Raw genomic sequence first — 54,385 nt, 5'->3', positions numbered from 1 at the left:
GGCGCGCAGCCCGGTGAGCACCGGCGTCGCGGCGGCCGTCAGCGCGGACGAGGCGAACCGGGGGCCGATGTGGTGGCGGCCGTCGTCGTCGCGGTGCAGCAGGCCGTGCTTGACCATGGCGGACACCAGCCGGTGGGCGGTCGGCACCGACAGCCCGAGCGCGCGGGCGATCTCGCTGGCCCCCATCGGGTTCGCCTCGACCGCGTCCAGGATCGCGACCACCCGGTCCAGCACACCTACCCCGGTCGACACCGTCTCGCGCCGCTGCTCGTCGTCCGCCACGCCGACACGGTAGCGCCGCCGGTGCGCGGCCGTCGCGGCGGCTCGCTGGACAAAGTGACCAGTGAAAGGGGCGAAACGTCGGGCAGAACGCGCACAATGATCAGCGCCGGGGGCGACACTTGCGCAGCTCCGGCGCCGCCCCGCACGCTTCGGCCATGCACGAAGCTGATCTCCCCGCGCTCCACCGCCTGATGGTCGTGGCGCGCCGGCTCGACGAAGAGGCCATCGCGCTGCAGCGCCAGGGCGTGTTCCCCGCCTACGCGCCGGCCAAGGGCCAGGAGGCCGCTCAGGTCGGCAGCGCCGCCGCGCTCGACCTGGCCCGCGACTTCGCCTTCCCGTGCTACCGGGAGCTCGGCGTCGCGGTGGCGATGGGCGTCGACCTCGTCGGCTACCTCGCGACCCACCTCAACGTCTGGCACGGCGGGCTCTACGACCCGAAGGCCTCCCGGCTGGCGCCGTTCAACGCCGTCGTCGGCGGTCCCGTCACCCACGCGGTCGGCTGGGCGATGGGCGCGAAGCTCGACGGCACCGGCGGCGCGGCGATCACCTACTTCGGCGACGGCGCCAGCTCGCAGGGCGACGTGCACGAGGCGATGAACTTCGCCGGCGTCTACCGGCTGCCGGTGGTCTTCTTCTGCCAGAACAACGGCTGGGCGATCTCGGTGCCGACCGCGGAGCAGGTGGCGGGCGGCTCGGTCGCGGCCCGCGCCGCCGGGTACGGCATCGAGGGCGTGCGCGTCGACGGCAACGACGTGGTGGCGGTGTTCGAGGCGACTCGCGCCGCGCTGGACCGCGCCCGCGACGGCGGCGGCCCGACCGTGATCGAGGCGATGACCTACCGGCTGGGTCCGCACTCCACTTCGGACGATCCCGGCCGCTACCGCACGCTGGAGGACGAGCGCGCGTGGCTCGACCGCGACCCGCTGACCCGCGCGGCCGCGCAGCTGTCCGCCGACGAGGTCGCCGCCGCCGAGGAGCACGCCGCCACGGTGGTGAGCGGTGTCCGCGACGGCCTGCTGGCGCTGAAACCACCGCCCGCCGGGGAGCTGTTCTCGTTCGTCTACCGCGAGCCCACGACGGCCCTGCTGGAGCAGCAGCGGGTGTGGAAGGAGTCCCTCGATGGCTGAGTTCTCGTTGCAGCAGGCGCTGAACCTCGCCCTGCGCCATGCGTGCGAGGACGACGACCGGGTGCTGATCTTCGGCGAGGACGTCGGCACGCTCGGCGGGGTGTTCCGGGTGACCGACGGGCTGCGCGACAAGTTCGGCGAGCACCGCGTGTTCGACACCCCGCTGGCCGAGTCCGCGATCATGGGCATGGCAGTCGGGCTGGCCGTCGCCGGGTGGCGGCCGGTGCCGGAGATCCAGTTCGACGGCTTCAGCTACCCCGCGATCGACCAGATCGTCAACCAGGTCGCCCGCATGCACTACCGCAGCCGTGGCGTGCTGAACATGCCGATCACGTTGCGGCTGCCCAGCTTCGGCGGGATCAAGGCGCCCGAGCACCACGGCGAAAGCCTGGAAGCGCTGTTCGCGCACGTGCCCGGCCTCAAGGTCGTCGCGCCGGCCACCCCGCGCGAGGGCTACCACCTGCTGCGGCAGGCGATCGCCGATCCGGACCCGGTGATCTTCCTCGAGCCCAAGTCCCGGTACTGGCACCGCGAGACGTTCGACCCCACCGAGCCGGCCGAGATGCCGCCGCCCGGCACCAGCCGCATCGCCCGTCCCGGCAAGCACGGCACCCTGGTCGCGTGGGGCGCGATGGTCGCCCGCTGCCTGCAGGCCGCCGAACTGGCCGCCGAGGACGGGGTCGAGCTGGAGGTCCTCGACCTGCGCTGGCTCAAGCCGATCGACGCCGACGGGCTCGCGCGGTCGGTGGCCCGCACCCGCCGCGCGGTCGTCGTGCACGAGGCGCCGCTGACCGCCGGGCTCGGCGCCGAGGTGTCCGCGCTGATCACCGAACGCTGCTTCGCCGACCTGCGCGCGCCCGTGCAGCGGGTCGCCGGGTTCGACGTGCCCTACCCGTCCGGCGCGCTGGAGGACGAGTACCTGCCCAGCGCCGACCGCATCCTGACCGCCGTGCAGACCACCCTGGAGTACCGCCGTGGCTGAAGTGACCTTCCCCCTGCCCGACCTCGGCGAGGGCCTGATCAGCGCCCGCGTGCTGGAGTGGCTCGTCGCCGAGGGCGACTGGGTCGAGCGCAACGCGCCGCTGGTCGAACTGGAGACCACCAAGTCCGCCGTGGAGATCCCCTCGCCCCAGTCCGGCCGCGTCACCCGGCTGCACGTCGGCGAGGACGAGGAACTCGCGGTCGGCGCGCCGCTGGTCACCTTCACCGTGGAGGACGCCGGGATCGTCGGCACCGTCCCGGAGGAGCGCAAGCCGCAGCGGCGGGTCCGCCTGACCCTGCCGGAGGACTGAGTCGTGTTCGCCACCGCCGCCGACGGCACCAAGATCTGGTTCGACCACGCGCCCGGGCCGCGGCCGGTGCTGCTGATCCACGGCTTCGCCTCGGACAGCGCCCGCACCTGGGAGCAGACCGGCTGGTTGCGGGCGCTGGACGGGCTCGGGCACGTGGCCGTGGACCTGCGCGGGCACGGGCAGAGCGGCACGCCGGCCTCCGGGTATTCGCCCGGTGGCCTGGCACGGGACGTGCTCGCCGTGCTCGACGAGTCCGGGTTGTCCACTGTGGACGTCGTGACGTACTCGATGGGCGGTCTGGTCGGGTGGGAGCTGGCGCGGCTCGCACCGGGACGGGTCGGCCGGATGGCGCTCGGCGGCATCGGCGGCCGCCCCGTCGCCCGCGAGTCGATGGAGCGCGTGCGGGAGGCGCTGTCCGGTGGCGACCTGGACGCCTGCGTCGACGGGATCGCCGGTCACCGGCTCGACGGCCCGCCGCCGGTGCCCGTGTTGTTCGCCGCGGGCGAGCAGGACGAGGTCGCCGCGGACGCGCCGGAGTTCGCGGCGTCGCTCGGCGCGCCGTTCGTGTCGCTCGGACGGCGCACCCACTTCAACGCGGTGTCCAGCCGCAGGTTCAAGGACGCGGCGCTCGCGTTCCTCGCCCCTGCAGGATGACCAGCGCCCCGAGGACGAGCACGGCGGCGCCGATCACCCGCAGTCCCGTGTCCGCGCCCGACACGAACGCCGGGATCACCTCGTCGGCCGGGGCGCGGGTGAGCGCCTCGGCGACGGTGTGGGCGCCGCGGGCGTCCTCGGGGAGCGCGGCGGTGAACCGCGCCGTGAGCACGGTGCCGATGACGGCGACGCCGAGCGCGCTGCCGAACTCCCGGGTGGTGGCCTGCAGCCCGGTCGCGACCCCGGCCTGCGCGGCGGGCAGCGAGCCGGCGATCACCCCGGACAGCGTGGGCAGCGCCAGCGTCACGCCGATCCCGGTCACGACGAGCCAGGCCGCGTAGACGGCGTACTGGGTGGCGGTGTCGCTCGTGGACAGTCCGAGGAGGCCGGCGCCGACGAAGCCGAACGCGAGCGCGGTCACCACGGTGAGGCCGATCCGCGCCGTCAGGCGGCCGACGTGCCGCGCGCCGAGGATGATCGGGACCGTCAGCGGGATGATCCCGAGGCCGGTCCACAGCACGCCGAAGCCCTTGGCGTACTGGAGGAACGACGCGTTGACGTAGAACAACGCGAACATGCCGAAGAAGATCGCCGTCATGCCGAGGCACGCGCTGCGCAGGCCGGCGATCCGGAACAGCCTGGGATCCAGGAGCGGGTGGCGGACCTTGAGCTCGACGACGGTCCACACCGCGAACAACACGGCCGAGCAGGCGAACCCGCCGATGACCAGAGGGCTGCCCCAGCCGGCCTCCGGGCCCTGCACGATGCCCAGCAGCAGCGCCACCGACGCGGCGACCAGCAGGACCGCGCCCGGCACGTCGAGACGGCGGTCGTGGCGCGCCGACACCGGCGCGATGCGAGCCACGAGCGCGGCCAGGACCAGCGCGATCGGCACCGCGGCGGCGAACAACCAGCGCCACGAGCCGCCGGTCAAGATCGCGCCGCCGCCCGCGTTGCCGATCACCCCGCCGATGCCGGTCATGGACGCCCACGTGGCGATGACCGGGCCCTTCCGGTCGGCAGGGACGGCGTGCAGCAGCACCGCGAGAGTGTTGGGCAGCACGGCGGCCGCGCCGATCCCGGTGACCGCGCGCCCGGCGAGCAGGAGCGGGATGCCCGGCGCGACAGCGGAGATCAGCGCGCCCGCCGCGAACAGGGCCAGGCCGGAGAGCAGCACGCCCTTGCGGCCGAAGCGGTCGCCCGCCGCGCCGCCGGGGATCACCAGGCAGGCGAAGAAGACGACGTAGGTGTCGACGATCCAGACCAGCGCCGATGCGGACGGCCGCAGGGCGCTGGCGGCCAGCATGGGCACGGCCAGGTTGATCGCGGCGACCATGCCGACGACGAGCACGACGCACGCGCACATGACGGTGAGCAGACTCCGGTGCGAGACCCGGGGGAGAACCTGTGACATGACACGGACGCTAGGGATTCCTTCGACCTGCTTGCCACGCAACTTTGGCAAGGGAACTTTGCGTACGATGCAACTGTGGCCGAGCACCTCGATCTGAACCTGCTGCGCGTGTTCGACGCGCTGCTGCGGGAGGGCAGCGTGACGGCGGCGGCCGAGCGGCTGCACCTGTCCATCCCGGCGACCAGCCGCGCGCTGGGCAGGCTGCGGCGGGCGATGGACGACCCGATCCTGGTGCGCGCGGGCCGCGGGATGGCGCCGACGCCGTTCGCGCTGCGCACCGCGCCGCGGGTGCGGTCGCTGCTGGAGGAGGCGTCGGCGCTGATCAGCGCCGACCGCGAGGTGCGGCCGGCGGAGCTGGAGCGGACCTTCACGATCCGCATCAACGACGGGGTGGCGGCGACACTGGCAGCGGCCGCGGTGGAGGCCGCGTCCGCGGTCGCGCCTGGGGTGACGCTGCGGTTCGTCGCGGAGGGCAGCGAGAGCGCCGAGGCCCTGCGCGACGGCTCGGTGGACCTGGACATCGGGGTCGGGGAGGCGACGGCGCCGGACATCCGCACGGCTGTGCTGTATCGGAACGGCTGGTCGGCATCGTGCGGGCGGACAGCTCGCTGGGGCGGCACCGCCGTCCGACGCTGGCGCAGCTGTGCCGGCACCCGCACGTGTCGGCGTCTCGCCGCGGCCGGGCGCGCGGCCCCCTCGACGAGGCGCTCGACGCCGCCGGGCTGCAGCGGCACGTCGCGGCGGTGGTGCCGACCTTCGCGGTGGCCGCGTTGCTGGTCTCGTCGAGCAGCTACGTCGGGCTCGTGCCGCAGCGGCTGGCCGCCCAGTACGGCTCGGTGCTCGGTTTGCGGTGGTTCCCGGTCGCGGCGGAGCTGCCGGAGCTGGAGGTCCACCTGCAGTGGCACGCGCGCCTGGACGCGGACCCCGCGCACCGCTGGCTCCGCGCCACGATCCGGGACGCGGTGGGCGGGACGTCGGCACCGGGTTGATGGTCGACGCGGGCCGCCGCGGCGGGTTCGGTTTCCGCGAACGGGAATTCCGCATCTGGGCGGTCACCGTCGGGTCAGCCGGACCACCGGGTACTCGCGGTCGCTCTTGCGCTGGTACTTGCCGTACCTCGGCTGCGCGGCGACGATGCGCGGCCGGCCCGGTCGCGGTCGGCGCCGTCGAGCCGCTGCGGTTTCACCGGTACCCGGTCCTGGCCGGACAGCTCGATCGCCGCGCGGTCCGGGTGCGCCGTCAGGTTCGCGTACCAGTCCGGGTTCCGGTCGCCGCCGCCGGAGGCGACGAGCAGCCAGTCGGCGGTGTGCACGATCAGGACGTCCATGTCCATCATCGGGCCGCCCTTGCGGCGGATGCGGGTGACGGTGCGGGTGTTCATGCGCCGCTGGAACCAGAGTGAAAGCCTGCGCGGTTCGCGGGCGTGACCAGCCCGGACTCGTAGGCGAGCACCACCAGCTGCGCGCGGTCGCGTGCGCGCAGTTTCGTCATCGCCCGGTTGACGTGCGTCTTCGCGGTCAGCGGGCTGATCACCATGTGCTCGGCGATCTCGTCGTTGGACAGGCCCTGCGCGACCAGCGCCACCGCCTCGCGTTCCCGGTTGGTCAGTTCGCCGAGGCCGGGGCCGGGGTGCAGCGGGCGGCTGACGTAGCGGTCGATCAGCTTGCGGGTGATCGAGGGGGCCAGCAGGGCGTCGCCGCGGGCGGCGACCCGCACGGCGTGCAGGAAGTCCTCCGGCTGGATGTCCTTGACCAGGAACCCGGCGGCCCCGGCGCGCAGCGCGTCGAACACGTACTCGTCCAGGCCGTAGTTGGTCAGGATGACCACGTGCACCGCCGCCAGCGCCGGGTCCGCGGCGATGCGGCGGGTGGCCTCGATGCCGTCCACGATCGGCATCTGGACGTCGACGAGCGCGATGTCCGGCACGTGCTCGCGGGCGAGCGCGACCCCGGCCGCGCCGTCGGCGGCCTCGGCCACCACCTCGATGTCGTCCTCGTTGTCCAGCAGCGCGCGGAACCCGCTGCGGATGAGCGGCTGGTCGTCCACCAGCAGGACGCGGATCACGACACCCGCTCCACCGGCAGTTCGGCCTCGACGCGGAACCCGCCGTCGGCCCGGGGCGCGGCGTCGAGGCGGCCGCCGAGCGCGGTGACCCGTTCCCGCATGCCGAGCAGCCCCACCCCGGGCGACGGCGGGGCGTCCACTGTGGCCGTTCCGTCGTCGTCCACGCGGATCTCGAGCGCGGCGGGCCGGTATCCGATGTGGACCGAGGCGGTGGTGGCGCGGGCGTGCCGAGCCACGTTGGTCAGCGATTCCTGGACGATCCGGTAGGCGGTGCGCTGCACGGCGGCGGGCACGTCGCCGGGTTCGCCGTCGATCGTCAGCGTCGTCTCCAGGCCGGTGGATCGCGCGCGCCGCACCAGTTCCGGGACGTCGTCCAGGCCGCGCGGGGGGCTGGTGCCGTCGTCGCGCAGGGCCTCCAGGGTCGCCCGCAGCTCGCGGGCCGCTTCCCGTCCGGCGTCCCGGATCGCCAGCAGCGAGTCCGGCACCTCCTCGCCGCGTTTGCGGGCGAGGTGGACGGCGACCTCGGCCTGCACCTTGATGACGGAGATCTGGTGGGTGAGCGAATCGTGCAGCTCGCGCGCGATGTGCAGGCGCTCCTCGTCGGCGCGGCGCCGCGCGGTCTCCTCCCGGGTGCGCTCGGCCTCGTCCGCCCGGCGCTCGGCCTGCCGCACCGCCTCGCCCGCCGCGCCCGCGGCGACCAGCCACGCCAGCTGGAGCACGTCCCGGGAATGGGCGAACGCTCCGCCGACGGTCAGGTCCTGTGAGATCAGCAGCGCGAACGGCAGCGCGGCGAGCATGACCACGGTGGCGGCCACCGTGACGAGCCGCCGCCCGGCGCGGACGGCGGCGAACACCGCGAAGAGGTAGGCCAGCGCCGGGACGTCGACCCCGATGGCCTGCGCGGCGAGCGCGCTGAGCCCGGCGGCCGCCAGCACGGCCACCGGCGCCCGGCGGTGCGCGGCCAGCGCCAGACCCCCGGCGGCCAGCAGCGCGTAACCCAGCGGCGCGAGAGCCGGGGCGGGCGCCGACAGCGCGGTCACCAGGAGGATCGCCGCCATCCCGGCGCCGATCGCCCAGTCGCCGGCGCGAATGGGTTCCTGCCCGGTGCGGATGGCCCTGTCGCCGGGACGGGTCGTCCCGGTGGGGATGGTCCTGTCTCCAGGGTCGGTCGTCCCGGTGGGGATGGTCCTGTCTCCAGGGCGGGTCGCCCGGGCCCCAGTGCGGGTCGCCCAGCCAACGGCACGGATCGCCCCGTTCCTGATACGGGTTGCGCCGATCCTGAAACGGGTCGTCCCGTCCGCGGCGGGGGTCGCGCTGCCCCCGGCGCGGCTCACCCACTTCCCGGCGCGGCTCATGCGCAGAACACTAGCCGGATCGCGGCGGGGGCGAGTCCTGCGCGCGGAGCATCCCTCGGCTACCGCGGGCGTAGTAGTTCCGCGGTTCCTGCGGCGCGAGCGGCAGCGCGGATTGCCTGCGCGTGCCGGACGACCGGCGGGGTGATCCCGGGCAGCATCACCGGTGTCGGAAAAACCGTTGCAGCCAAAAGGAGTTCGCCATGTTCGTCCAGTACACGCTCGCCCAGGCCGTCGACGCCGGAACGCTCACCACGGGGCGGCTCGTCGGCACCGTCGCCGCGCTGGTGGCGCTCGCCGGTGTGGTCGCCGGGGCGCTGGCCGTGGCCCGCCACCGGCGGCGGGGCGCCACCGCGGCACTGGCCACCGGGGTGGCCGGGATGGCAGCCGGCGCGATCGTGGTGGCGCTGGCCGAGGGCGGGCCGGGCACCGGCTACGGCATCGTCGGCGGGTTCGCCGCCCTGGCGATCGGGCTGGTCGCCGCCGCGCTGGGTGGGCTGGGGCTGGCCCGCACCCGCGCCCGCGTCTGAAACCGGTGGCCGGAGCGGGCCGGTCCGCACCCGCACCACGCCCACGCCGGAAACCGGTCGCCGGAGTGGGCGGGCGCTGTTAGCTTGCGAGGCGTGGACCTCTTCTCACGCTCGTGGGCGGCGCTGCGGACCGCGGTCGCCGGGCTCGCCGACGACGACCTCGCCCGTCCGTCCGGCTGCGCCGGCTGGCTGGTGCGGGACCTGGTGTGCCACCTGATCACCGACGCCCAGGACGTCCTCATCACGCTGGTCACCCCGGCGGACGAGGAGCCGACCCGGGACGAGCTCACCTACTGGGAGGTCAGCGACCAGCCGCCGACCGGCGAGGACCCGCTCGACGCGCTGACGGTCCGGCTGGCCGCGGCCTACGGGGAGCCGTGGCTGCTGAAGTTCCACCTCGACGACGTCGGCTCCGCGGCCGGGCGCGCCGCGGAGCTGGCCGACCCCTCGGCGCGGGTGCGGACGCGCGACCAGGTCCTCACCGTCGCCGCCTACCTGTCCACCTACGTCATGGAGTGGACGCTGCACCACCTCGACCTGGTGGCGCACCTGCCGTCCGTCGCCGGGCCGCCCGCGGAGGGCCTCGCCGCGTCGCGCGAAATGCTGGAGAAGATCGCCGGGGCGCCGTTCCCGGGATCGTTCTCCGACACGGACGCGCTCTTGGTCGGCACCGGGCGCCGGGCCCCCACCGAGGCCGACCGGGCGGCGCTGGGCCCGCTGGCCGCGCGAGTCCCGTTCGTGCTCGGATGACGGCCGGGGTGATGCTGCCGCGGGACCTCGCGGCGGCGGAGATCGTGCCGTTCGCCCGGCGGGCCGAGGAACTCGGCTTCGGCGAGGTGTGGATCGTGGAGGACCTCGGCTTCCACGGCGGCATCGCGCAGGCGGCGACGGTGCTGGCGGTGACGTCCCGGATCCGCGTCGGCATCGGCATCCTGCCCGCCGGGGCGCGCAACGTCGCCTTCACCGCGATGGAACTGGCGACACTGGCACGGCTCCACCCCGGGCGGCTCGTCGCGGGCATCGGGCACGGGGTGTCCGGGTGGATGCGCCAGGTGGGCGCGTGGCCGTCGAGCCCGCTGACGTTGTTCGCCGAGTACGCCCGCGCGCTGACCGCTCTGCTGCGCGGGGAACGGGTCCGGGTCGAAGGCCGGTACGTGCGGCTCGACGGCGCCGGGCTGGAGACCGCTCCGGAGACGGTCCCGCCGGTGCTCGCCGGAGTGCGCGGCCCGAAGTCGCTCGCCGTGGCCGGGGCCGAGCTGGACGGCGTGATCCTGGCCGAACCGGCGCCCGCCGAGTACATCGCCGCGGCCCGCCGGATCCTGCCGCCGCACAAGCAGGTCGTGGCCTTCGGGCACGCGGTGGTGGACCCCGACGCCGAGGCGGCCCGCGCCCAGGTGCGGCCGTTGCTCACCGCGATCGGCGATCCGGAGCTGTCCGCGCACGTGGACCCGCTGCCGTTCGCGTCCGAGCTGCGGGCGTTGCGTGCGCGGCACCAGGACGGGGACTCCTTCGCGGCGGCGTTGCCGGGGGAGTGGGTGGACGAGCTGACGCTGGCCGGTCCCGCCGACGTCGTGCGGCGGCGGATCGCCGGCCTCGGCGCGGATTCGGTGGTGCTGATTCCGGTGGGAGACGACCGGCTCGCCGCGCTCGGCGCACTGGCCACGGCACTGTGAACCTGGCCGGGCAGTGTTGCCGAGGACGCCGGCCCCGCCCGGACCCGGCTCACCGCGCGCTTGCGCCACCTCCCCGCCGGGGGGAGTACCGCCTGCGGGACGACACCGGCAACCGGGACACGGCCGGCCGGTTCGACGGGTTCCTGGCCGCCGGCGACGACGTGCGGACCCGGCGCTGGTCGCCTGTCCGCGGCACATCGGCCAGGCGATGACCGGGCAGGCCGCGTTCCGCTGATCACCCGGCCGCCGCGGTGATCGCGTCGATCACCGCGGGGCCGTCCAGCAGCACCGGGTCGTTGTGGTCCGCGCCGGGCACCTCGACGGCCCGCCCGCCGGCGGCCGCGGCCACGGCCCGGCTCTGCTCCGGCGGCACGATCGAGTCGGCGCCGCCGTAGACCACGGTGACCGGCGCGGGCACCCGCGCGACCTGCTCGGCGACCGGGAAGGTGTCCAGCAGCAACAGCCGCACCGGCAGGAACGGGTAGTGCCGCCGGGCGACCGCGGCCAGGTCGGTGAACGGGGAGCGCAGCACCAGCGCCGCGGGCGGGAAGTCCACGGCGAGCCCGGCCACCACCGCCGCGCCCAGGCTCTCGCCGAAGTAGACCAGCGGCACCCGCGCCTGCGCGGCCAGGAACTCGCGGGCCGCGCGCACGTCCAGCGCGAGCCCGGCCTCCGTCGGCGAGCCCGGGTTGCCGCCGTACCCGCGGTAGTCCAGCAGCAGGGTCGCCACGCCCGCGGCGTGCAGGGCCCGCGCGAGCGGTGCGCGCAGCGACCGGTTGCCGGCGTTGCCCGGGGCCACCAGCACCGCCGCGCGCGGCGCGGCCACCGGGAAGTACCAGGCGGTGAGAGTCAGCCCGTCCGCGGTGCGCAGCGCGACGTCCCGGCCACCGGGGAGGACCTCCGCCGCGGACGGGACCGGGCCGCCCGAGGGCAGGTAGATGAGCCTGCGCTGGAACGCGAAGGCGCTGCCGAACACCACCGCCACGATGATGACGACCACCGCCGCGCCGATCAACAGCCGCCTGCGCACCACCCCATCATCCGCATGTGGCCGCAGTCACCGGCAGAATCGGGCCATCGTGTTAAAAAGGCTGCGAATATGATCGCGCGCTCCCCGACCGGGGTCGGCCACGGGGGAGCGCGACCAGGAGTACGTCGACGTACGACACCCGGCGTTCGTCGTCCAACCGTGGACGAGGTGATTCGATGCTGGTCGGAGTGCTGAAGGAGGCCACCCCCGGCGAGACCAGGGTGGCCGCGACGCCCGCGACGGTGGCCCAGCTGCTCAAGCTGGGCTACGAGGTCGTGGTGGAGCCGGGCGCCGGTGAACTGGCGAGCTTCTCCGACGAGGCGTACGCCGAAGCAGGCGCGTCGATCGGGAACGCCGTGCAGGCGGAGATCGTCCTGGGGGTGAACGCGCCGGCCAAGGAGCAGCTGGACGCGATGAAGCCGGGCGCGACCCTGATCAGCCTGCTGGCCCCGGCCCTGAACAAGGAGCTGGTCGACGACCTGGCGAAGCGGCCCATCACCGCGATGGCGATGGACGCGGTGCCGCGGATCTCGCGGGCCCAGTCGCTGGACGTGCTGTCGTCGATGGCCAACATTGCCGGGTACCGCGCGGTGGTCGAGGCGGCGCACACGTTCGGCCGGTTCTTCACCGGGCAGGTCACCGCCGCGGGCAAGGTGCCCCCGGCGAAGGTCCTCGTCGTCGGCGCGGGCGTGGCCGGACTGGCCGCGATCGGCGCGGCGGGCAGCCTCGGCGCGGTGGTGCGCGCGACGGACCCGCGGCCCGAGGTGGCCGACCAGGTCAAGTCGCTGGGCGGGGAGTACCTGTCCATCGAGGCGCCCGACGTCGAGGTCTCCGCCACGGGCTACGCCAAGGAGATGAGCGACGACTACAAGGCCCGCGAGCGGCAGCTCTACGAGGAGCAGTGCCGCGACGTGGACATCATCATCACCACCGCGCTGATCCCCGGGAAGCCGGCGCCGCGGATCATCACCGCCGGCATGGTCGCCTCGATGCGGCCGGGCAGCGTGATCGTGGACATGGCCGCGGCCAACGGCGGCAACGTCGAGGGCACCGTTGCCGGCAAGGCCGTCACCACGGACAACGGGGTGACGATCCTCGGCTACACCGACCTGCCCGGCCGGTTGCCCGCGCAGTCGTCGCAGCTGTACGGCACGAACCTGGTCAACCTGATGAAGCTGGTGACGCCGGGCAAGGACGGCACGCCGGTGTTCGACCTGGAGGACATCGTCATCCGGTCGATGACCGTGGTCCGCGAGGGCGAGCTGCTGTGGCCGCCGCCCCCGGCGCAGGTGTCGGCCGCTCCCGCGCAGGCCACGCCGAAGGCCGCCGCCAAGGAGCCGGAGCCGGAGAAGAAGAAGCTGTCCCCGGCCGCCCGGATCGGGCTGACCGCGGTGGCGGGCGCGTTGCTGTTTCTGCTGGTCGCGGCGTCGCCGCCGGCGTTGCAGGGGCACCTGACCGTGTTCGCGATGGCGGTGGTGATCGGGTTCTACGTGATCGGGCACGTGCACCACGCGCTGCACACGCCGCTGATGTCGGTGACCAACGCGATCTCCGGGATCATCGTGGTCGGCGCGCTGTTGCAGGTCGGGCACGGCGGCGGGGCGGTGACCTGGCTGGCGTTCGCGGCGATCCTGCTCGCCTCGATCAACATCTTCGGCGGGTTCGCCGTCACCCGGCGCATGCTCTCGATGTTCTCCCGCAGCTGAGCCCGATCAGGAGACCTGAACTCATGACTCTCGACACGATCGCGCAGGCGGCCTACCTGGTCGCCGCGTTGTTGTTCATCCTGGCGCTGGCGGGGCTGTCCAAGCACGAGACCGCCAAGACCGGCAACGGGTTCGGCATCGCGGGCATGGTCGTCGCGCTGGCGGCGACCATCGCGCTGGCCGTGCACCGCGACATCTCCACCCTCGGCGTGGTGCTGATGGTGGTGGCGGTGGTGCTCGGCGCCGCCGTCGGCCTGCAGCGCGCCCGCGTGGTGCAGATGACCGGCATGCCCGAGCTGATCGCGCTGCTGCACTCCTTCGTCGGCCTGGCCGCCGTGCTGGTCGGCTGGAACGGCTACCTGGAGGTCGAAGCGCACCCCGAGGGGGCCGAGGCGCGGACGCTGGCCGCGCTCGGGCTGGGCGGGATCCACTCGGCCGAGGTGTTCATCGGCGTGTTCATCGGCGCGGTGACCTTCACCGGGTCGATCGTCGCGTTCCTGAAGCTGTCGGCGCGGATCAACTCCAAGCCGCTGATGCTGCCCGGCAAGAACTTCCTCAACCTCGGCGCGCTGGCGGTGTTCGTCGCGCTGACGGTGTGGTTCGTCATCGACCCGCAGCTGTGGCTGCTCGTCGTGGTCACCGCGGTGGCGCTCGCGCTGGGCTGGCACCTGGTGGCCTCGATCGGCGGCGGCGACATGCCGGTGGTGGTGTCGATGCTGAACAGCTACTCCGGCTGGGCGGCCGCCGCGAGCGGGTTCCTGCTGGAGAACAACCTGCTCATCGTCACCGGCGCGCTGGTCGGCTCCTCCGGTGCCTACCTGTCCTACATCATGTGCAAGGCGATGAACCGCTCGTTCATCTCGGTCATCGCGGGCGGGTTCGGGATCGAGGCCGGCCCGGCGGACGACACCGACTACGGCGAGCACAAGGAGATCACCGCCGACGGCGCGGCCGAGCTGCTGGCCGACGCGAGCAGCGTGATCATCACCCCCGGCTACGGCATGGCCGTCGCGCAGGCCCAGCACGGCGTCGCCGAGCTGACCCGGCGGCTGCGGGAACGCGGGGTCGAGGTCCGGTTCGGCATCCACCCGGTGGCCGGCCGCCTGCCCGGGCACATGAACGTGCTGCTCGCCGAGGCGAAGGTGCCCTATGACATCGTGCTGGAGATGGACGAGATCAACGACGACTTCGCCGGCACCGACGTCGTCCTCGTCATCGGCGCCAACGACACGGTCAACCCGGCCGCGGCCGAGGACCCCGGCTCGCCGATCGCCGGCATGCCGGTGCTGCGGGTGTGGGAGGCCAAAAACGTCGTGGTGTTCAAGCGGTCGATGTCCTCGGGCTACGCGGGCGTGCAGAACCCGCTCTTCTTCCGCGACAACTCCGCCATGCTGTTCGGCGACGCGAAGGAACGGGTCGAGGACCTGCTGCGGGCGCTGCCCGCCCCGAGCACGGCCGGGGCCGGGGCCCGCGCCGGGAGCTGAGGGCGGTGAAAGCGCTTCCCCGCCGGACCCGCCGCGCGTGGTCCGCCGGGGAAACGGCAGGTAACAGATCAAGGCCGATCACCCGGTTGATCTACCCACCTGCTATGTTCGCGCTCCCCACCGTCGAGAACTCCACAAGGACAACGACATGGAAACCGAGAGCGACCAGCACGCTGCTTCAACCGACGTGATAAGCAGCGCGGCGCACGCCGCCCGCCTGGTCATGTTGGACACCATGGACGAGAAGATCCGGTACGCGTGCGAGACACTGGGTGAGCCGTCGACCTCCGACGTGCTGGCCTTCCTGGTGACCTACGGCGTGGTCACCAACCCCAAGCGCGAGCGCGCCGCGGTCGCGGAGAAGGTCGGCAAGTGGCGGGAGGAGCGCGGGCTCGGCGACACCGGGGACCTGCCGCGGCTGTCGGTGAAGATGCTGGCCGAGCTGGACGGCCGCAAGGAAGCCGACGCGGCCGCCGAGGCGGAGCCGCAGGGCGACGAGACCGACACGCCCACCGGGGAGATCACGGAGACCGCCGAGGCGGCCAAGCCGGCGAAGCGCAAGTCGCCGGAGGGGTCGCGCGGCTTCTACCTGGTGGCGTTCATGTCGCTGCTGGTCTCGGTGGACACCTCGTGGCGCTTCTTCGGGGAGAAGCTCGGGATCACCAACGTCTACGAGCGTGCCGCGATGTTCGCCGTGGTCGAGGTCGCGCTGATCGCGTGCGGGTTCGCGATGCGCGCCGAGATCCGCAGCCCCAAGGGCAAGCCGGGCCCGGCCCGGCTGATCCTGTGGGCGCTGTGCGCGGCGTCCGGCTACATGGCCTTCGACCTGGCCGGCCCGGTGTCCGGCCTGGCGCGGGTCACGCTCGGCCCGGTCCTCGGTGTGGTCATGCTGCACCTGGCCCTGGGCATCGAGCTGCGGCACACCCGCGCCCGCGTCACGACCTGGTCGCGGGTCAGCCGTGAGCTCAAGGAGCGCTTCCTCTCCCGCCTCGGCCTCGGCGACGACGAGCGCGACGCACTGGCCCGGACCCGGGACCGCGCGGCGCGCCGTGCCGCGCACCTGGCCCGCGCGTCCTGGTTCACGCCGTTCCGCAAGACCCGGCTGGACCGGGCGCTGCGGGCGGCCAACGCCGCGCACGACGACCGGATGCGCGCCCGGCTGATGGCGGAGCTGGCCGCGGTCCAGCACGCCGACGAGCTGCGCAGGCTGGACCTGGCCTCGCCGTGGTCGGACTCGCTGTCCAACAGCCTGAAGTTCCTCAAGCGCTGACACTCGTCCCGACCGGAAACGGCCGCGTGCCGCCACGACTCCCGTGGCAGCACGCGGCCGTTCCGCTGTGGACGGTCAGTGTGCGGGGTGGAAGACCGCGCGCACGCAGCCGTCCTTCTTGTGCTTGAACAGGTCGTACCCCTTCGGGCCCTCGTCGAGCGGCAGCGTGTGCGTGACCAGGTGCCGGGTGGGGATCTCGCCCGCGGCCATCCGCTCCAGCAGCATCGGGATGTAGCGCTGCCCGTGCTGCTGGGCCCCGCGGATGGTGAGGCCGTTGTTGATGACCGCGCCGAGCGGGAACTTGTCCACCAGCCCGCCGAACACGCCGAGGACGAACACGGTGCCGCCCTTGCGGCAGGCGTGGATGGCCTCCCGCACCGCCGCCGGCCGCTCGGTGTGCAGCCGCAGCTGCTGCTTCACCTGGTCGTAGGCCTGCTCGACGCCGGTGGTGTGCGCCTCCATGCCCACCGCTTCGATGCACACGTCCGGGCCGCGGCCGCCGGTGCGCTCACGGAGCTCGGCGCCGACGTCGGTGCTGCTGTAGTCGATGGTCTCGGACCCGATGTGCCGCTCGGTCATGGCGAGCCGTTCCGGGTAGCGGTCGATGGAGATCACCCGTTCCGCGCCGAGCAGGATGGCCGCCCTGGCCGCCATCTGGCCCACCGCGCCGCACCCCCACACGGCGACGACGTCCCCGGGCTTGACGCCGCCGAGGTCGGCCCCCATCCAGCCGGTCGGGATCGAGTCGGAGGCGAACAACGCCGCGTCGTCGTCGAGCCCCTCGGGCACCGTGAAGGCGCCGTAGTCGGCGAAGGGCACCCGGATGTACTCGGCGTGGCTGCCCTGGAACCCGCCCATCGCGTGTGAGTAGCCGAAGATCCCGCCGGGCTCGTAGCCGTAGGCCATCGCGGTGATGCCCGGGTTGGTGTTGCTGTTGTCGCACAGCGACCACAGGTCGTTGCGGCAGTACCAGCAGCGGCCGCAGCCGATGAACGACGCCACCACCACGCGGTCGCCGACGCGGTGCCGCCGCACGCCCGAGCCGACCTCGACCACTTCGCCGAGGAACTCGTGGCCCAGCACGTCCCCGGCTTCCATCGCCGGGATGTAGCCGCCGATCAGGTGCAGGTCGGAGCCGCAGGTGGTGCTCGCGGTGACCTTCACGACGACGTCCTGGTCGTTGCGGATCTCCGGATCCCGCACGTTCTCCACGGAGAGCTTGTTCACGCCCTGCCAGCACAACGCCTTCACAGCCGTCCCTCCCCGCCCGCGCGCCGCGTCGCGAAGCGCATGATCGCGCCGCCCGGTGTGGGTTTCCCGGTGGTCGGCGGGTCCGGGCGGATCACCTCGCCGGTCTCCAGCCGCGACTTGAGGTCCCGCAGCGCCCGGCGGATGTCCTGCCGCGGATCGGCACCGCTGAGCCGGGCGAGCGCGCCGCCCGGCCCGGGGTCCACCGGGCGCAGCGCGACCTCGGTGCCCCGTTCACCGGGGGCCGCGGTGAGGCGGAACTCCACGGTGTCGCCGAAGTCGGCCAGCGTCCGCCGCAGCTCGTCGCTGTTGCCCACGCTCAGGGGCGACTCGCCGATCGTGACGGTGAGCCAGCGGCCGGCCTCCGTCCCGCCCCGGCGGGCCAGTCGCTTCCGGACCACCGGTGCGGCCGCGGCCGCTGCCGCCGCCAGCCCGCCGAGTCCCAGCCAGGTCCTGTCCATCGCGCCCTCCGTCGTGTCGTCGCGGGTTCCCTGTACCCCCGTGCCGGCGGGTGACACGCGCCGGCGCCGGGTTTGCGCGATCGCCGGAACGGGTAGCAGGGCGCGGCACGGTTGGAACTCGCCGCGAAGGGCACCGCATGACCGACACGTTGCGTCCCGCCGATCCCGTTCTGGTGCCGCGTCCCGCGGTGCACCGGCCGTCGCGTGGTTCGGCGGTGTTGCGGTTGTTGCGGACGACGGATCCGAAGCAGATCGCGATCCTGTACCTGACGACGTCGTTCGCGTTCTTCATGGTGGGCGGGTTGATGGCGTTGCTGATCCGGGGGGAGCTGGCGCGGCCGGGGTTGCAGTTCCTGTCGCCGGAGCAGTACAACCAGCTGTTCACGATGCACGGCACGATCATGTTGTTGCTGTATGCGACGCCGACGGTGTTCGGGTTCGCCAACTACATCCTGCCGTTGCAGATCGGGGCGCCGGATGTGGCGTTCCCGCGGTTGAACTCGTTTTCCTACTGGTTGTTCCTGTTCGGCGGGCTGATCGTGATGGGGGCGTTCCTGACTCCGGGCGGGGCGGCGGATTTCGGCTGGACCGCCTACACGCCGTTGTCGGACGCGGCGAACTCGCCCGGGATCGGCGGGAACCTGTGGGTGGCCGGGCTGATCGTGTCCGGTCTGGGCACGATCCTGGGCGCGGTGAACATGCTGACCACGATCGTGTGCCTGCGCTGCCCGGGCATGACGATGTGGCGGATGCCGATCTTCACCTGGAACATCCTGTTCACCAGCGTGCTGGTGCTGCTGGCCTTCCCGATCCTGACCGCGGCGTTGTTCGGGTTGCTGGCCGACCGGCTGATCGGGGCGCACGTGTTCGACCCCGGCAATGGCGGCGCGATCCTGTGGCAGCACCTGTTCTGGTTCTTCGGCCACCCCGAGGTCTACATCATCGCGCTGCCGTTCTTCGGCATCATCACCGAGATCATCCCGGTGTTCAGCCGCAAACCCCTGTTCGGCTACAAGCTGATGGTGTGGGCCACGGTCGGGATCACCGCCCTGTCGGTGGCGGTGTGGGCGCACCACATGTTCGCCACCGGCGCGGTGCTGCTGCCCTTCTTCTCCATCATGACGTTCTTCATCGCCATCCCCACCGGCATCAAGTTCTTCAACTGGATCGGCACCATGTGGCACGGCAAACTCACCTTCGAATCGCCCATGCTGTGGTCGGTGGGGTTCCTGGTGACGTTCCTGCTCGGCGGGCTGACCGGCATCCTGCTCGCCTCACCACCCCTGGACTTCCACATCCACGACAGCTACTTCGTGGTCGCGCACTTCCACTACGTGCTCTTCGGCACCATCGTGTTCGCCACCTTCGCCGGCATCTACTTCTGGTTCCCCAAGATGACCGGCCGCATGATGGACGAACGACTCGCCAAACTCCACTTCTGGACCACCTTCCTCGGCTTCCACACCACCTTCCTGGTCCAGCACTGGCTCGGCGACGCCGGCATGCCCCGCCGCTACGCCGACTACCTCGCCACCGACGCCTTCACCGGCATGCACATGGCCTCCACCATCGGCGCCTTCCTGCTCGGCCTGTCCATGCTGCCCTTCATCTACAACGTCGTCCGCAGCTACCGCTACGGCGAACCCGTCACCGTCGACGACCCCTGGGGCTACGGCAACTCCCTGGAATGGGCCACCACCTGCCCACCACCACGCCACAACTTCACCGAACTACCCCGCATCCGCTCCGAACGGCCCGCCTTCGAACTCCACTACCCGCACATGGTCCAGCGCTTCCGCGACGAAGCCCACATGACCCCATTCCAAAAACACCACGCCTCACCCGGCGAACTCGCCGCCGCCGCCACCCAACCCGACGACCAAGGCCCCGGCAACGACCCGCGGGGCAAGTAGCCCGGGGGCGCGCGGCTGCCGGGCGCGGCTGCGGGGGTCCGGGCGGCGGCCGTGCAGGGGTGAGAGGGCCGTCCGGCCGCACCGGTCAAGGTCGCGGGCGTGTCGATCAACTTCGGCGCCGTGCTGGCCATCGCGGGGCTGGTGGCCGTCGGCGGGTGCGCCTCCGAGCGCGCCTACGCCGTGCCCGATCACGTGTGCGGCGTTCCGGTGGAGTCCGCCGCGCTGACGCCGCTCCTGCCGGACGGCGAGGGGATCGCCGAGAGCTTCACCGACAAGGGGCAGGGCAGCGTGTCCTGCCGGCTGAGCGTGGACGGCTCGACCGTGCTCTACCTCGCGGCCGACGTCACCGACCGCGGCACCGCCGCGGTCTCCCTGGACGACGACGGGCTGCGGCGGCTTGGCAACCCCGTCCTCGTCGACGGCGCGGGCGACGTGACCGCGGTGGCCGACCGCGGCGCCAAGGCCATGGCCGAGTGCACGCACGCCGGGCAACCGCGGTTGTTCGTGGGTCTCGTCCAGTCCGAGGCCGCGCAACCGCGGGACGTGCTGCTGGCCTTCCTGGCGAGCTGGTTCCCCGCGGCGCGCGCCGCGGCGGGTTGCTGACTCAGCGCAGCCCGGCGATCAGCAGCTCCACCAGGCGGCGGGCGTCGTAGCGGGGGTCGGAGTCCGCACCGACGCACAGGTTTCCCACGCCGCGCATCAGGGCGTACGCCTCGACGTCCCGGTGGATTTCGCCCGCCGCGCGCGCCGCGTCGAGCAGGCTCGCGCACACCGGGACCAGCCGGTCCAGGAAGTAGGCGTGCAGCGCCGCGAAACCCGCCTCGTCGGACTGCAGCACGCCCGCCAGGCCGTGCTTCGTCACCAGGAAGTCCACGAACAGGTCCACCCACTTCCGCAGCGCCGCGTACGGCGCCTCGCTCGCCAGCAGCGCGGGACCCGCCTCGGCACAGGCGTCGACCTGGTGCCGGTACACGGCGATGATCAGGTCCGCCCTGGTGGGGAAGTGGCGGTAGATCGTGCCCATCCCGACCCCGGCCTCCGCGGCGATGTCCCGCACCGGCGCGTCCACGCCCGCCCGCACGAACACCGCGGCGGCCGCGTCCAGCAGGGCTTTCTCGTTCCGCCGGGCGTCGGCCCGCTTGGTCCGGACTGGCTTCCCCTCGTCGGCCACGCACACCTCCTTGCTAAGCGGAACAAGGTTCCGTATCGTGAGTAGCGGAGCAACGTTCCGCTTGCTCCCAGCATAGAGGGGACACCACCTTGCAGTACCGCACCCTGGGCCACACCGGCGTGCGCGTCAGCGCACTGTCGCTCGGCGCGATGAACTTCGGCGCGATCGGCCGCACCACCCAGGACGAGGCGAACGCCATCGTCGACGCCGCGCTCGACGCCGGCGTCAACCTGATCGACACCGCCGACTTCTACCCGGGCTCGGAGGAGATCGTGGGCCGCGCCATCGCCGGCCGCCGCGACGACCTCGTGCTCGCCACCAAGGCGGGTCTGCCGGTCGACGACGACCACAGCCACCGCGGCGCCTCCCGCCGCTGGCTGGTCACCGAGCTGGACCGCAGCCTGCGCCGCCTCGGGGCCGACCACGTCGACCTCTACCAGATCCACCGCTGGGACCCGGCGACCAGCGACGAGGAGACCCTCTCGGCTCTGACCGACCTGCAGCGCGCGGGCAAGATCCGCTACTTCGGCTCGTCGACCTACCCGGCCTACCGCATCGTGCAGGCCCAGTGGGCGGCCCGCGAGCACCACCTGGGCCGGTTCGCCACCGAGCAGCCCGGCTACTCGATCCTGCAGCGGGCCGCCGAGGCCGACGTCCTGCCGGTCACCGAGCAGTACGGGATGGGCGTGCTGGTGTGGAGCCCGCTCGCGTCGGGCTGGCTCTCCGGCGCCATCCGGGCGGACCGCGAGTTCCGCACCAACCGCTCCGCGAACATGCCCGAGCGCTTCGACACCGCCCTGCCGGTCAACCGGGCCAAGCTGGACGCCGTCGAGCAGCTGGCGAAGGTCGCCGACGAGGCCGGCCTGACGATGATCCAGCTCGCGCTCGGCTTCGTGCTCGCGCACCCGGCGGTGAGCACCGCGCTCATCGGCCCGCGCACGCTGGACCACCTGAACTCGCAGCTCGCGGCCGCCGACGTGGTGCTGCCCGCCGACGTGCTCGACGCCATCGACTCGATCGTCGCCCCCGGCACCGACCTCGCCCCGGGCGAGAAGGTCGACACCCGGCCCGCGCTGCTCGACCCGTCGCTGCGGCGACGCCGATAGGAACCCCGAATGCCCAGTTTCGGCATCATGACCGCGCCCATGCAGGCCGGCTACGACGACATCCGCCGCGTCTGGCAAGAGGCCGACGCAATCCCCGAGATCGAGCACGCCTGGCTGTTCGACCACCTCATGCCGATCGCGGGCGATCCGGACGGCCCGGTCCTCGAAGGCTGGACCCTGCTGTCCGCACTGGCCGCGCAGACCAGCCGCCTGCGCCTCGGGCTCCTGGTGACCAGCAACCGGTTCCGCCCGCCCGCGGTGCTGGCCAAGATCGCCACCACCGTGGACGTCGTCTCCGGCGGCCGCCTCGACTTCGGCATCGGCGTCGGCTCGCGGCCCGGCCACCCGCTCGCCCGCCGCGAATACGAGGCACACGGCCTGCCCTTCCACGACGCCGCGGACGCCACCGCGAGCCTCGATGAGGCCCTGACCGTCATCCGCCGCCTGTGGACCGAGGAGCGGCCGTTCGACTTCGACGGCGCCCACGTGAAGCTCACCGGAGCGTTCGGCAACCCCAAACCGGTGCAGCGCCCCGGCCCGCCGATCCTCGTCGGCGGCCGCGCGAAGGCGACGCTGCGGGTGGTGGCCGAGCACGCGGACCTGTGGAACATCCCGGGCGGTGACCTCGACGACGCCGTCGAGCGCAGCGCGTTGCTCGACCGCTACTGCCGCGACATCGGCCGCGACCCGGCGGCGATCACGCGGTCGATCCACCTGCCGGTTTCCTACGAACGGCCCGGCGACACCCGCAAGGCGATCGGCGCTGCCGCCGGCGCCGGCTTCACCCACTTCGTCCTCGGTCTGCCCGCGCCCTACCCGCCGGGCGTCGCCAGGTGGGTGGCCGAGGAGGTGATCACGGCGGCCTGAGCCCGGCCGGGCGCAAGGTTTTCGTGACGTGGAAAGGGCGCTGGTGCCGCCCGGGGCCCGAAGCGAAGGTGGGTCGAACCACCCCACGTCAGCGAACGGGGACCTTCATGACCATCACCACGCGAGCCGCGGTGTGCCGGGAACCCCGGCGCCCCTGGGAGATCATCGACCTCGACCTGGACGAGCCGAAGGCGCACGAGGTCCGGATCCGCTTCAACGCGGCCGGCCTGTGCCACTCCGACGACCACATCCAGAAGGGCGACGCGCAGATGCGCTTCCCCGTGGTCGGCGGGCACGAGGGCGCCGGGGTCGTCGAGGCCGTCGGCGCGGACGTCACCCGCGTCGCGGCCGGCGACCACGTCGTCTGCTCCTTCATCCCGGCGTGCGGCCAGTGCCGCTACTGCTCCACCGGGCACCAGAACCTGTGCGACGCGGGCAAGAACGCGTCCACCGGCGAGTTCCCCGACGGCACCTTCCGCTTCCACGCCGGCGGCGAGGACTTCGGCGGGCTGTGCGTGCTCGGCACCTTCTCGCAGTACGCCGTGGTGTCGGAGTTCTCCTGCATCCCGATCCCGCGGGACATCCCGTTCGAGATCGCCGCGCTGGTCGGCTGCGGCGTGCCGACCGGCTGGGGGTCGGCGGTGTACGCCGCCGGCGTGCGGGCGGGGGAGACAGTGGTGGTCTACGGCGCGGGCGGCGTCGGCAGCAACGCGGTGCAGGGCGCGCGTTACGCCGGCGCCAAGCACGTGGTCGTGGTGGACCCGGTGGAGTTCAAGCGGGACATGGCGAAGGTCTTCGGCGCGACCCACACCTTCGCCGACGCGAAGGAGGCGCACGAGTTCGTCGTCGAGACCACCTGGGGCCAGCTGGCCGACCACGCGATCATCACCGTCGGTGTCCTGCACGACGAGGTGATCGCCCGCGCCCTCGACGTCGTCGGCAAGAGCGGCAAGGTCACCATCACCGCCGTGGGTGGCGGCTGGATCGACGCCAACGCGGGCCTGTTCATCGGCTACCAGCGGCGGGCGCAGGGCGCGTTGTTCGGCAACTGCAACCCGCTCTACGACGTGCCGCGGCTGCTGGGCCTGTACCGCTCGGGCGACCTGAAGCTGGACGAGCTGATCACCCGGCGCTACTCGCTGGACGAGGTCAACCAGGGCTACCAGGACATGCTCGACGGCAAGAACATCCGCGGCGTCATCGTCCACGAGCACTGAGGGGACCGCGACCATGACCATCACCACCCGCGCCGCCATCGCCCGCGCGCCCCACCGCCCGTGGGAGATCACCGAGCTGCAGCTGGACGAGCCGAAGGCGCACGAGGTGCGCGTCAAGTTCCACGCCGCCGGGCTGTGCCACTCCGACGACCACATCACCAAGGGCGACGCCCCGGTGCGGCTGCCGATCGTCGGCGGGCACGAGGGCGCCGGCGTCGTCGAATCGGTCGGCCCGCACGTCACCCGGGTCAAACCGGGCGACCGGATCGTCTGCTCCTACATCCCCGCCTGCGGCAAGTGCCGTCCCTGCTCGACCGGGCACCAGAACATGTGCGACGAGGGCAAGAACGCCTCCACCGGCATGTTCGCCGACGGCACGTTCCGCTTCCACGCCGACGGCGAGGACTTCGGCGGGTTCTGCACCCTCGGCACGTTCTCGCAGTACGCGGTGGTGTCCGAGTGGGCCTGCCTGCGGCTGCCCGAGGACATCCCGTTCGAGATCGGCGCGCTGGTCGGTTGCGGCGTGCCCACCGGCTGGGGCTCGGCGGTGCACGCGGCGGGCGTGCGTGCCGGGGAGACCGTCGTGATCTACGGCGCCGGTGGCGTCGGCAGCAACGCCGTGCAGGGCGCGCGCTACGCCGGGGCGAAGAACGTCGTCGTGGTCGATCCCGTGGAGTTCAAGCGGGACATGGCGAAGGTCTTCGGCGCCACCCACACCTTCGCCACCGCCAAGGAAGCACACGACTTCGTCGTGGAAACCACCTGGGGCCAGCTCGCCGACCACGCCATCTGCACGCCCGGCGTGCTCACCGAGGAGATCGTCAACGCGGCCGTGCAGGTCACCGGCAAGGGCGGCAAGGTCACCGTCACCGCCGTCGGCAAGATCGACGAGCGCGCGGTGCACTTCCCGGCCGGCATGCTGATCGGCTACCAGCGGCAGCTGCGCGGCGCGTTGTTCGGCGACAGCAACCCGCTCTACGACGTGCCCCGGCTGCTGGGGCTGTACCGCTCGGGCGACCTGAAGCTCGACGAGCTGATCACCCGGCGCTACTCGCTGGACGAGGTCAACGACGGCTACCAGGACATGCTGGACGGCAAGAACATCCGCGGCGTCATCGTGCACGAGCACTGAGTCCACGAGCACTGAGTCCACGAGCACTGGCGCGACACACCTCCCCACCCCACCGATGGCGGCTCCGCAACGAAGCGGGAGATCGACATGCGCACACCCATCCCACGTTTCCTCGCCGCCTTCGCGGCGCTGATCCTGCTCGCCGCCTGTGGCGGCGGGGGCCAGGCCGGTCAGGGCGGCGCGGCCGCCGGGCCCCCGCAACGCGGCGGGAGCATCACCGTGCTGGAGCTGAACTCCTTCGCCGGCGCCTGGCCCAGCGGACTGGACCCGGCCACCAACACGACCGGCGGCGCGAACCTGTCCCAGATGAGCGCGATCTTCGGCGGCCTGTTCGCGCTGACCGCGGACGAGGACGGCGGCAACGCTCGAGTCGTCCCGGAACTGGCCAGCGGCTACGAGCTGGCCGACGGCGACCGGACCATTCGCATCACCATCCGCGACGGCGTTAAGTTCAGCGACGGCACGCCGTTCGATGCCGAGGCGGTCGCCTTCAACTTCCGCCGCAACATCACCTCGACCTGCACCTGCGCCCCGCGCTGGCCGCTGGCCGAGCAGAACGGCATCAGCGTCGAGGGCAACGCGGTCGTGCTGCGGTTCACCCGCCCGTACGGCGCGGTGATCAACTCGATGGTGGTGTCCAACGTGAACTGGATCGCCTCGCCCACCGCGCTGCAGCAGATGGGGCCGGAGCAGTTCAAGATCACCCCGGTCGGCGCGGGCCCGTTCAAGGTGGTGTCCAACCAGCTGTCCTCGGAGCTGAAGCTGACCCGCAACGAGAACTACTTCAAGCCCGGGCTGCCCTACCTGGACAACCTGACGTTCAAGTCGGTCGGCGGCGACCAGCCCGCATACCAGGCGATCCTGGCCGGGCAGGCGCAGGCCTACGAGGGCATGAACACCACCCCGCTGATCGAGCAGGCGCAGGCGAACAAGCAGCTCACCGTCACCATCCAGCCGCCCACCTCGCCGTACCTGATCCAGCTCAACACCAAGACCGCGCCGTTCGACAACCAGAAGGCGCGCGAGGCGGTCTACTACGCGACCAATGTGGACGCGATCCGCAAGGGACTGTTCAAGGACTGGTACCCGGCCGCGCAGACCTTCACCGGGCCGGGCGGGCTGTTCCACCACGACACCATCGACGGGTACCGGACCTACGACCCGGACAAGGCCCGCGCGCTGGTCGCCGAGCTGGGCGGGCTCACCGTCGACCTCGGCACGCTCAAGAGCTACGTCGCCGAGCAGGTGATGACCGCGTTGCAGAGCCAGTGGGAGGCCGTGGGCATCAAGACCACGATCCACTCCGACCAGCTCAACGCTTTGATCGGCAACTTCAACTCGAACAAGTGGCAGGCCATGCTGCAGACCGCCGGGGCGTGGGATCCCGCGGCCGGCGTCGGCGTCGGGTTCCGCTTCGCCGCCACCTCGCCGTTCAGCGGGGTCAACGACCCGGCCCTGGACGACCTGCTCAACCAGGCCGCGGCCACCGTCGACCCGGCCACCCGGGAGACGCTGTACCTGCAGGCGGGCAAGCGGATCAGCGACAACGCCTACGCGCCCTACATCCTGGCGTTCGCCCCGGCCAACGTCACCGCGGCCGGCGTGCACGGGCCCGGCCTGACCACGAAGATCCCGCCGGTCCTGGTCAACACCGGGGTGCTGTGGGACCAGGTCTGGACGAGCCGGTGACGGCGATCGGCGCGCCGCGTCGGCTGCCGGGGCCACTGGCCTCGCCGGCGCTGCGGCTGGTGGCCCGGCGGCTGCTCACCGCGGTCCCCATCGTGCTCGGCGTCAGCGTTCTCACCTTCGCGGTGCTGAGCCTGATCCCCGGGGACACCGCGCAGCTGCTGCTCGGCCCGGAGGCCACGCCCGAGCAGATCGCCGCGCTCAACCAGCAGATGGGGCTGGACCGGCCCGCGGTGGTGCGCTACCTGGACTGGCTCGGCGGCGCGGTCACCGGCGACCTCGGGAACTCGCTGGTCAGCGGGCAGCCGGTGACCGACGAGCTCGGCTCCCGGCTGGCCGTCAGCGGCGAGCTGGTGGGGCTGGCGTTCGTGCTGTCACTGGGGCTGGCGATCCCGGTCGCCCTGATCGCGGCGCGCCGCCCGAACCGGCTCACCGACCGGGTGAGCATGCTGGTCAGCATCACCGGCCTGTCGCTGGCGAACTACGTGCTCGCGCTGCTGCTCGTGCTGGTGTTCGCGGTGCAGTTGGCGGTGTTCCCGGCCATCGGGTTCGTGCCGCTGGAGCAGGGGCTGGGGGCGAACCTGCACTCGCTGTTCCTGCCCGCGCTGGCGATCGCGTTCCCGCTGTTCTGCTTCTACACCCGGTTCCTCCGCGGTGACCTGGTGGACCAGCTGCACGGCGAGGACTACATCACCACGGCGCGGGCGAAGGGGATCGGGCCGTGGCAGGTGCTGCTGCGGCACGCCTTCCGGAACTCGGCGTTCGGGCTGATCACGGTGGTCGGGCTCAACCTGGGCACGATGATCGGCGCGACCGTGATCATCGAGCAGATCTTCGCGCTGCCCGGCATCGGGCAGATGCTGCTGTCGGCCATCAACAGCCGCGACTTCGTCGTGGTCCAGGCCTGCGTGGTGGTCTTCGCCGTGGTCGCGGTGGCCGCCAACCTGCTGACCGACCTGCTCTACGCCGTACTCGACCCGAGGATCCGCTATGGCGACGGTTGATCTGCCCACGGCGCTGCCCGCGGCGCGTCCGTCACGCGTGCGCGGCTGGCTGCGGCACGTCGAACTGGGCGTCCCGCTGGCCCTGCTCGCGCTGGTGTTCGGCGCGTGCTTCCTGTGGCCGCTGGTCGCTTCCGTGCCCGAGCCGATCGGCGGGGACGTGCTGGAGTCGAACCTGCCCGCGTTCTCGCCGGGGCACCTGCTGGGCACCGACCCGAACGGCAACGACGTCTGGTCCCGGCTCCTGCACGGCGGGCGGTCGTCGCTGATCGTCGGCGTCGCGGTCAACGTGCTGGGCCTGCTGGCCGGCGGCACGCTCGGCGCGGTGAGCGCCTACCTGGGCGGCGCGGTGGACGCGGTGATCATGCGCGTGCTGGACGTGCTGATCGCGTTCCCGTCGCTGGTGCTGACCCTGGCGGTGGCGCAGAGCCTCGGGCCGAGCCAGGCGAACACGATCCTGGCGCTGGCGTTCTTCTCGGTGCCCGCGTTCGCGCGGATCTCCCGTGCGGCGACTCTGCGGTTGCGGGAGCAGCCGTTCATGGTCGCCGCGCACCTGTCCGGCACGCGGGTGTGGCGGATGTTGTTCCGGCACCTCGCGCCGAACATCGCGCCGCAGCTGGTGACGTTCTCGATGCTCGGCATGGGCATCGTGATCGTGATCGAGGGCGCGCTGAGCTTCCTCGGCCTCGGCATCCCGCCGCCCGCGCCGAGCTGGGGCAACATGATCTCCCAGGGACAGGCGAGCCTGTCGGCGACGCCGATGCTCGTGGTCTGGCCGTCCCTGGCGCTCTTTGTGACCGTCCTGGCATTCAACCTGCTGGGCGAGACGCTACGGGGACGCTGGAGCGGCCGATGAGCATCGACGAACTGACCACCCCGGCGTCCGTGCGGACCGGGACGCTGCTGGAGGTCGAGGACCTGCACGTGACGTTCGCGGCCCGGGGGCGCACGGTCCGCGCGGTGAACGGGTTGTCCTACCGGCTGGAGGCGGGCCGGACGCTGGCGATCATCGGCGAGTCCGGGTCGGGCAAGTCGGTCAGCTCGCGGGCGCTGATGGGCCTGCTGCCGCCGACGGCGCGGATCACCGGATCGGCGCGCTACCGCGGCGTCGAGCTGCTCGGCCTGTCCGAGCGGCGGATGCGGCGGCACCGGGGCGCGGACCTGGCGATGGTGTTCCAGGACCCGGCGCGGTCGCTGAACCCGACGATGCGGATCGGCGTGCAGATCACCGAGGCGGTGCGGGCGCACGGCGACCACGACCGGCGCGCGGCGCGGGACCGCGCGATGGACCTGCTGAAGCTGGTGCGGTTGCCGGCCCCGGAGCGGCGGTTCCACGAGTACCCGCACCAGCTCTCCGGCGGCATGCGGCAGCGGGTGATGATCGCGATCGCGCTGGCGGCGGACCCGAAGCTGCTGATCGCCGACGAGGCGACGACCGCGCTGGACGTGACTACGCAGGCGCAGATCATGGAGCTGCTGCTGGAACTGCAGGAACGGCTCGGCACGGCGATCATCCTGATCAGCCACGACCTCGGCCTGGCGGCGACCTACGCGCACGACGTGATCGTGATGTACGCCGGGCGGGCGGTGGAGTACGCCGCGGCGCCGGTGCTGTTCTCGCGGGTGCGGATGCCGTACACGAAGGCGTTGCTGGGCGCGATCCCGCGCGTGGAGCGCCCACCGCACGCCGAGCTGCCGGTGACGCCCGGCCAGCCGCCGGACCTGACGAACCTGCCGCCCGGGTGCCCGTTCGCGCCCCGTTGCGACCGTGCGGCCTCCGACTGCGTGGCCGAGGCACCCCCGCTGACCGAACACGAGCCGGGACACGCGTGGGCGTGCTGGCACCCCTGCGAGGAGGACGCATGACGGCGGCGAGCTCCCTGTCTGGTGCGGCCGGCCTGTCCACTCCGGACGGAGCGCACCGATGACCGCTGTGGAAGAACCGCTGCTGGAAGCCCGCAACCTGGTGCAGGAGTTCACCGTCCGGGGCCGGGGTGGCACGCGTGGCGGGGTGGTGCACGCGTTGTCCGAGGTGTCGTTCGACATCCGTCCGCGCGAGACGCTCGGCGTGGTGGGGGAGACCGGCTCGGGCAAGTCGACCCTGGCCCGCTCGATCCTGCAGGCCCCGCGGCCCAAGGCGGGCTCCGTGCGGTTGCGCGGCGTGGACCTCGCGACCGTGAAGGGCCGCCGGCTCGCGGACGCCCGGCGGCACGTGCAGATGGTGTTCCAGGACCCGTTCGGCTCCCTCAACCCGCGGTGGCGCGTCACCGACATCGTCGAGGAGCCGATGGTCGGCTACCGCACCGCGCCGGCCGCCGAGCGGCGCCGCCGGGCGCGGGACCTGCTGGACCTCGTCGGCCTGAACCCGGACACGTTCGGGCGGCGCCGCCCGCACGAGTTGTCCGGCGGACAGTGCCAGCGGGTCGCGATCGCCCGCGCGCTGGCTTTGGACCCGGCGCTGATCGTGTGCGACGAAGCGGTGTCCTCGTTGGACGTGCTGATCCAGGCGCAGGTGCTGAACCTGTTCGAGCGGCTGCGGTCGGAGCTGGGGCTGTCCTACCTGTTCATCTCCCACGACCTGGCGCTGGTCAAGCAGGTCAGCGACCGGGTCGGGGTGATGCACCTCGGGCAGCTGTGCGAGATCGGCCCGGCGGAGGAGATCTACCGCGCGCCCCGCCACCCGTACACGGTCGCGCTGCTGGAGTCCATCCCGCACGTGGACGCCGACGCGGCCGCGAACCGCCGTCCGGTCACCATCCGCGGCGAGCCGCCGTCGCCGATCTCACCGCCCAGCGGCTGCCGGTTCCGCACCCGCTGCCCGCGGGCGCGGGACAAGTGCGCCGTGGAAACGCCGCTGCTGCGCGAGCTCGCGCCCGGCCACCAGGCCGCCTGTCACTTCCCGGAGGAGGACGTCTGATGGAGATCTCGCTCGACGGCAAGGTGGCGCTGGTGACCGGCGCCGGGCCGAACATCGGCAGCGGCATCGCGCTCGCGCTGGCCCGCTACGGCGCCAAGGTGGCGTGCAACGACCTGGACCCGGCGGCGGCGAAGGCCGCGGCCGACCGGATCGAGCGCAACGGCGGCACCGCGATGGCCGTCCCCGGCGACGTGACGGACCCCGAGCAGGTCCGCGAGTACCTGACGACCGTCGTGGACGCCTGGGGGCACGTCGACATCCTGGTCAACAACGCGGCGCTGCTCGGCGGGCGCGGGGTGCTGGACGAGAGCCCGGACTTCTTCCAGCGCGCGGTGAACGTGGCCGCGATGGGCAACTTCCTCAACACCCAGCTGGTCGGCAGGCACATGGCGGAGCGGGGGATCCGCGGCTCGATCGTGGCGATCTCGTCGTCCAACGGCTGGTCCGGCAGCGCCGGGGTGATCGCGTACGCGTTCCACAAGGGCGGGGTCAACAACTTCGTCCGGGCGGCGGCGATGGACCTCGCGCCGTACGGGATCCGCGTCAACAGCTTCACCCCGACCGCGCCGACCCCGGACAACCCGGCGCTGATCGCGGAGCAGGGGCCGGGCGGCGTGCTGGACAGGCCGCGCCGGGCCGGGATCGGCGGCGCGGACGGCGACGAGGAGTGGCGCCGCCCGTCGCGGTGGGCGGGGGAGCGGGTGCCGCTGGTGCCGATGGGCACGACCGGCACCCCGACCGACATCGGGCACGCGGTGGCGTGGCTGTGCTCGGACTACGCGCGCCTGATCACCGGCTGCGACCTGGTCGTCGACGGCGGCGCCCGTGCCAAGAACTTCGCCTACCACCCGGCGCCGGCGAGCGAGCTGGCCGGCCCGGCGCCGCTGATCCCGCTCGACGTGACGGGCGAGCTGGACCGGGAGGGGTGATCGGCCCCGCTATCCTGGCCCGATGCGGGTGCGGCACGCGGTGCGGGCGGTCATGCTGGACGACGACGACCGGATCCTGTTGTGCCGCATGCGGATCGCGCCGCCGGGCACGGCCGTGTGGATCACCCCGGGCGGCGGCGTCGAGGACGGCGAGTCCCCGCTGGAAGCGCTGCGCAGGGAGCTGCTCGAGGAGACCGGCTTCGTGCTCGACGGCGGCCCGCTGCCGCACGTGTGGCGCCGGGAGGCGCCCGCGCCGCCGGAGCTGACCAGCCACGACGCGGTCGCCGACGACTTCTTCCTCGTCCGCACGACGGCCTTCACGCCGCGCGGGACGTTCGACGACGAGGCGCTGGCCGCCGAGAACATCACCGGCTTCCGCTGGTGGACGCTCGACGAGATCGCCGCCTACCGCGGTCCGGACCTGTTCGCGCCCCGCGACCTCGCGACGCCGTTGCGGGCGCTGATCGAGGCCGGCGCGCCCGCGGCGCCGGTGCGGGTCGGCGGAAGCGCAAGATAGGAGAAGCGCGCGGCGGCGATCCGGTCATAGGGTGCGGACATGACGAATCAGATGATCTTCGTGAACCTGCCCGTCGCCGACCTGGACCGGGCCAAGAAGTTCTGGTCCGACCTGGGGTACGAGTTCAACGCGCAGTTCACCGACGAGAACGCGGCCTGCCTGGTGTTCAGCGACACGATCTACGCGATGCTGCTGAGAAACGACTTCTTCACGACCTTCACCGACAAGCAGATCACCGACAGCGCCAAGTCCACCGAGGTGCTGCTGGCCCTGTCCGCCGAGAGCCGGGAGGCCGTGGACACCCTGGTGGACAAGGCGGTCGCCGCGGGCGGGCGGGAGACCCGCGACCCGATGGACCAGGGGTTCATGTACCAGCGCGTGTTCGAGGACCCGGACGGCCACAACTGGGAGATCATCTGGATGGACCCGTCCCAGGCCAACGGCTGAGGCTGTATAACGACCTATACGGCACGGCGTTCAGCAGCCGAACAGGCCCGCCAGCTCGCCGAAGTCCGAGGCCACCAGATCGGCGGGGAAGTCTCCGGGCCGGTCGGCCTGGTGGTGTGGTCCCTTCTCGGCGGGCCGCTCGAGGAACGCCGTGCGCAGCCCGGCCGCGCGTGCGCCCGCCAGGTCCCAGGCGTGGGCGGCGACCATCAGCACCTCGCCGGGCGCCACGTCCAGCAGGCCGGCCGCGGTCCGGTACACCGCCGCGGACGGCTTGTAGTCGCGGGCCAGCTCGGCGGACAGGATGCAGTCGAACGGCAGGGCGGCGTCCTTCACCAGGTGAGTGAGCAACGCGAACCCGCCGTTCGACAGCGCCGCCACGACGTGCCGGGACCGCAGCCGCGCCAGGCCTGCCGCGGCGCCCGGCCACGCGGGCAGCCGGTGCCAGGCGCGCACCAGCCGGCGCCGGGCGTCTTCGCCGAGGGACACGCCGTGCTCGTCGAGCAGCGCGTCCAGCGACTCGCGGTGCAGCGTGTCCAGGACGGCCCACTCCCGTGAGCCGTCCTGCACGCGGCGCATCGAGGGCAGGTACCTGTCCCGCCACGCGGAGGTGAACTCGCCCGCGTCCACGTCGATCCCGGCCTCGGCGAAGACCGGCGCGACCTGGTCGCGCACGCCGCTGTACCAGTCGACGGTGGTGCCGAAGATGTCGCACGCGATCACCCGGATCGCGCCGGCGTCGAAGCCGCTCATGACTCGCCTTTCGGTCGTGCCCGGACGTGCAGCCGTTCCCCCTGCGGGCCGAACAGGCTGAGGATCTCGGCAGGCTCCGGGCCGGGGTTGCCGAACCAGTGCGGCGTGCGGGTGTCGAACTCCGCGGCCTCGCCGGGCGTCAGGATCACGTCGTGGTCGCCGAGGACGAGCCGCAGCCGCCCGGAGAGCACGTACATCCACTCGTAGCCCTCGTGCACCTTCTGCTCGGGCTCGCGCGAGGGCTTCCCGGGCGGGTAGATCATCTTGAACGCCTGCAGCCCGCCCGGCCGCCGGGTCAGCGGCACGATCGTCACGCCGAACCGCACGACCGGCTTGGCGTGCACCCGCGGATCCCCGGTCTCCGGCGCGCCGACCAGCTCGTCGAGGGTGACCTGGTGGACGCGGGCCAGCGGCAGCAGCAGCTCCAGCGTCGGCTTCCGCCCGCCGGACTCCAGCCGCGACAGCGTGCTCACCGAGATCCCGGTCGCCTCGGCCAGCTGCGCCAGCGTGACGCGCCGCTGCTTGCGCAGCGCCCGCAGCCGAGGCCCGACCGCGCCGAACAAGTCCTCGTCGCTCATGCCGCCATCCTGCCGCAGCGGAAAACGGACCCGGGCACGACGCGCCCGCCGCGGGAACCCCGGTAACGGCGGTCGCCGGACGGGCGACTTCGACAGCATCCCGGCCGCGGAAGGGAAGGCGCGCCATGTGCGGAATCGTGGGTTACCTGGGCCGTCGGCCCGCGTTGCCGATCCTGCTGGAAGGCCTGCGGCGGCTGGAGTACCGCGGCTACGACTCGGCAGGCGTCGCGCTCGCCAGGGACGGCAGGCTGCTGGTGCGCAAGGCGGCCGTGCGCGTGGCGGAGCTGACCCGGCTCACCGCGAACCTGGCGGGCAGCACCACCGGCATCGCGCACACCCGGTGGGCCACGCACGGCCCCGCGACCGCGACGAACGCCCACCCGCACACCGACGCCGGACGGCGGATCGCGGTGGTGCACAACGGGATCATCGAGAACGCGACCGCGTTGCGCACCGCGCTGAGCGCCTCCGGGGTGCGGCTGGTGTCCGACACCGACAGCGAGGTCCTCGCCCACCTGATCGCCGCCGCGGCCGAACGCGGCGGCACGCTCACCGAAGCGGTGCGCACGGCGCTGGCCGACGTCGAGGGCACCTACGGGCTCCTCGTGCTCGACGCCGAGCGCCCGGACGTGCTGGTCGCCGCCCGGCACGGCAGCCCGCTCGTGCTCGGGCTCGGCGACCACGAGATGTACGTGGCCTCCGACCTGGCCGCGCTGGTCCGGCACACCCAGCAGGTCGTCTACCTCGAGGACGGCGAGCTGGCCACGATCCGCGCGGACGGGTTCGAGACCAGCAGCGGCGCCGACCGGCAGCCCACGGTCGTGGAGGAGGTGCCGGGGGACTACGAGCTGGGCGGGTTCCCGGACTACATGGCGAAGGAGATCGCGGAGCAACCCGAGGCGGCGCAGCGGGTGCTGCGCGGCCGGCTCGACGATCGGCTGGGCACCGCGCGTCTGGACGGCCTCCGGTTCACCGCCCGCGAACTGCGCGGCATCCGGCGGGTCAAGTTCCTCGGCTGCGGATCGGCCTACTACGCGGGGCAGGTGGGCGCCGGGCTCGTCGAGGAGCTGGCGCGGGTGCCCGCCGACGCGGAACCGGCCGCCGAGTTCCGCTACCGCAACCCGGTGGTGGACCCGGACTGCCTCTACGTCGCGGTGAGCCAGTCCGGCGAGACCGCCGACACCCTCGCCACGGTGGAGGAGCTGCAACGCAAGGGCGGACGGGTGGTCGGCGCGGTCAACGTCGTGGGCTCGGCGATCGCGCGCGAGTGCGACAGCGGCGTGTTCCTGCACGCCGGGCCGGAGATCTCGGTGGCCTCGACGAAGGCGTTCACGAACATGGCCGTGGCGTTCGCGCTGCTCGCCCTCACGCTGGGGCGGGTCCGCGACCTCTCGCTGGCCGAGGGCAGGCGGATCGCGGGCGCGCTGGCGGAGCTGCCGGAGCGGATCGGGGAGGTGCTCGCGGAGTCCGACCGGATCGCGTCGCTGGCCGGCCGGTTCGCCGACGCCGAGCACGTGTTCTTCCTCGGCCGGGTGCGCGGCTGGCCGGTGGCGCGGGAGGGCGCCCAGAAGCTGAAAGAGATCTCCTACGTGCACGCGGAGGCCTACCAGGCCTCGGAGCTCAAGCACGGCCCGCTGGCGCTGGTGGATCCCGCGATGCCGAGCGTGGTGCTGATCCCGGACGACGAGCTGGCCGCGAAGAACCTCGGCACGATCGAGCAGGTGAAGGCGCGCGGCGGCCCGGTCGTCGCGGTCACCACCACCGGACTGGCGGTGCCGGGCGCCGACGAGGTGGTCCGGATCCCCTCCGCCGGCCCGGAGCTGGACCCGGTCCTGCTCACGATTCCGCTCCAGCTGCTGGCCTACCACACCGCGCGCAAGCTCGGCCGGGACATCGACAAGCCACGCAACCTCGCCAAGAGCGTCACCGTGGAGTAGTTGTTCTAGTGCTAGAGTAACCGCATGCCCGCACTGACCCCGGCCGAGCTGACACTGCTCGGCCTGCTCGTCGAGCGGCCCCGGCACGGCTACGAGCTGGACGAGGTCATCACCGCCCGCGGCATGCGGGAGTGGACCGAGATCGGGTTCAGCTCGATCTACTACCTGCTGGGGCGTCTGCGTGACCGCGGGCTGATCACCGAGGTCGCGAGCGCGGGCACCGGACGGGCCAAGGCACGCAAGGTGTTCGGGCCGACGCCGGAGGGCCGCCGGGTCTGCGCGGCCGAGGCGGAGGCGGCCGTCGCCGAGCTGCGGCCGGTGTTCCCGCCGGTCCTGGTCGGACTGGCCAGCCAGCCGCTCATCCCGCCGGAGCGTCTGCGCGAGGCGCTGGCCGCGCGCGCCGCCGCGCTGGACGAACGCCTCGGCACCCTCCGCCGCGCCGCCGACGCCCAATCGGACGCGCCGGCTTTCGTCCGGGCGATCTTCGGCTTCTCGCTCCACCAGCTCGCCGCCGAGCAGCGGTGGCTGACCGAATACCGCGCCACACTCGAAGGGGACGCCTGACGATGCCCGGCTACGACCCGAAACGGGAGCTCAAGGCGCTGTACGCGCCGAAGAACACCGACTGGGCGTTCGTCGACGTGCCCGAGCAGCGGTTCATCGCGATCGACGGCAGCGGCGACCCGAACACCTCGCCGGAGTACGCGCGGGCGGTCCAGGCGCTGTACGCGGTGGCCTACACGATCAAGTTCGCCGTCCGCCGCGCCGGGGGCGAGGAGTTCGTGGTGGGGCCGCTGGAAGGGCTGTGGTGGGCCGACGACTACGGCGTGTTCACCCGGCGCGAGAAGGACGCCTGGCACTGGACGATGCTGATCAGCCAGCCGCCCTGGGTGGGCGAGGAGCTGGTCGAGCAGGCGCGGCAGGACGCGCTCGCCAAGAAGCAGCTGCCCGCGATCGGCGGAGTTCGCTTCCACACGCTGCACGAGGGGCGCTGCGCCCAGCTGCTGCACATCGGGCCGTACGACGACGAGGGCCCGGCGCTGGCGCGGCTCGGCGACCACCTCGCCGCGCACGGGCTGCGGCACTCCGGTCTGCACCACGAGATCTACCTCGGCGACCCGCGCCGGGCCGCGCCGGAGAAGCTGCGGACGGTCCTGCGCCAGCCCGTGGCGCCCAGCGCCTGAGGCCCAGCGCCTGAGGCGGGGACTTTCGCGGGGTCTTCGGCCTCGCCGACCGAGGACCAAGTGCCCTTCGCCCCGTGGCCGCGGGCCGGGAAGCTGGGTGTGCGGCGATCGGCCCGCCCGGGACAGGGAGAAGACCATGGATTTCGCAGGCGCCGGCAACAGCGTGGTGGTGGGCGTGGACGGCTCGCCCGGTTCACAGCGGGCCGTCGGGTGGGGCGCGCGCGAGGCGTCGCGGATGGCTCTGCCCCTGATCCTGGTGCACGGCTTCGGGATCCCGGACGCGTTCGCCGGCGAGGCGTTCCCGCCGGGGGACTGGCTGTCGGCGCACGAGCTGCACGCGGAGCGGCTGCTGGCCGGAGCGCGGCGGCAGGCCTGGCGGATCGACCCGGACCTCCCGGTGACCGTCGAGGCGAGCCTGGACGGCCCGATCCCGTTGCTGGTCAAGAAATCCGACACGGCGCGGATGCTGGTGCTCGGATCGGCCGGGCGGAGCGCGCTGCGCGACCTGCTGATCGGGTCGACCGCGCTGGCGCTGGCCGTGCACGGGCACTCGCCGATCACCGTGGTCCGCGGCGGGGAACCCGCGGACGACGCGCCGGTGGTCGTCGGCGTCGACGGGTACGCGCCTGCCGAGCCCGCGATCGGCCTGGCCTTCGAGGAAGCCGCCGCGCGGGACGTGGAACTGGTGGCCGTGCACGTGTGGAACGACTTCGACCTGGCCGAGGCGTTCGGGTTCGTGCGCGACCCCTTCGGCACGGCGCCCCGCGAGGACGCCGAGCGCGAGGTGCTGGACCGGTCGCTGGCGCCGTGGCGGGTCAAGTACCCGGAGGTGACCGTGCGAGCCGTGGCCGAGCGCGATCAGCCCCGCACGCGGCTGCTGGACTGGAGCGCGCGGGCGCAGCTGCTCGTGGCGGGCAGCCGGGGCCGCGGCGGATTCCGCGGCATGCTGCTCGGGTCCACGGCGCAGGCGCTGATCCACCACTCCGAATGCCCTGTGCTGATCGCCCGTTCGCCACTGGATTAGGGACCTTCGCCCCTTTTCCCCGGCAACGCGCACCGCGTTCGCTGGGTGGGACCGTCGCGCACGGTGAGGAGTTTCGGAAATGAGATACGTGCCTCCCGGGTTGCCTGGCAGTTCCGTTCCCGTGCTGCCTCGCTATGACAATTTCATCGGGGGGAAATGGCTGGCCCCGACCGAGGGCCGGTACCGGCCGGTGATCAGCCCGGCGACCGCGCGCACGATCTGCGAAACCGCCGACTCCAGCGCCGCCGACCTGGAGCTGGCGCTCGACGCCGCGCACGTCGCGCGCGACACCTGGGGCGAGTGCACGCACACCCGCCGGGCCGCGATCCTCACCGCCGCGGCGGACGCGATCGAAGACAACGCCGAGATGCTGGCGGTATGTGAAAGCTGGGAGACCGGGCGCCCGATTCGCGAGGCCCTTGGCGTCGACATTCCGCTCGCCGCCGACCATTTCCGCTATTTCGCCGACGTCGTGCGCGGTGAGGAGGGGATCGTCTCCGGAATCGACGACGACGTGCTAGCGTATCAGTTCCGGGAACCGCTCGGCGTGGTCGCCCAGTTCCTTCCCGTGCATTTCCCGGTGCTCGTCGCGGCGTGGAACCTGGCGCCCGCGCTGGCCGCGGGCAACTGCTCGGTCCTCAAGCCGGCCTCGGACGCGTCGTGGTCGGTGCTGAAGCTGGCCGAGGTGATCGGCGAGGTGATCCCGCCGGGAGTGTTCAACATCGTCACCGGCCGGGGCGAGGGCGTCGGCCGCGACCTGGCGAGCAGCCGCCGGATCGCGAAGGTCGTGTTCAGCGGCGAAACCGCCACCGGGCGGCGGATTCTGTCCTGCGCGGCGCCGAACCTGGTGCCGGTGTGGCTGGACGTGGGAGCCCGCTCGCCGAACGTGTTCTTCGCCGACGTGCTGGCCGACGAGGACGGTTTCCTCGACCGCGCGGTGGACGCGATGGTGCGGTCTGCCTCCGACGAGGGACTGGTGTGCACCTGCCCGTCGCGGGCGCTGGTCCAGGAGCCGGTCTACGACGAGTTCGTGGGGCGGGCCCTGGAGCGGATCGCCGAGCTGGTGGTCGACGACCCGCTGGACACCGCCACCCGCGTCGGCCCGCGGGGCGGCCCCGAGCAGCTCGCCCGGCTCGAGTCCTGTGTGGACACGGGGCGGAGCGAGGGCGCGACCGTCCTGATCGGCGGGCACCGGGTGACCGTGGGCGACGAGTTCACCGACGGCTACTTCTACGCCCCGACGGTGCTGCAGGGCCACAACCGGATGCGCGTGTTCCGCGAGGACCTGTTCGGGCCGGTGCTCGCGGTCACCTCGTTCACCGACGAGGAGCAGGCGATCGCGATCGCCAACGACTCGCGCAACGGGCCCGGCGCCGGGGTGTGGACCCGCGACGGCGACCGCGCATACCGCGTCGGGCGCGCGGTCAAGGCCAGCCGGGTCTGGACCAACTGCTACCACAACTACTCGTCGGCGGCGACCTACGCCTGCACCCCGGCGACCGGGGTGGGCCGGGAGTCCCACCGGCTGGTCCTGGACCAGTACAGCCAGATGAAGAGCCTCGTGGTCAGCCACAGCCGCCGGTACTCCGGGCCGCTCGCCGGCTGAACAGCCTGTCCTCAGGGGAGGATCCCGTTCGTCGGTGGGGAAAGGACCGGACCGACGGACAGGAGCCTCCCATGCCGATCATCATCGCCGGGCACGTGGCCGTGGCGGCCGACAAGCGCGACACCTACGTCGCGGCCCACGCCGATCTGGGGCGGCGGGCGCGCGAAGCCCCCGGCTGCCTCGATTTCGCCATCTCCGCCGACCCGCTCGACCCCGGGCGCGTCAACACCTTCGAGCGGTGGGAGTCCCGCGAGGACCTCGACGCGTGGCGCCGGGTCGCCAGGGCGCGGCGCACCGGCATCCGGATCCGCGGCGGGCGGGTCGCGGAGTACCCGGTCGAGGCCGAGGTGCCGGTGTTCGGGTGAGCGCCGCTCGTCAGAGCGCGGCCAGCTCCGGCTCCAGGTCGTCCAGGCCGAGCGTGCCCACGGACAGCGCCGCCATGTGCCAGGCCTTCAGCTCGAACCGCGGGTTGCGGGCCCTGGCCGCCGCGCGCCCGGCCAGCCAGGCGCGCTCGCCGACCTTGTAGCTGATCGCCTGGCCCGGCACGCCCAGGTACCGCACGATCTCGCTGTCCAGGAACGCGGACTCACGCGTGGTGTGAGCGCCGAAGAACGCGCGGCCGGTCTCGGCGGTCCAGCGCAGGCCGGGGCCGAGCCCGGCCTCCTCCGGCACCGGCAGCCCCAGGTGCATGCCGATGTCGACGATCACGCGGATGATCCGCATCATCTGCGAGTCGAGGTAGCCCAGGCGGGCCGCCGGGTCGTCGAGGTAGCCCAGCTCGTCCATCAGGCGCTCGGCGTAGAGCGCCCAGCCCTCGGTGGTGGCGCTGACCGAACCGGCGCTGGTCTGGAACAGCGACAGCCGCCCGGACAACGTGGTCCAGTGGCCGAACTGCAGGTGGTGGCCCGGCACGGACTCGTGGTACCACGTGCTGATCAGCGTCCACAGTGGAAAGCGGGTCTGCCCGAGCGTGGGCAGCCAGGTGCGGCCGGGCCGGGAGAAGTCCCGCGCGGGCCGCGTGTAGTACGGCGCGGCCGCGCTGCCGGGCGGGGCCAGCCGGGTCTCCAGCACCCGCACCGGCGGCGCCAGGTCGAAGTGCCTGCCGTCCAGGTCGTCCATCGCGCGCGCGGTGAGGTCGGCCAGCCAGCGGCGGACTTCCTCCGCGCCCTCGACGACCGGGCCCTCCCGGTCCAGGTACGCCATCGCCTCCAGCACCGGCGCGCCGGGCAGCACGCGGCCCGCTTCCGCGCGCATCTGCGCGGCCAGGGCGCGGTACTCCGACCACGCCCACTCGGTGGTCGCGGCGAGGTCGAGGTGCGCGCCGGTCCACTGGCGGGCGTGCAGCAGGTAGCGCTCCTCGCCGACGCCGTCGGGGGTCCCCTCGGCGCGCGGCAGGTAGTCGGCGGCGAGGAAGCCGCGCAACCCGGTCAGGGCGTCCTGCGCGACGGCGCACGCCCGGTCCAGGTCGGCGCGCAACGCCGGCGGCACATCGGCCCCGGCGGTGAACCCGGCGAACCAGCCCTCCCACGCGTCCAGCTGGGCGATCGCCGTCTCCACCTGCCGCGGCGCGGCGAACAGGCGGCGCCGCACGCCCTCGCGCAGCGACTCGGCGTACCCGGCCAGCGCGCCCGGCACGCGCGCGACCCGGCGGGCGATCACCGCCCAGTCCTCCGCGGAGTCCGTGGGCATCATCAGGAAGGTGTTCCGCAGGCCCTGCAGCGGGCCGAGGATGTTGCGGATCATCCGCAGGTGCTCGCCTGCCGCGCTGAGCGCCAGCCCGGTCTCCAGCCGCTCCCGCAGCAGCCGCGCGCAGCGGCGCTCGTCGTCGCCGCCGGGCTCCAGGCCGCGCAGCCGGGCCAGCGTCGCGGTCGCCAGCTCGTCCCGTTCCCGCTGGCCGGCGGGGGAGAGGTCGGTGAGCCGGTCCTCCCCGGGCGCGACGCCGAGCATGGTGCCCAGCTGGGGGTCGGCGGCGCAGGCCTGCGCGACGTGGGAGTCCGCGAGATCACGCACGGCGGTGGTGGGGTCGGGCACGGTCGGAGTCTAGATCTAGGCTCGACGGTGCACGGCACGCACGCGGAAACGGGGACAGTGTGACATCAGCGCAGGCCCACGACTTCACCTCGCTCTACCGGCACGGGTTCGTGCGGGTGGCCTCCGCGGTCCCGGAGCTCCGGGTCGCGGATCCGGAGTTCAACTGCGACGCCACGCTGGCGCTGGCCCGCCGCGCGGCCGCGGACGGGGTCGCGATCACGGTGTTCCCCGAGCTGGGCTTCTCCTCCTACACCGCCGACGACCTGTTCCACCAGAACGCGCTGCAGGCCGCGGTGGACGACGCCGTGGCGCGGTTCGTGCAGGAGTCGGCGGACCTGCCGGGGGTGTTCGCGATCGGCGCGCCGCAGCGGTTCGAGGGGCGGCTGTTCAACTGCGGCATCGTGGTGCACCGCGGCCAGGTCCTGGGCGTGGTGCCCAAGAGCTACCTGCCGGGCTACCGCGAGTTCTACGAGAAGCGCCAGTTCGTGGCGGCCAGGGACGCGGTGTCCGAGCGGGTGCTGGTGGCGGGCCAGGACGCGCCGTTCGGCAGTGACCTGCTGTTCGCCGCGCCGAACGTGCCGGGCCTGGTGTTCCACGTCGAGATCTGCGAGGACGGCTGGGTGCCGGTGACGCCGAGCGGGTTCGGCGCGATGGCCGGCGCCACGGTGCTGCTGAACCTCTCGGCCAGCAACATCGTCATCGGCAAGGCCGGCTACCGGCGCAACCTGTGCACCAACCACTCGGCCCGCTACATCGCCGCGTACCTGTACTCGGCGGCCGGGCCGGGGGAGTCCACGACGGACCTGGCGTGGGACGGGCAGGCGGTGATCGCGGAGAACGGGTCGCTGCTGGCCGAGGGCGAGCGGTTCGAGTCGAACCAGCTGGTGACCGCCGACGTCGACCTGGAGCGGCTGGCCGCCGACCGGCTGCGGATGACCAGCTTCAACGACAACGCGCACGACCACCGGGAGCGGCTCAAGTCCTTCCGCCGCGTGGACTTCGAGCTGGAGCTGCCGCCGGGGCCGGTGCGGCTGCGCCGGGAGATCCAGCGGTTCCCGTACGTCCCGGCGAACACCGCCGACCGCAACGAGCGCTGCCGCGAGGTGCACCACATCCAGGTGCAGGGCCTGACGCAGCGGCTCGCGGCGACCGGGATCGAGAAGGTCGTGATCGGCGTGTCCGGCGGGCTCGACTCGACGCAGGCGCTGATCATCGCCGCGCAGAGCATGGACAAGCTCGGGCTGCCGCGGGAGAACGTGCTGGCCTACACGATGCCCGGGTTCGCCACCACGAACCACACGCTGACCAACGCGCACAAGCTGATGAAGGCGCTCGGCACGTCCGCGCACGAAATCGACATCCGGCCCTCGGCGCGGCAGATGCTGGCCGACCTGGGACACCCGGCCGCGGACGGCTCGCCGGTGTACGACGTGACGTTCGAGAACGTGCAGGCGGGGGAGCGGACCTCGCACCTGTTCCGGCTGGCCAACCACCACGGCGCGCTCGTGGTCGGCACCGGCGACCTGAGCGAGCAGGCGCTGGGGTGGGCGACCTACGGGGTGGGCGACCAGATGTCGCACTACAACGTGAACGCCTCGGTGCCCAAGACGCTGATCCGGTACCTGATCGCGTGGGAGGTGGCGACCGAGCAGCTGGGCGAGGGCGCCGACGAGGTGCTGCGGTCGATCCTGGCCACCGAGATCTCGCCGGAGCTGGTGCCCGGGGAGGGGCCGGACTCGGGGCCGTCGCAGAGTTCCGAGGCGAAGGTCGGGCCGTACGAGCTGCAGGACTTCCACCTGTACTACCTGCTGCGGTTCGGCTACCGGCCCAGCCGCATCGCCTACCTGGCGCAGCACGCGTGGGGCGATGTCAACGCCGGGCGGTGGCCGGACCTGGTGCCGGAGTCCGAGCGCAACAGCTACGACCTGCCGACGATCAAGAAGTGGCTGCGCGAGTTCCTGTGGCGGTTCATCCAGACCAGCCAGTTCAAGCGCTCCGCGATGCCCAACGCGCCGAAGGTCGGCTCCGGCGGTTCGCTCTCCCCGCGCGGCGACTGGCGCGCCCCGAGCGACGCCAGCGCGCGGGCCTGGCTCGACGAGCTGGAGGCCAACGTTCCGGGCTAAAGCGTGTTTCGGAAGTGGCTTGCGTGGCGCCGCGGGCAGCCCCGCCTGCCGTCGTCCTCGACAGCGCTAGTTGACGCGCGGCCCGGGGAAGGTGAACTGCGTGTCGATGTCGGAGGCGACCGCCTCGAGCAGCTCCTCGGTGAGGTCGCTCAGGGCCCGCGCGAGGGCCAGCTCCGCCGCGATGCCGGGCAGGTGCAGCCCGCGCGGGCCGTTCTCGACGAGGCCGATGCCGGTGAACCGGGTGCCGTCGGTGCCGCCGAGCCGGACTTCCGCGCGCGTCACACCCCCGATCTCGTCCAGTCCGATGTCCATCTTCCACTGGCCGGGGTGCCGCATGAACGCTCCTAGTTCGACTGGCCCCACTGTCCTCGTCGTCGTGGTCGCCGCCCAAGGGCCGGAAGTCCCTAACCGGCGCGGCCTGCGAACCACGCGAGCACGAGCCCGCCCGAGTTGAGCGCCAGGTGCACCAGCGCGGGGGCCAGCACCCCGCGCCCGGCGTAGCGGAGCGCGCAGAGCGCGACACCGGCTATCGCGGCGCCGAGCATCGCCAGCGCCGACAGGACCGGCAGGGGCAGGGCGCCGACGGCCGCGTCGACGCCCGCGTTGCGGCGCAACGCCAGCGACGGCAGCAGGTGCCACAGCCCGAACAACGCGGACGCGCCGAGTACGGGCCGCCACCGCCAGCGTTCGCCGCCGCCCAGCAAGGCGGGCAGCACGCCGCGGAAGGCGACCTCTTCCACGAGCACGGTGCCGAGCGGGATCCGCACCAGCGCGAGCCACACCAGCTCGGCGGGCGGGTGCTGCCCGACGCGGCCGTCCTGGAACAGCGGCCGCAGCGCCGGCACGGCGAGGGCGACGCCGAAGCCGGCCGCGACGACCAGGCACGCGACGCCCCCGGTGGCCGCCGAGCGGCGCCAGTGCCGCCGGGACAGGCCGAGCTCGGCGAACCCGCGGCCGGACAGGCACGCGAGTCCGATGAGGACACCCGCGGTCACCGCCCCGCACAGGGGGTAGGCCCAGCCGGGCAGCACGCGGTTGGCCAGTGTCGTGGCCGCGGCCAGCACCGCGACGGCGCCGAGGACGGCCGTGCGGCGGGTCAGCGGGGGAGCGGTGCCGGTGTCGCGCATCCACCCCAGTCTGCCCGCGCGCCGCCGGTTCCGCGTCCAAGGGACCAACGGCCCTTCACCTCCGGCCGCGCGGACGTCACGCTTGAGCCGGGTGGTGGAAGGACTCGGGACATGTGCGGCGGAACCGGGGCGGTGCGGGCGGGGGCAGGCCGGTGACGCCCGCACCCGAGTCGTGGCCCGCCCGGTTCTGGCGCCTGATCCACCCGGGCGGTCCGCTGGTGCGCCCGTGGGACCGCTGGGAGGCGCGCCTGCTGGTGACGGCGATCCTGCTGGCGGTGGTCGCCGTGCCGGTGGCGGGGGTCCTCGTGTCGGAGGTGTACGTCCGCCACGCCGAGCTGGCCCGGGCGCAGCAGGCCGACCGGACCCAGGTGACGGCCGTGGTGCTGGCCGACGCCGGGTCCTTCGTGGCAGGCGGACCCGCGGTGCAAGTGGCGGAGGTGCCCGCGCTGTGGCGGCTGCCGGACGGGACCGAGCGCAGCGGCCCGGTCAGCGTCCCGGCGGGCACGGACCAGGGCGCGCGGCTGCCGATCTGGGTCGACGGGGCGGGGGAGCCGGTGCCGCCGCCGCTGTCGGCGTTCAACGCGCTGACCATCGCGCTCAGCGTCGGCCTGCTCGGGTGGCTCGGCGTGGTGCTGGTGCTCACGCTCGTCGTGCTGGCGGTGCACCTCGCGCTCGACCGGGTCCGCGCGGCGGCGTGGGCGCGCGAATGGGAGACGCTCGGCCAGGGAAGGAGTGGACGATGAACGACCTGGAGAGCCGGAAGGCGGCGCGGGAGGCGCGGGTGACCGCGGCGTCCCGGAGGGGCCGGCACACGACGGAGGAGATGGCGGAGTCGGCGATGCGGCGGTACTTCGCCGAGGAGGCCTACCGGGAGCGCGAGGAGCGGGAGCGCCGGGAACAGCACAAAGGTGTATAACGCCCTATACGGCGCGGCTTTTTCGCGAGTTCATTCTTCACCCGTCACCCGCCTGCCCTCCCGCAGCTTCGTCGCAAGGACGGCGGCCTGGGTCCGCCGTTCCAGCCCCAGCTTGGTCAGCAGGCGGGAGACGTAGTTCTTCACGGTCTTCTCCGCGAGGAACATCCGCTCGGCGATCTGGCGGTTGGTCAGGCCTTCGCCGATGAGGCCGAGCAGCGTCCGCTCGCGGTCGCTCAGCGCGGCGAGCGGGCCGGTCTCGACGGCGTCCGCGCGCAGCTTCGCCATCAGGGTCGCGGCCGCGCGGGTGTCCAGCAGCGATCGTCCACTGCCGACGTCGCGCACCGCCGAAATGAGCTGCAGCCCCTGGATGTCCTTGATGACGTACCCGCCGGCACCGGCCAGGATCGCGTTGAGCATCGCCTCCTCGTCGGTGTAGGAGGTCAGGATCAGCACGTTCAGCTCGGGCAGCCGGGAACGCAGCTCGCGGCACAGCTCGATGCCGTTGCCGTCGGGCAGGCGGACGTCCAGCACCGCCACGTCCGGCCGCAGCGCCAGAATCCGGGACAGCGCCTGCGCGGCAGTGGACGCTTCGCCGACCACTGTCAAAGCCGGATCCGCCTCGAGCAGGTCGGCGACACCGCGGCGCACGACCTCGTGGTCGTCGACGAGGAAGACCTTGATCATTCCGCCATCCCTTCGCCACACGGAACCCTCCCAGGCTACGGAAGCCCGGTCCGTCGCGACACGGCTTACGTCCCCGATCCCAGGGGACCAAGGTCACCTGACGGACGTCAAGGGACCAGCACCGCCGCGCCGGTGACCCGGTCGGCCGCCAGGTCGGCGAGCGCCTGGTCGGCCTGGTCGAGGCTGTAGGCGGTGGTGACGATCCGCAGGTGGTGCTCGCCGGCGAAGTCCAGGAACTCCCGCGCGTCGCGGCGGGTGTTGGCGGTGACGCTGCGCAGGGTGCGTTCCTGGAACAGGTGGTGCTGGTAGTTCAGGGACGGGACGTCGGTCAGGTGGATCCCGGCGATCGCGAGGGTGCCGCCGCGGTCCAGCGCCGCCAGCGCGGGCGGGACGAGTTCGCCGGCCGGGGCGAACAGGATCGCCGCGTCGAGCGGTTCCGGCGGCGGGTCGGCGGCGTCGCCTGCGGAGGCCGCGCCCAGGTCGAGGGCCAGTTGCCGAGCCTGGGCGCTGCGGGTCAGGACGTGCACGGTGGCGCCCTCGGCGAGGGCGACCTGGGCCGCCAGGTGAGCGCTGGCCCCGAAGCCGTAGACGCCGAGGCGCCCGTGGTGGGGCAGGTCGGCCCGGCGCAGCGCGCGGTAGCCGATGATGCCGGCGCACAGCAGCGGGGCGAGCTCGGTGACCGAGTAGCCGCCGGGGAGCCGGTGGGCGTAGGCGGCGGGGACGGTGGTGAAGCGGGCGTAGCCGCCGTCGGCGTCCCAGCCGGTGTAGCGGGAGCGCGGGCAGAGGTTCTCCGTGCCGCGGCGGCAGTAAGCGCATTCCCCGCAGGTGCCGCGCAGCCAGGCCGCGCCCACCCGGTCGCCGACCGCGAAGCCGGTGACGTGCGGGCCGAGGGCCGCGACCTCGCCGACGACCTCGTGCCCGGGCACCACCCCGGTGCGGTGCACCGGCAGGTCCCCCTCGACGACGTGCAGATCGGTGCGGCACACCCCGCACGCGAGCACGCGCAGCAGCAGTTCGCGGTCACCGACGTCGGGCACCGGTTCGTTGCGGAGTTCGAACTTGCGGGTGCCCGGAGGCCCGGGCCGGAACACTCGCCAGGCGTGCATGATCCCAGCCTCGCCGAGCCAGGGGCGGCCGGTAAGGGCCGAAGGACCCCGGCACGCCCGTGGGCGCGGGTTCAGGCGAGGGTCGCGGCCGCGGTGCGGAGTTCGTCGAGGGCCTGTCGGGCGAGCTCGGGGAACGGCTGGTCGTTGGCGGGTTCGATCCACCGCTCGAACGCGCGGGTGAAGGCGCGGACGCCGAGGTCGGCGGCGAGGCTCGCGGCGGGGTCCGGCACGCCGCGCGCGGTGAGGGCTTCCGTCATCGCCGCGCCGAGACCGGCGCGTTTGAAGACCTCGCGTTCGCGCAGTTCCTTGTGGGCGGCGATGACGTCGTGCAGGCGGGGGCCGAACTCGCGTTGTTCCGGCACGAAGGTGGCGGTGACGGCGTCGAGGGCGGCGGCGACGGCTTGCAGCGGGGTGGCGCCGGCGGGTGCGCCGGCGATGCCGTCGGCGAGGAGCCGGGCGTGCACTTCTTGTCCGGCGAAGAGCACTTCGCGCTTGTCGGGGAAGTGGCGGAAGAACGTGGTCTTGGTGAGGCCGGCGCGTTCGGCGATCTGCGCCACGGTGGTCTTGTCGTAGCCCTGCTCGGCGAACAGGTCGATGGCGGCGCGCACCAGGCGCATGCGCGCGTTCGGTTCCCAGCGGCCCATGTGCACAGCCTAGGTGATGTGACTGAGTACCGTCACTTCCGCTACAGTGACGGTACTCAGTCACATCACTTTCAGCGGGAGGCTCCACATGCGGGTTTTCGTCACGGGTGCCGGCGGTCACATCGGTTCCGCGGTCGTCACCGAACTGCTCCAGGCCGGGCACGAGGTCATGGGCCTGGCCCGTTCGGAGTCCTCGGCAGCCGCGGTGAAGGCGCTGGGCGCCCAGGTGCGCTTGGGCGATCTGGCGGACACCGACGGGCTGCGTGCGGCCGCGGCCGGCGCGGACGCGGTCGTCCACCTGGCCTTCGACAACGCCGCGGCGCTGGCCGGGGACTGGTCCGCGGCGGCGGCGGCCGACCTGGCCGCGGCGCGGGCGTTCGGCGAGGCGCTGGCGGGCACGGGCAAGGCCCTCGTCGGGATCGGGATGCCGGCCGTGGCGGACGAGGTTCTCGCGGCGAACCCGCGGCTCGCGACCGGGCGGCTGATCGCCGGGCTGGCCGGGCAGGGGGTCCGCGCTGTGCTCGTGGCGGTGCCACAGGTGGTGCACAGCACGCGGGACCGCAGCGGCTTCGTGCCGGCGCTGATCAAGTTCGCGCGGGCGAGCGGTGTCTCGTGTTACCTGGGCGACGGCGCGAACCGCTGGCCCGCGGTGCACACGCTGGACCTGGCCCGCCTCTACCGGCTGGCGGTGGAGCAGGCGCCCGCGGGAGCGCAGCTGATCGCAGCTGCGGAGGAGGGCGTGCGGGTGCGGGACATCGCCGAGGTGATCGGCCGCCACCTGGGGGTCCCGGTGCGCAGCGTCCCGGCCGAGCAGGGCGCTGATCGCTTCGGGCCTTTCGCGCCGCTGATGAGCATCGACAACCCGTTGTCCAACGTGGACACCCGCCGCCTGCTCGGCTGGGAGCCGGTGCACCCTGCCCTCATGGCGGATCTCGAGGAGGGCCACTACTTCGCCGGTTAAGTCACCGGCGCGGACCAGGTCAGCCGGGTGCCGCCGCCGTCCAGCGCGGTCACCGAGCACGTGCCGCCGGCCTGGGTGGCGCGTTCGGCGAGGTTGTGCAGGCCGCTGCGGGCGACCTTGCCGGGGATGCCGGTGCCGTTGTCGACGACGTCGATGACGAGGTCGTCGTCGACGGAGACGGTGATCGTCAGGGTGGTCGCGCGGGCGTGGCGGACCGCGTTGGACAACGCCTCCCGGAGCACCGCCTCGGCGTGTTCGGCCAGGTCGCTGCCGACGACGCCGATCGGGCCGGACATCCGCACCGTGGTGCGCAGGCCGGTGTCGCCGGTGACCTCGGCGATGATCTCGTTGAGCCGCTTGCGCAGCTGGGTGGTGCCCTGCAGGCCGCCGTGCAGATCGAAGATCGCCGTGCGGATCTCGGCGACGATGCTCTGCACGTCGTCGATCATGTCCGCCAGCCGCCGCTGGATCTCCGGGTTGCGGGAGCGCATGTGCGTGCTCTGCAACGCCAGCCCGTGCGCGAACAGGCGCTGGATCACGTGATCGTGCAGGTCGCGGGCGATGCGGTCGCGGTCGGAGACCACCTTGAGCTCGTTGATGGAGCGCTGGTCCTCGGCCAGTTGCAGGGCGAGCGCGGCCTGGTCGGCGAACGCGGCGGCGAGCGGGAGCTGGGTGCCGTCGAACGGGTCCTGGCCCGCCTTGCGCAGGGTGACCAGCACGCCGGAGACGTAGTCGCGGGACGCGCGCAGCGGCAGGACCAGCGCGGGGCCGAACTCGTGGGTGAGGTCGTAGGCGAGGTTCTCCACGCGGCGCGGCTGGGCGTCGGTGTAGGCGGCGCCGCAGCTGGAGCCCTCGATCGGAATCTCGCGGCCGATGAGCGGGTCGGAGTCCAGGCCCGCTGAGACGGTGACCGTCAGGTGGGTGACGTCGGCGGGCGGGAGGTCGGGGTCGTCGGGCTGGGCGATGAAGGCGTAGTCGGCGCCGGCGAGGGCGAGGGCGCGGTTGGCGATCAGGTAGAGGACGTCGGTGGGGTCGGCGGCGGCGAGCAGTTCGGCGCGGATCTCGCTGGTGGCTTCCTGCCAGCGTTGCCGCAGCTGGGCTTCTTCGTAGAGGCGGGCGTTCTCCACGGCGATGCCGGCCGCGGCGGCCAGCGCCTGCACGACGACTTCGTCGTCTTCGGTGAACGGCTGGCCGTTGCTCTTTTCGGTGAGGTAGAGGTTGCCGAACACCTCGTTGCGCACGCGCACCGGGACGCCGAGGAAGGTCTTCATCGGCGGGTGGTGCGCGGGGAACCCGGAGGACGCGACGTGCTGGGAAAGATCGTCCAGCCGGATCGGTTTCGGTTGCTGGATCAGCAGTCCGAGCAGGCCGTGGCCGGTGGGCAGGTCGCCGATCTCGCGGCGGGTGGCTTCGTCGATGCCCTCGTAGACGAATTCGGCGAGGCCTTCGCGGTCCTGGTTGAGCACGCCGAGGGCGCCGTAGCGGCAGTCGACGAGGTTGATGGCGGCGTGCACGATGCGGCGCAGGGTGGCGTCGAGTTCGAGACCGCCCGCGACGGCGAGCATCGCCTCGAGCAGGCCGTCCATCTGGTCGCGCGACTGCACCAGCTGCTCGATGCGGTCCTGCACTTCCCGGAGCAGTTCCCGCAATCGCAACTGGGACAACGTTTCCCGTAACCCGGACAAGGGTGGGGCCTCGTCGGAGTCGTCGGTCCCGGGCATAGCAGCCAGACTCGCATGTCACCTGGGAGAACACCAGTCAAAAGGCGAGGTGGCGCGGGGCGAGTTTCACCGCCGATAGGGCACAAAGGCCTCATCGGTGAGGACACCGTGCCCTCGTGGAGGAGCCGCGCGGCGGTGAAGAGTGGAGCGATCCTGGACCCTTCGCGGCAGGGAGCCCAGATGTCGTTCGCCCAGGACCCGGTGCGGGTCGCACTCGACGCGGCGGTCCGCGCGCCGTCGCCGCACAACAGCCAGCCGTGGCGGTTCGAGGTGGACGGTGACCGGATCGGGGTGTTCCTCGACCCGGACCGGATTCTGAAGGTAGCCGACCCGGATGGCCGGGAGGCGCGGCTGGCGTGCGGCGCGGCGGTGCTGAACGTGCGGCTGGCCTTGCGCGCCGCGGGCCGGACCCCGGTGGTGCACCTGCTGCCGCGGCGGGACGTGCCGGAGCACCTGGCGACGGTGTGGGCGCGGGGGCGGGTGACCCCGACGCCCGACGACGTGGCGCTGGCGCGGGCGATCGCCTACCGGCGGAGCAACCGGCGGGCGTTCACGGCGCGGGAGGTGCCGGTGTGGGTGCGGCAGGCGTTGGTGCGGGCGGCGACCGAGGAGGGCGCGCACCTGGCGGTCGTGGGGCGGGCCGGGCAGCTGGACGAGCTGGGGGTGCTGCTGCGGGAGGCCGAGCGGCTGCAGCGGGAGGACCTGGCGTTCCAGGACGAGCTGCGGCAGTGGACGGCGTCGGACGGGGCGCGGGACGACGGTGTGCCGGCGTCGGCGGCCGGGGCGGGTCCGGAGTGGCCGTTCGACCGCAAGCCGATGGTGGCGGTGTTGTCGTCGTACACCGACACGCGGCTGGCCCAGTTGCGGGCGGGGCAGGCGTTGCAGCGGGTGCTGCTGCGGGCGACGACGGCGGGGGTGAGCGTGTCGTTCCTGTCGCAGCCGGTGGAGATCCCGGCGTTGCGGGCGGCGGTGGCGCGGCTGGTGTCGGCGCCCGGGAATCCGCAGGTGGTGCTGCGGTTCGGGTACGGGTTCGCGGCGCCGGCGACGCGGCGCCGCCCGGCCGAGGCGGTGACGCGGTACACGGTGCACGGTTAAGCGGGGCCGTGGCGGGGCATGTGTGCGGCATGGCGGTCGAAGACTCGTTGCCCACCCTGCGCCGGCTGGCGGATCTGGCGGAGCTGCTGATCCCCGGTGCGGTCGTCTACGTGCGGTACTCGCCCGGTCCGGAGGCCGACGCGGAGCACCCGAGCACCGATCACGAGAGCGGGCTGGAGATGCCCGGGGTGTCGGTGAACCCGTTGAACGCGCCGGGCTGGTGGTCGTTGCCGGTGGAGGACTGGCTGGCGCGGCGGATCGTGCAGTACGCGCACCAGCAGGCGGAGGGGGCGCGGCCGTGGGTGCTGACCGGCAAGGAGGTCGACTTCGGGCCGGACAACGAGCCGCTGCTGGTGGACGTGGAGCCGATCGCGTGGATCTCCGAGGACCTGGTGCGCGAGGCGCACGAGCGGTACCACTCCCGGCTGGACGCGGGGCGCGCGACGCACGAAGATTGATCGCGTGGGTTTGTCCCGCCCGGCGGGCGGGAAAGCGGGACGTGCCGGGAGGTGAGCGATGGGCGTGGGTGACTGGTTGCGGTCGTGGCCGGTCTACCGGCAGCTGACCGGCGCCGACCGGCTGGGCCGGGGCAGCGCGGCGCAGTCCGCCCGGTCGCACTCCCTGATGCCGCGCACCGCGTCCGCGGACCGGGTGGTGCACTCGGTGTGCCCGTACTGCGCGGTGGGGTGCGCGCAGAAGGTGTACGTCTCGGACGAGCGCGTCGTGCAGATCGAGGGCAACCCGGATTCGCCGATCTCGCGGGGCCGGTTGTGCCCGAAGGGGTCGGCGAGCAAGCAGCTGGTGACCGGCCCGCAGCGGCAGGAGAAGGTGCTCTACCGCGCGCCGTACGCGACGGAGTGGCAGGAGCTGGACCTGCCGTCGGCGATGGAGATGGTGGCCGAGCGGGTTTTGGACGCGCGGCGGCGGGGCTGGCAGGACACCGACGAGCACGGCAACCCGTTGCGGCGGACGATGGGGCTGGCGAGCCTGGGCGGCGCGACGCTGGACAACGAAGAGAACTTCCTGATCAAGAAGTTGTTCACGGCGCTGGGTGCGATCCAGATCGAGAACCAGGCCCGTATTTGACACTCCGCCACGGTTCCCGGTCTGGGAGCCTCCTTCGGTCGCGGTGGCGCGACGGACTACCAGCAGGACCTCGTCAACTCCGACTGCGTGATCATCATGGGCTCGAACATGGCCGAGGCCCATCCGGTCGGGTTCCAGTGGGTGGTGGAGGCCAAGGCGCGTGGCGCGAAGGTGTTCCACATCGACCCGCGGTTCACGCGGACGAGCGCGCTGGCCGACCGGCACGTGCCGTTGCGGGCGGGCTCGGACATCGCGTTCCTGGGCGGGGTGATCAACCACATCCTGTCCAACGGGCTGGAGTTCCGGGAGTACGTGCGGGCGTACACGAACGCGTCGTTCCTGGTGCGGGAGGACTTCCGGGACACCGAGGACCTGGACGGGTTGTTCAGCGGGTACGACCCGGAGACGGGGTCCTACGATCCGGCGAGCTGGCACTACGAGAGCGCACGGCCGCGCGAGGGCCGGGGCAGCCGGTCGAAGGAGCAGTCCTCGCCGTACCAGCACGGTTCGGGCGGGCCGCCGCTGGAGGGCGGGGCGGACGACATCGCGGCGGATCCGACGCTGGAGCACCCGCGGTGCGTGTTCCAGGTGCTCAAGCGGCACTTCGCGCGGTACACGCCGGAGATGGTGGAGCGGACCTGCGGCGTCCCTGCCGAGGTGTTCGAAGAGGTGTGCCGGGCCTGGACGGAGAACTCGGGGCGGGAGCGGACCGCGGCGCTGGTGTACAGCGTGGGCTGGACGCAGCATTCGATGGGCGCGCAGTACATCCGGGCGGGGTCGATCATCCAGTTGCTGCTGGGCAATATCGGCCGTCCGGGTGGCGGGGTGTTCGCGTTGCGCGGGCACGCCTCGATCCAGGGGTCGACGGACATCCCGACGTTGTTCAACCTGCTGCCCGGCTACCTGCCGATGCCGGACACCTCGCACGAGAGCATCGACGACTACCTGCACCTGGTGCGGGGTGACCGGCAGAAGGGGTTCTGGCGCAATGCCGACGCCTACCTGGTGTCGCTGCTGAAGGAGTACTGGGGCGACCACGCCACGGCGGACAACGACTGGTGCTTCGACTACCTGCCGCGGATCAACGGCGACCACGGCACCTACCGCACGGTCATGGACATGATCGACGGGAAGGTGTTCGGGTACTTCCTGCTGGGGCAGAACCCGGCGGTGGGGTCGGCGCACGGGCGGTTGCAGCGGCTGGGCATGGCGAACCTGGACTGGCTGGTGGTGCGGGACCTGGCGATGATCGAGAGCGCCACGTTCTGGAAGGACTCGCCGGAGGTGGAGACCGGGGAGATCGTGCCGGAGCAGTGCCGCAC

General features: G+C 72.7%; 55 protein-coding genes and 1 pseudogene (2 of these 56 only partly in view). 38 read left to right on the top strand and 18 right to left on the bottom strand.

Features of this window, described 5'->3' with window-relative positions; all coding sequences use genetic code 11:
- Positions 1 to 282, bottom strand: the 5' end (the start) of a protein-coding gene (locus AMY39116_RS0312730; protein WP_020418040.1) for an IclR family transcriptional regulator. 366 nt of this gene lie to the left of the window's left edge; only the first 282 of its 648 coding nucleotides appear in the window; its start codon is at positions 280 to 282; the stop codon falls past the left edge of the window.
- 155 nt (positions 283 to 437) lie between these two features.
- Here AMY39116_RS0312730 and AMY39116_RS0312725 point away from each other — a divergent pair, with 155 nt between their 5' ends.
- Genes AMY39116_RS0312725 through AMY39116_RS0312710 form a run of 4 tightly spaced genes read left to right on the top strand, consistent with a single transcriptional unit; the run spans position 438 to position 3,355 of the window.
- Positions 438 to 1,409 (top strand): thiamine pyrophosphate-dependent enzyme, encoded by a 972-nt coding sequence (locus tag AMY39116_RS0312725; RefSeq protein WP_051123524.1) that lies wholly within the window; start codon positions 438 to 440, stop codon positions 1,407 to 1,409.
- Positions 1,402 to 2,391 (top strand): alpha-ketoacid dehydrogenase subunit beta, encoded by a 990-nt coding sequence (locus AMY39116_RS0312720; RefSeq protein WP_020418038.1) that lies wholly within the window; start codon positions 1,402 to 1,404, stop codon positions 2,389 to 2,391. The genes AMY39116_RS0312725 and AMY39116_RS0312720 overlap by 8 nt, the downstream gene beginning before the upstream one ends.
- Entirely contained in the window at positions 2,384 to 2,701 is a 318-nt protein-coding gene (locus tag AMY39116_RS0312715) for a biotin/lipoyl-containing protein (protein WP_020418037.1), read from the top strand. Before AMY39116_RS0312720 ends, AMY39116_RS0312715 begins: the two co-directional genes overlap by 8 nt.
- Before the next feature lie 3 nt (positions 2,702 to 2,704).
- Positions 2,705 to 3,355, top strand: a complete 651-nt coding sequence (locus AMY39116_RS0312710) for an alpha/beta fold hydrolase (RefSeq protein ID WP_020418036.1) — start codon at positions 2,705 to 2,707, stop codon at positions 3,353 to 3,355.
- Here AMY39116_RS0312710 and AMY39116_RS0312705 read toward each other — a convergent pair.
- Positions 3,315 to 4,721 carry an MFS transporter gene (locus tag AMY39116_RS0312705; protein ID WP_020418035.1) on the bottom strand — a complete coding sequence of 469 codons (1,407 nt, stop codon included), beginning with the start codon at positions 4,719 to 4,721 and terminating at the stop codon, positions 3,315 to 3,317. The two genes, AMY39116_RS0312710 and AMY39116_RS0312705, sit on opposite strands and share 41 nt — an antisense overlap.
- 123 nt (positions 4,722 to 4,844) lie before the next feature.
- Between AMY39116_RS0312705 and AMY39116_RS42735 the strand changes: the two are divergent.
- Positions 4,845 to 5,758: pseudogene (locus AMY39116_RS42735) on the top strand (LysR family transcriptional regulator).
- Positions 5,759 to 5,832: 74 nt separating this feature from the next.
- Here the strand turns inward: AMY39116_RS42735 and AMY39116_RS42730 are convergent.
- The 3 genes from AMY39116_RS42730 to AMY39116_RS0312685 are packed head-to-tail and all read right to left on the bottom strand — an operon-like array spanning position 5,833 to position 7,891.
- Entirely contained in the window at positions 5,833 to 6,150 is a 318-nt protein-coding gene (locus tag AMY39116_RS42730; protein ID WP_235716113.1) for a nitroreductase/quinone reductase family protein, read from the bottom strand.
- Positions 6,147 to 6,833: a response regulator transcription factor gene (locus AMY39116_RS0312690; RefSeq protein WP_020418033.1), complete on the bottom strand. Its 687-nt coding sequence runs from the start codon at positions 6,831 to 6,833 to the stop codon at positions 6,147 to 6,149. The genes AMY39116_RS42730 and AMY39116_RS0312690 overlap by 4 nt, the downstream gene beginning before the upstream one ends.
- Entirely contained in the window at positions 6,830 to 7,891 is a 1,062-nt protein-coding gene (locus AMY39116_RS0312685) for a sensor histidine kinase (RefSeq protein WP_020418032.1), read from the bottom strand. The genes AMY39116_RS0312690 and AMY39116_RS0312685 overlap by 4 nt, the downstream gene beginning before the upstream one ends.
- A 497-nt stretch (positions 7,892 to 8,388) precedes the next feature.
- Between AMY39116_RS0312685 and AMY39116_RS0312680 the strand changes: the two genes are divergently transcribed.
- The 3 genes from AMY39116_RS0312680 (at position 8,389) to AMY39116_RS0312670 (ending at position 10,388) form a co-directional block, all read left to right on the top strand.
- Positions 8,389 to 8,715, top strand: coding sequence for a DUF6223 family protein (locus AMY39116_RS0312680; RefSeq protein WP_020418031.1), 327 nt, complete (start codon positions 8,389 to 8,391; stop codon positions 8,713 to 8,715).
- A 93-nt stretch (positions 8,716 to 8,808) separates the two neighbouring features.
- Positions 8,809 to 9,465: a maleylpyruvate isomerase N-terminal domain-containing protein gene (locus AMY39116_RS0312675; protein ID WP_020418030.1), complete on the top strand. Its 657-nt coding sequence runs from the start codon at positions 8,809 to 8,811 to the stop codon at positions 9,463 to 9,465.
- Entirely contained in the window at positions 9,462 to 10,388 is a 927-nt protein-coding gene (locus AMY39116_RS0312670; RefSeq protein WP_020418029.1) for an LLM class flavin-dependent oxidoreductase, read from the top strand. Before AMY39116_RS0312675 ends, AMY39116_RS0312670 begins: the two co-directional genes overlap by 4 nt.
- A gap of 235 nt (positions 10,389 to 10,623) precedes the next feature.
- On the opposite strand, the gene AMY39116_RS0312665 is transcribed toward AMY39116_RS0312670, so the two are convergent.
- Positions 10,624 to 11,418, bottom strand: a complete 795-nt coding sequence (locus AMY39116_RS0312665; protein ID WP_157358527.1) for an alpha/beta hydrolase — start codon at positions 11,416 to 11,418, stop codon at positions 10,624 to 10,626.
- A 176-nt stretch (positions 11,419 to 11,594) separates the two neighbouring features.
- Between AMY39116_RS0312665 and AMY39116_RS0312660 the strand changes: the two genes are divergently transcribed.
- The 3 genes from AMY39116_RS0312660 to AMY39116_RS0312650 all read left to right on the top strand — a co-directional run bounded on the left by AMY39116_RS0312660 (position 11,595) and on the right by AMY39116_RS0312650 (position 15,878).
- Positions 11,595 to 13,124: a Re/Si-specific NAD(P)(+) transhydrogenase subunit alpha gene (locus AMY39116_RS0312660; RefSeq protein WP_020418027.1), complete on the top strand. Its 1,530-nt coding sequence runs from the start codon at positions 11,595 to 11,597 to the stop codon at positions 13,122 to 13,124.
- A gap of 23 nt (positions 13,125 to 13,147) precedes the next feature.
- Positions 13,148 to 14,608: a Re/Si-specific NAD(P)(+) transhydrogenase subunit beta gene (gene pntB, locus AMY39116_RS0312655; RefSeq protein ID WP_020418026.1), complete on the top strand. Its 1,461-nt coding sequence runs from the start codon at positions 13,148 to 13,150 to the stop codon at positions 14,606 to 14,608.
- A gap of 148 nt (positions 14,609 to 14,756) precedes the next feature.
- Entirely contained in the window at positions 14,757 to 15,878 is a 1,122-nt protein-coding gene (locus AMY39116_RS0312650) for a hypothetical protein (protein ID WP_017982607.1), read from the top strand.
- A gap of 75 nt (positions 15,879 to 15,953) precedes the next feature.
- Here AMY39116_RS0312650 and AMY39116_RS0312645 read toward each other — a convergent pair whose 3' ends face one another.
- Positions 15,954 to 17,129: a zinc-dependent alcohol dehydrogenase gene (locus AMY39116_RS0312645; RefSeq protein WP_020418025.1), complete on the bottom strand. Its 1,176-nt coding sequence runs from the start codon at positions 17,127 to 17,129 to the stop codon at positions 15,954 to 15,956.
- Positions 17,126 to 17,587, bottom strand: coding sequence for a hypothetical protein (locus AMY39116_RS0312640; protein WP_020418024.1), 462 nt, complete (start codon positions 17,585 to 17,587; stop codon positions 17,126 to 17,128). The genes AMY39116_RS0312645 and AMY39116_RS0312640 overlap by 4 nt, the downstream gene beginning before the upstream one ends.
- A 137-nt stretch (positions 17,588 to 17,724) precedes the next feature.
- Here AMY39116_RS0312640 and ctaD point away from each other — a divergent pair, with 137 nt between their 5' ends.
- Together ctaD and AMY39116_RS42725 are read left to right on the top strand one after the other, a co-directional pair.
- Positions 17,725 to 19,500, top strand: coding sequence for a cytochrome c oxidase subunit I (gene ctaD / locus AMY39116_RS0312635; RefSeq protein WP_020418023.1), 1,776 nt, complete (start codon positions 17,725 to 17,727; stop codon positions 19,498 to 19,500).
- Between the two features lie 99 nt (positions 19,501 to 19,599).
- Positions 19,600 to 20,103: a hypothetical protein gene (locus AMY39116_RS42725; RefSeq protein WP_020418022.1), complete on the top strand. Its 504-nt coding sequence runs from the start codon at positions 19,600 to 19,602 to the stop codon at positions 20,101 to 20,103.
- 1 nt (position 20,104) lies between these two features.
- On the opposite strand, the gene AMY39116_RS0312625 is transcribed toward AMY39116_RS42725, so the two are convergent.
- Positions 20,105 to 20,671: a TetR/AcrR family transcriptional regulator gene (locus AMY39116_RS0312625; RefSeq protein ID WP_020418021.1), complete on the bottom strand. Its 567-nt coding sequence runs from the start codon at positions 20,669 to 20,671 to the stop codon at positions 20,105 to 20,107.
- A gap of 89 nt (positions 20,672 to 20,760) precedes the next feature.
- On the opposite strand from AMY39116_RS0312625, the gene AMY39116_RS0312620 reads away from it, so the two are divergent.
- The 12 genes from AMY39116_RS0312620 to AMY39116_RS0312565 all read left to right on the top strand — a co-directional run bounded on the left by AMY39116_RS0312620 (position 20,761) and on the right by AMY39116_RS0312565 (position 32,490).
- Complete coding sequence (locus AMY39116_RS0312620) at positions 20,761 to 21,777, top strand: aldo/keto reductase (protein WP_020418020.1); 1,017 nt, start codon at positions 20,761 to 20,763, stop codon at positions 21,775 to 21,777.
- Between the two features lie 9 nt (positions 21,778 to 21,786).
- A complete protein-coding gene (locus AMY39116_RS0312615) occupies positions 21,787 to 22,644 on the top strand; it encodes an LLM class flavin-dependent oxidoreductase (protein WP_020418019.1) in 858 nt (285 codons plus the stop codon).
- Between the two features lie 107 nt (positions 22,645 to 22,751).
- Positions 22,752 to 23,861, top strand: a complete 1,110-nt coding sequence (locus tag AMY39116_RS0312610) for an NDMA-dependent alcohol dehydrogenase (RefSeq protein WP_020418018.1) — start codon at positions 22,752 to 22,754, stop codon at positions 23,859 to 23,861.
- Between the two features lie 13 nt (positions 23,862 to 23,874).
- Positions 23,875 to 24,993 (top strand): NDMA-dependent alcohol dehydrogenase, encoded by a 1,119-nt coding sequence (locus tag AMY39116_RS0312605; RefSeq protein ID WP_020418017.1) that lies wholly within the window; start codon positions 23,875 to 23,877, stop codon positions 24,991 to 24,993.
- A gap of 87 nt (positions 24,994 to 25,080) precedes the next feature.
- Positions 25,081 to 26,682 carry an ABC transporter substrate-binding protein gene (locus tag AMY39116_RS0312600; RefSeq protein WP_020418016.1) on the top strand — a complete coding sequence of 534 codons (1,602 nt, stop codon included), beginning with the start codon at positions 25,081 to 25,083 and terminating at the stop codon, positions 26,680 to 26,682.
- Positions 26,655 to 27,683 carry an ABC transporter permease gene (locus AMY39116_RS0312595; protein ID WP_027929694.1) on the top strand — a complete coding sequence of 343 codons (1,029 nt, stop codon included), beginning with the start codon at positions 26,655 to 26,657 and terminating at the stop codon, positions 27,681 to 27,683. Before AMY39116_RS0312600 ends, AMY39116_RS0312595 begins: the two co-directional genes overlap by 28 nt.
- Positions 27,670 to 28,536, top strand: a complete 867-nt coding sequence (locus AMY39116_RS0312590; RefSeq protein WP_020418014.1) for an ABC transporter permease — start codon at positions 27,670 to 27,672, stop codon at positions 28,534 to 28,536. The genes AMY39116_RS0312595 and AMY39116_RS0312590 overlap by 14 nt, the downstream gene beginning before the upstream one ends.
- Positions 28,533 to 29,546 (top strand): ABC transporter ATP-binding protein, encoded by a 1,014-nt coding sequence (locus tag AMY39116_RS0312585; protein ID WP_020418013.1) that lies wholly within the window; start codon positions 28,533 to 28,535, stop codon positions 29,544 to 29,546. Before AMY39116_RS0312590 ends, AMY39116_RS0312585 begins: the two co-directional genes overlap by 4 nt.
- A 58-nt stretch (positions 29,547 to 29,604) precedes the next feature.
- Entirely contained in the window at positions 29,605 to 30,597 is a 993-nt protein-coding gene (locus AMY39116_RS0312580; protein ID WP_020418012.1) for an ABC transporter ATP-binding protein, read from the top strand.
- Complete coding sequence (locus AMY39116_RS0312575) at positions 30,597 to 31,526, top strand: SDR family NAD(P)-dependent oxidoreductase (RefSeq protein ID WP_020418011.1); 930 nt, start codon at positions 30,597 to 30,599, stop codon at positions 31,524 to 31,526. Before AMY39116_RS0312580 ends, AMY39116_RS0312575 begins: the two co-directional genes overlap by 1 nt.
- 22 nt (positions 31,527 to 31,548) lie before the next feature.
- Positions 31,549 to 32,043, top strand: a complete 495-nt coding sequence (locus tag AMY39116_RS0312570; RefSeq protein ID WP_020418010.1) for an NUDIX domain-containing protein — start codon at positions 31,549 to 31,551, stop codon at positions 32,041 to 32,043.
- Positions 32,044 to 32,082: 39 nt separating this feature from the next.
- A complete protein-coding gene (locus tag AMY39116_RS0312565; RefSeq protein WP_039791441.1) occupies positions 32,083 to 32,490 on the top strand; it encodes a VOC family protein in 408 nt (135 codons plus the stop codon).
- A 30-nt stretch (positions 32,491 to 32,520) separates the two neighbouring features.
- Here AMY39116_RS0312565 and AMY39116_RS0312560 read toward each other — a convergent pair whose 3' ends face one another.
- Together AMY39116_RS0312560 and AMY39116_RS0312555 are read right to left on the bottom strand one after the other, a co-directional pair.
- On the bottom strand, positions 32,521 to 33,240 hold the full coding sequence (locus AMY39116_RS0312560) for a haloacid dehalogenase type II (RefSeq protein ID WP_020418008.1): 720 nt from the start codon (positions 33,238 to 33,240) through the stop codon (positions 32,521 to 32,523).
- A complete protein-coding gene (locus AMY39116_RS0312555; protein ID WP_020418007.1) occupies positions 33,237 to 33,818 on the bottom strand; it encodes a helix-turn-helix domain-containing protein in 582 nt (193 codons plus the stop codon). Before AMY39116_RS0312555 ends, AMY39116_RS0312560 begins: the two co-directional genes overlap by 4 nt.
- A 125-nt stretch (positions 33,819 to 33,943) precedes the next feature.
- Here AMY39116_RS0312555 and glmS point away from each other — a divergent pair, with 125 nt between their 5' ends.
- The 6 genes from glmS to AMY39116_RS0312525 all read left to right on the top strand — a co-directional run bounded on the left by glmS (position 33,944) and on the right by AMY39116_RS0312525 (position 39,934).
- The gene (gene glmS, locus AMY39116_RS0312550; protein WP_020418006.1) at positions 33,944 to 35,755 is read left to right on the top strand and encodes a glutamine--fructose-6-phosphate transaminase (isomerizing); all 1,812 of its coding nucleotides are present in this window, start codon (positions 33,944 to 33,946) and stop codon (positions 35,753 to 35,755) included.
- A gap of 24 nt (positions 35,756 to 35,779) precedes the next feature.
- Positions 35,780 to 36,319 carry a PadR family transcriptional regulator gene (locus AMY39116_RS0312545; protein WP_020418005.1) on the top strand — a complete coding sequence of 180 codons (540 nt, stop codon included), beginning with the start codon at positions 35,780 to 35,782 and terminating at the stop codon, positions 36,317 to 36,319.
- 2 nt (positions 36,320 to 36,321) lie between these two features.
- A complete protein-coding gene (locus AMY39116_RS0312540) occupies positions 36,322 to 36,939 on the top strand; it encodes a GyrI-like domain-containing protein (RefSeq protein ID WP_020418004.1) in 618 nt (205 codons plus the stop codon).
- A gap of 136 nt (positions 36,940 to 37,075) precedes the next feature.
- On the top strand, positions 37,076 to 37,963 hold the full coding sequence (locus tag AMY39116_RS0312535; protein WP_020418003.1) for a universal stress protein: 888 nt from the start codon (positions 37,076 to 37,078) through the stop codon (positions 37,961 to 37,963).
- A 79-nt stretch (positions 37,964 to 38,042) separates the two neighbouring features.
- The gene (locus AMY39116_RS0312530; protein ID WP_051123520.1) at positions 38,043 to 39,569 is read left to right on the top strand and encodes an aldehyde dehydrogenase family protein; all 1,527 of its coding nucleotides are present in this window, start codon (positions 38,043 to 38,045) and stop codon (positions 39,567 to 39,569) included.
- Between the two features lie 71 nt (positions 39,570 to 39,640).
- A complete protein-coding gene (locus AMY39116_RS0312525) occupies positions 39,641 to 39,934 on the top strand; it encodes a putative quinol monooxygenase (protein WP_020418001.1) in 294 nt (97 codons plus the stop codon).
- 10 nt (positions 39,935 to 39,944) lie between these two features.
- On the opposite strand, the gene AMY39116_RS0312520 is transcribed toward AMY39116_RS0312525, so the two are convergent.
- The gene (locus AMY39116_RS0312520) at positions 39,945 to 41,600 is read right to left on the bottom strand and encodes a DUF885 domain-containing protein (RefSeq protein WP_020418000.1); all 1,656 of its coding nucleotides are present in this window, start codon (positions 41,598 to 41,600) and stop codon (positions 39,945 to 39,947) included.
- Between the two features lie 59 nt (positions 41,601 to 41,659).
- On the opposite strand from AMY39116_RS0312520, the gene AMY39116_RS0312515 reads away from it, so the two are divergent.
- Entirely contained in the window at positions 41,660 to 43,723 is a 2,064-nt protein-coding gene (locus AMY39116_RS0312515; RefSeq protein ID WP_020417999.1) for an NAD(+) synthase, read from the top strand.
- A gap of 66 nt (positions 43,724 to 43,789) precedes the next feature.
- On the opposite strand, the gene AMY39116_RS0312510 is transcribed toward AMY39116_RS0312515, so the two are convergent.
- Both AMY39116_RS0312510 and AMY39116_RS0312505 read right to left on the bottom strand, forming a co-directional pair.
- On the bottom strand, positions 43,790 to 44,059 hold the full coding sequence (locus tag AMY39116_RS0312510) for a dsRBD fold-containing protein (RefSeq protein WP_020417998.1): 270 nt from the start codon (positions 44,057 to 44,059) through the stop codon (positions 43,790 to 43,792).
- A 68-nt stretch (positions 44,060 to 44,127) separates the two neighbouring features.
- Positions 44,128 to 44,850, bottom strand: coding sequence for a CPBP family intramembrane glutamic endopeptidase (locus AMY39116_RS0312505; RefSeq protein WP_020417997.1), 723 nt, complete (start codon positions 44,848 to 44,850; stop codon positions 44,128 to 44,130).
- A gap of 152 nt (positions 44,851 to 45,002) precedes the next feature.
- On the opposite strand from AMY39116_RS0312505, the gene AMY39116_RS0312500 reads away from it, so the two are divergent.
- Together AMY39116_RS0312500 and AMY39116_RS46805 are read left to right on the top strand one after the other, a co-directional pair.
- Entirely contained in the window at positions 45,003 to 45,593 is a 591-nt protein-coding gene (locus AMY39116_RS0312500; protein WP_020417996.1) for a hypothetical protein, read from the top strand.
- On the top strand, positions 45,590 to 45,766 hold the full coding sequence (locus AMY39116_RS46805; RefSeq protein WP_020417995.1) for a hypothetical protein: 177 nt from the start codon (positions 45,590 to 45,592) through the stop codon (positions 45,764 to 45,766). The genes AMY39116_RS0312500 and AMY39116_RS46805 overlap by 4 nt, the downstream gene beginning before the upstream one ends.
- 30 nt (positions 45,767 to 45,796) lie before the next feature.
- On the opposite strand, the gene AMY39116_RS0312490 is transcribed toward AMY39116_RS46805, so the two are convergent.
- The 3 genes from AMY39116_RS0312490 to AMY39116_RS0312480 form a co-directional block, all read right to left on the bottom strand.
- Complete coding sequence (locus AMY39116_RS0312490) at positions 45,797 to 46,450, bottom strand: response regulator transcription factor (RefSeq protein WP_020417994.1); 654 nt, start codon at positions 46,448 to 46,450, stop codon at positions 45,797 to 45,799.
- Positions 46,451 to 46,557: 107 nt separating this feature from the next.
- Complete coding sequence (locus AMY39116_RS0312485; RefSeq protein WP_027935860.1) at positions 46,558 to 47,556, bottom strand: zinc-binding alcohol dehydrogenase family protein; 999 nt, start codon at positions 47,554 to 47,556, stop codon at positions 46,558 to 46,560.
- Between the two features lie 71 nt (positions 47,557 to 47,627).
- Complete coding sequence (locus tag AMY39116_RS0312480) at positions 47,628 to 48,200, bottom strand: TetR/AcrR family transcriptional regulator (protein WP_020417992.1); 573 nt, start codon at positions 48,198 to 48,200, stop codon at positions 47,628 to 47,630.
- Positions 48,201 to 48,288: 88 nt separating this feature from the next.
- On the opposite strand from AMY39116_RS0312480, the gene AMY39116_RS0312475 reads away from it, so the two are divergent.
- Complete coding sequence (locus AMY39116_RS0312475; protein ID WP_020417991.1) at positions 48,289 to 49,161, top strand: NAD-dependent epimerase/dehydratase family protein; 873 nt, start codon at positions 48,289 to 48,291, stop codon at positions 49,159 to 49,161.
- Here AMY39116_RS0312475 and AMY39116_RS0312470 read toward each other — a convergent pair.
- Positions 49,158 to 50,882 carry a GAF domain-containing sensor histidine kinase gene (locus AMY39116_RS0312470; RefSeq protein ID WP_193354349.1) on the bottom strand — a complete coding sequence of 575 codons (1,725 nt, stop codon included), beginning with the start codon at positions 50,880 to 50,882 and terminating at the stop codon, positions 49,158 to 49,160. The genes AMY39116_RS0312475 and AMY39116_RS0312470 overlap by 4 nt on opposite strands.
- A gap of 180 nt (positions 50,883 to 51,062) precedes the next feature.
- Between AMY39116_RS0312470 and AMY39116_RS0312460 the strand changes: the two genes are divergently transcribed.
- The 3 genes in view from AMY39116_RS0312460 to fdh are tightly spaced (at most 58 nt apart) and all read left to right on the top strand, a layout consistent with a single transcriptional unit that may run on beyond the window.
- Positions 51,063 to 51,977 carry a nitroreductase family protein gene (locus AMY39116_RS0312460; protein WP_020417989.1) on the top strand — a complete coding sequence of 305 codons (915 nt, stop codon included), beginning with the start codon at positions 51,063 to 51,065 and terminating at the stop codon, positions 51,975 to 51,977.
- A gap of 29 nt (positions 51,978 to 52,006) precedes the next feature.
- On the top strand, positions 52,007 to 52,435 hold the full coding sequence (locus AMY39116_RS0312455; RefSeq protein ID WP_020417988.1) for a DUF6098 family protein: 429 nt from the start codon (positions 52,007 to 52,009) through the stop codon (positions 52,433 to 52,435).
- Positions 52,436 to 52,493: 58 nt separating this feature from the next.
- A protein-coding gene (gene fdh / locus AMY39116_RS0312445; RefSeq protein WP_157358526.1) for a formate dehydrogenase crosses the window boundary here: on the top strand, positions 52,494 to 54,385 show its 5' portion. The gene runs 1,381 nt beyond the window's last position; 1,892 of the gene's 3,273 nt are visible here — the first part of the coding sequence; the start codon lies at positions 52,494 to 52,496; its stop codon lies off the right edge, out of view.

The sequence above is a fragment of the Amycolatopsis sp. ATCC 39116 genome (assembly GCF_000231075.2).
GTDB classification, from domain to species: domain Bacteria; phylum Actinomycetota; class Actinomycetes; order Mycobacteriales; family Pseudonocardiaceae; genus Amycolatopsis_E; species Amycolatopsis_E tucumanensis.
This window is presented reverse-complemented; position numbering and strand designations above follow the sequence as displayed.

What these genes read in the sequence shown, in the direction of transcription:
- AMY39116_RS0312470 (WP_193354349.1), bottom strand. Translation starts at nt 50,882, where the DNA reads ATGCCCGGGACCGACGACTCCGACGAGGCCCCACCCTTGTCCGGGTTA.
- AMY39116_RS0312610 (WP_020418018.1), top strand. Translation starts at nt 22,752, where the DNA reads ATGACCATCACCACGCGAGCCGCGGTGTGCCGGGAACCCCGGCGCCCC.
- AMY39116_RS46805 (WP_020417995.1), top strand. Translation starts at nt 45,590, where the DNA reads ATGAACGACCTGGAGAGCCGGAAGGCGGCGCGGGAGGCGCGGGTGACC.
- AMY39116_RS0312580 (WP_020418012.1), top strand. Translation starts at nt 29,605, where the DNA reads ATGACCGCTGTGGAAGAACCGCTGCTGGAAGCCCGCAACCTGGTGCAG.
- AMY39116_RS0312650 (WP_017982607.1), top strand. Translation starts at nt 14,757, where the DNA reads ATGGAAACCGAGAGCGACCAGCACGCTGCTTCAACCGACGTGATAAGC.
- AMY39116_RS0312680 (WP_020418031.1), top strand. Translation starts at nt 8,389, where the DNA reads ATGTTCGTCCAGTACACGCTCGCCCAGGCCGTCGACGCCGGAACGCTC.
- AMY39116_RS0312545 (WP_020418005.1), top strand. Translation starts at nt 35,780, where the DNA reads ATGCCCGCACTGACCCCGGCCGAGCTGACACTGCTCGGCCTGCTCGTC.
- glmS (WP_020418006.1), top strand. Translation starts at nt 33,944, where the DNA reads ATGTGCGGAATCGTGGGTTACCTGGGCCGTCGGCCCGCGTTGCCGATC.
- AMY39116_RS0312505 (WP_020417997.1), bottom strand. Translation starts at nt 44,850, where the DNA reads ATGCGCGACACCGGCACCGCTCCCCCGCTGACCCGCCGCACGGCCGTC.
- AMY39116_RS0312540 (WP_020418004.1), top strand. Translation starts at nt 36,322, where the DNA reads ATGCCCGGCTACGACCCGAAACGGGAGCTCAAGGCGCTGTACGCGCCG.
- AMY39116_RS0312555 (WP_020418007.1), bottom strand. Translation starts at nt 33,818, where the DNA reads ATGAGCGACGAGGACTTGTTCGGCGCGGTCGGGCCTCGGCTGCGGGCG.
- AMY39116_RS0312590 (WP_020418014.1), top strand. Translation starts at nt 27,670, where the DNA reads ATGGCGACGGTTGATCTGCCCACGGCGCTGCCCGCGGCGCGTCCGTCA.
- AMY39116_RS42730 (WP_235716113.1), bottom strand. Translation starts at nt 6,150, where the DNA reads ATGAACACCCGCACCGTCACCCGCATCCGCCGCAAGGGCGGCCCGATG.
- AMY39116_RS0312600 (WP_020418016.1), top strand. Translation starts at nt 25,081, where the DNA reads ATGCGCACACCCATCCCACGTTTCCTCGCCGCCTTCGCGGCGCTGATC.
- AMY39116_RS0312605 (WP_020418017.1), top strand. Translation starts at nt 23,875, where the DNA reads ATGACCATCACCACCCGCGCCGCCATCGCCCGCGCGCCCCACCGCCCG.
- AMY39116_RS0312475 (WP_020417991.1), top strand. Translation starts at nt 48,289, where the DNA reads ATGCGGGTTTTCGTCACGGGTGCCGGCGGTCACATCGGTTCCGCGGTC.
- AMY39116_RS0312705 (WP_020418035.1), bottom strand. Translation starts at nt 4,721, where the DNA reads ATGTGCGCGTGCGTCGTGCTCGTCGTCGGCATGGTCGCCGCGATCAAC.
- AMY39116_RS0312585 (WP_020418013.1), top strand. Translation starts at nt 28,533, where the DNA reads ATGAGCATCGACGAACTGACCACCCCGGCGTCCGTGCGGACCGGGACG.
- AMY39116_RS0312455 (WP_020417988.1), top strand. Translation starts at nt 52,007, where the DNA reads ATGGCGGTCGAAGACTCGTTGCCCACCCTGCGCCGGCTGGCGGATCTG.
- AMY39116_RS0312530 (WP_051123520.1), top strand. Translation starts at nt 38,043, where the DNA reads ATGAGATACGTGCCTCCCGGGTTGCCTGGCAGTTCCGTTCCCGTGCTG.
- AMY39116_RS0312480 (WP_020417992.1), bottom strand. Translation starts at nt 48,200, where the DNA reads ATGGGCCGCTGGGAACCGAACGCGCGCATGCGCCTGGTGCGCGCCGCC.
- AMY39116_RS0312490 (WP_020417994.1), bottom strand. Translation starts at nt 46,450, where the DNA reads ATGATCAAGGTCTTCCTCGTCGACGACCACGAGGTCGTGCGCCGCGGT.
- ctaD (WP_020418023.1), top strand. Translation starts at nt 17,725, where the DNA reads ATGACCGACACGTTGCGTCCCGCCGATCCCGTTCTGGTGCCGCGTCCC.
- AMY39116_RS0312615 (WP_020418019.1), top strand. Translation starts at nt 21,787, where the DNA reads ATGCCCAGTTTCGGCATCATGACCGCGCCCATGCAGGCCGGCTACGAC.
- AMY39116_RS0312460 (WP_020417989.1), top strand. Translation starts at nt 51,063, where the DNA reads ATGTCGTTCGCCCAGGACCCGGTGCGGGTCGCACTCGACGCGGCGGTC.
- AMY39116_RS0312725 (WP_051123524.1), top strand. Translation starts at nt 438, where the DNA reads ATGCACGAAGCTGATCTCCCCGCGCTCCACCGCCTGATGGTCGTGGCG.
- AMY39116_RS0312525 (WP_020418001.1), top strand. Translation starts at nt 39,641, where the DNA reads ATGCCGATCATCATCGCCGGGCACGTGGCCGTGGCGGCCGACAAGCGC.
- AMY39116_RS0312570 (WP_020418010.1), top strand. Translation starts at nt 31,549, where the DNA reads ATGCGGGTGCGGCACGCGGTGCGGGCGGTCATGCTGGACGACGACGAC.
- AMY39116_RS0312670 (WP_020418029.1), top strand. Translation starts at nt 9,462, where the DNA reads ATGACGGCCGGGGTGATGCTGCCGCGGGACCTCGCGGCGGCGGAGATC.
- AMY39116_RS0312510 (WP_020417998.1), bottom strand. Translation starts at nt 44,059, where the DNA reads ATGCGGCACCCCGGCCAGTGGAAGATGGACATCGGACTGGACGAGATC.
- AMY39116_RS0312575 (WP_020418011.1), top strand. Translation starts at nt 30,597, where the DNA reads ATGGAGATCTCGCTCGACGGCAAGGTGGCGCTGGTGACCGGCGCCGGG.
- AMY39116_RS0312660 (WP_020418027.1), top strand. Translation starts at nt 11,595, where the DNA reads ATGCTGGTCGGAGTGCTGAAGGAGGCCACCCCCGGCGAGACCAGGGTG.
- AMY39116_RS0312685 (WP_020418032.1), bottom strand. Translation starts at nt 7,891, where the DNA reads ATGGCGGCGATCCTCCTGGTGACCGCGCTGTCGGCGCCCGCCCCGGCT.
- AMY39116_RS0312640 (WP_020418024.1), bottom strand. Translation starts at nt 17,587, where the DNA reads ATGGACAGGACCTGGCTGGGACTCGGCGGGCTGGCGGCGGCAGCGGCC.
- AMY39116_RS0312565 (WP_039791441.1), top strand. Translation starts at nt 32,083, where the DNA reads ATGACGAATCAGATGATCTTCGTGAACCTGCCCGTCGCCGACCTGGAC.
- pntB (WP_020418026.1), top strand. Translation starts at nt 13,148, where the DNA reads ATGACTCTCGACACGATCGCGCAGGCGGCCTACCTGGTCGCCGCGTTG.
- AMY39116_RS0312485 (WP_027935860.1), bottom strand. Translation starts at nt 47,556, where the DNA reads ATGCACGCCTGGCGAGTGTTCCGGCCCGGGCCTCCGGGCACCCGCAAG.
- AMY39116_RS0312720 (WP_020418038.1), top strand. Translation starts at nt 1,402, where the DNA reads ATGGCTGAGTTCTCGTTGCAGCAGGCGCTGAACCTCGCCCTGCGCCAT.
- AMY39116_RS0312535 (WP_020418003.1), top strand. Translation starts at nt 37,076, where the DNA reads ATGGATTTCGCAGGCGCCGGCAACAGCGTGGTGGTGGGCGTGGACGGC.
- AMY39116_RS0312560 (WP_020418008.1), bottom strand. Translation starts at nt 33,240, where the DNA reads ATGAGCGGCTTCGACGCCGGCGCGATCCGGGTGATCGCGTGCGACATC.